Genomic DNA, 57,671 nt, shown 5'->3' with positions numbered 1-57,671 from the left:
GACCATCAAGGCGGCCCAGGCTGAAGTCCAGCGTGCCGTGACCCACGCCACCGCGATTGCCAACGGCATGGCGTTCACCCGCGACCTGGGCAACCTGCCGCCGAACATCTGCCACCCGACGTTCCTCGGCGAGCAAGCCAAGGCACTGGGCAAGGAGTTCAAGGGCCTGAAGGTCGAAGTCTTCGACGAGAAGAAGATCAAGGACCTGGGCATGGGTTCGTTCTATTCCGTCGGCCAGGGCAGCGCCCAGCCGCCACGCCTGATCGTGATGCAATACAACGGCGGCAAGAAATCCGAGAAGCCGTACGCACTGGTCGGCAAGGGCATCACCTTCGACACCGGCGGCATCAGCCTCAAGCCGGGGGCTGGCATGGATGAGATGAAGTACGACATGGGCGGCGCCGCGAGCGTGTTCGGCACCCTGCGCGCCGTGCTCGAACTGCAACTGCCGATCAACCTGGTGTGCATCCTGGCCTGCGCCGAGAACATGCCCAGCGGCATGGCCTCGCGTCCGGGTGACATCGTCACCACCATGAGCGGTCAGACCGTGGAAATCCTCAACACCGACGCCGAAGGCCGCCTGGTGCTGTGTGACGCCCTCACCTATTCCGAGCGCTTCAAGCCGCAGGCGGTGATCGACATCGCAACCCTGACCGGCGCCTGCATCGTCGCCCTCGGCTCCCACACCTCGGGCCTGCTGGGCAACAACGACGAGCTGATCGGCCAACTGCTCAGCGCCGGCCAACAGGCCGACGACCGCGCCTGGCAGTTGCCACTGTTCGACGAGTACCAGGAACAACTGGACAGCCCGTTCGCCGACATCGCCAACATCGGTGGCCCGAAAGCCGGGACCATCACCGCAGCCTGCTTCCTGTCGCGCTTTACCAAGAACCTGAACTGGGCGCACCTGGACATCGCCGGCACAGCGTGGACCAGCGGCGGCAAGGACAAGGGCGCCACCGGTCGTCCGGTGCCCCTGCTGACCCAGTACCTGCTGGACCGCGCCAAGGCCTGACACCAATGACCGTCGCTGGCGTCGCCCCCGGGGTGACGTCATCGGCGGCTCAGGAACCGCAATGACCAAAGTCGATTTCTATATCCTGCCCAGCGCCGATCCATCGGCGCGGCTGGATTTCGCCTGCAAGCTCGTTGAAAAGGCCTGGCGCATGGGGCACCGCATCTACCTGCATTGCAGCGATGCCGCCCAGCGCGAGGACCTGGACACACGCCTGTGGGCTTTCAAGGGCGAGAGCTTCGTGCCCCACGGCCCAGCCGAGAGCGAACCCGAAGGGTTGATCGTACTGGGGCTGGGGGATGACTGCGGCCAGCACCAGGACCTGCTGGTCAACCTCGACCTGAAAGTACCGACCTTTGCCCAGCGCTTCGCCCGTGTGGCGGAAGTGGTGGTCGAAGACCCGGCCATCCGGCAAGCCGCGCGGGAGAGTTTCCGCTTCTACCGCGAACAGGGCTATCCTCTGCAAGACCACCGTTTACAGCGACTCTGAGCCCTACGATGGACACTCCAAAACCGCCACAAAAGCCCGCGCACCTGCTGGACGACCTCGAGTCGATCCGCCAACTGCTCGGCGACGACAACCTGCAACCGCCACTGCTGACCGACACGGTCGCGCACGAGCCGGCGCATGACGAACAGATCCCCCTGCTGTTCGAACCGATCAACGGCCAGCCCGAACCCAAGCCGGCGGCCAAGACCGAAGCCAAGGGCCCCGATGCCCTGCTGCACCTGGACCGCGAACTGCGCGCTGCGGCGCAGTTGATCATGCAAGACGTCATCGACGACTTCGCCCCGCACATCGAGACCGAGATCAAGCGTCGGCTGGATGCGCGGATGGAACGGCTGCTCAGTCAGTACGAATAACCCGGTTTATATATGTTTAGTGGCGAGGGCGCTTGCTCGCGCCGGGCGCGCTGTAGGAGCTGTCGAGTGCAACGAGGCTGCGATCTTGTCCCGGACAATTGAGTCCTAAGCGAAAACCGAAAAGATCACGATCAAAAGATCGCAGGCTCCGCCAGCGCCTACAGAGCCCAGCGCGAGCAAGCGCCCTCGCCACAGGGATTTGTTACGCATGTTAATACGCACTCACTGCGTACTGACTCGCCCTGCGCCCCACGCCCCGTTATACTTCCCGGCTTTTCCTGAATAAATGCCAATAGGGTCCCGCCGCGCATGGATAAGACCTACCAGCCGCACGCCATTGAAACTTCCTGGTACAACACCTGGGAGTCCGAGAATTATTTCGCTCCGCAAGGCGCGGGCGATTCCTACACCATCATGATCCCGCCGCCGAACGTCACCGGCAGCCTGCACATGGGCCACGGTTTCAACAACGCGATCATGGACGCGCTGATCCGTTTCCGGCGCATGCAAGGTCGCAACACCTTGTGGCAACCGGGCACCGACCACGCCGGTATTGCCACGCAGATGCTGGTGGAACGTCGCCTCGAAGCCCAGGGCCAGAGTCGCCATGACCTGGGTCGCGAGAAATTCCTCGAGAAAGTGTGGGAGTGGAAAGACGAGTCCGGTGGCAACATCAGCCGCCAGATCCGTCGCCTCGGCTCGTCCGTGGACTGGAGCCGCGAGCGCTTCACCATGGACGACGGTCTTTCGGAGGCGGTGAAGGAAGCCTTCGTGCGCCTGCATGAAGACGGACTGATCTACCGCGGCAAGCGCCTGGTCAACTGGGACACCAAGTTGCACACGGCCATTTCCGACCTCGAAGTGGAGAACCACGACGAGAAAGGTTTCCTGTGGAACCTGAAATACCCCCTGGCCGACGGCGCCAAGACCGCCGAAGGCAAGGATTACCTGATCGTTGCCACTACGCGTCCGGAAACCATGCTGGGCGACTCCGCCGTGGCGGTGAACCCGAACGATGAACGCTACCAGGCGCTGATCGGCAAGTTCGTCGAGTTGCCGCTGGTTGGTCGTCGCATCCCGATCATCGGCGATGATTACTGCGACCCTGAATTCGGCACCGGCTGCGTGAAAATCACCCCGGCCCACGATTTCAACGACTACGAAGTCGGCAAGCGCCACAACCTGCCGCTGCTGAACATCTTCGACAAGCACGCCAACGTGTTGCCGGCGGCCCAGGTGTTCAACCTCGACGGCACCCTGAACGAAAGCATCGATGGTCAGCTCCCGGCCGAATACGCCGGCCTGGACCGCTTCGAAGCACGCAAGCAGATCGTCGCGGCGTTCGAAGCCGCCGGCCTGCTGGTCAGCGTCGACGATCACGCCCTGAAAGTCCCGAAAGGCGACCGCTCCGGCACCATCATCGAACCGTGGTTGACCGACCAGTGGTACGTGTCCACCAAGCCGCTGGCCGAGCCCGCGATTGCCGCCGTGGAAGACGGCCGCATCCAGTTCGTGCCCAAGCAATACGAAAACATGTACTTCTCGTGGATGCGCGACATCCAGGATTGGTGCATCAGCCGTCAACTGTGGTGGGGCCATCGCATCCCGGCCTGGTACGACGAGTCGGGCAAGGTCTATGTCGGCCGTGATGAAGCCGAAGTCCGCGCCAAGCACAACCTCGGCCCGGACGTTGCCCTGGCGCAGGACAACGACGTTCTCGACACCTGGTTCAGCTCGGGCCTGTGGACCTTCTCGACACTGGGCTGGCCGCAGCAGACCGAGTTCCTGAAGAAATTCCACTCCACTGACGTGCTGGTCACCGGCTTCGATATCATTTTCTTCTGGGTCGCCCGGATGATCATGATGACCATGCACCTGATGAAGAACGAAGACGGCACGCCGCAAGTGCCGTTCAAGACCGTCTACGTCCACGGCCTGGTGCGCGACGGCCAGGGCCAGAAGATGTCCAAGTCCAAGGGCAACGTCCTCGACCCGCTGGACATCATCGACGGCATCGACCTGGAAACCCTGGTACAGAAACGCACCTCCGGCCTGATGCAGCCGAAACTGGCGAAGAAGATCGAGAAGGCCACCCGCGAAGAATTCGCCGAGGGCATCGCCAGCTACGGCACCGACGCCCTGCGCTTCACCTTCTGCTCGCTGGCGTCCACCGGTCGCGACATCAAGTTCGACATGGGTCGCGTCGAAGGCTATCGCAACTTCTGCAACAAGATCTGGAACGCCGCGCGCTACGTGCTGGACAAAGGCGAAGACTGCGGCCAGAACGGCGAAACCTTTGAGCTGACCCTGGCCGATCGCTGGATCATTTCCCAGTTGCAACGCACCGAGGCCGAGGTAACTCGCCAGCTCGATCAGTTCCGTTTCGACCTGGCCGCGCAAGCCTTGTACGAGTTCATCTGGAACCAGTATTGCGACTGGTACCTGGAGCTGTCCAAGCCTGTGCTGTGGGACGAAAACGCACCGGTCGAACGCCAGCGCGGCACCCGTCGCACCCTGGTGCGCGTGCTGGAAGTGGCCCTGCGCCTGGCGCATCCGTTCATGCCGTTCATCACCGAGGAAATCTGGCAGCGCATCGCACCGCTGGCAGGCGCCCAAGGCAAGACGATCATGCTGCAACCTTGGCCGGTGGCCAACGAAACCCGCATCGATTCGGCGGCCGAAGACGACATCGAGTGGCTCAAGACCTTCATGCTTGGCCTGCGTAACATCCGCGCCGAAATGAACATCGGCCCGGGCAAGCCACTGGCCCTGTTCCTGAAGAACGCCAGCGCCGAAGACCTGCGCCGCCTCAACGAAAACGAGGCGCTGCTCAAGAAACTGGCGAAGCTCGAGTCGGTGACGGTCCTGGCAACCGGCGAAGAGGCGCCGCTGTCGGCCACCGCCCTGGTCGGCGAGATGGAAGTGCTGGTGCCGATGGCGGGCCTGATCGACAAGGCCGCGGAACTGGCGCGCCTGGACAAGGAAATCCTGCGCCTCAAAGGCGAAGTACAGCGGGTCGGCGGCAAGCTGTCCAACGCCGGCTTCGTTGACAAGGCGCCAGCCGAAGTCATCGAGAAGGAACGGGCCAAACTGGCCGAGGCGGAACAGGCCTTGGGCAAGCTGGCCGAGCAGCATGGGCGGATCTCCAGCCTGTAACGGCGGTTCGCAATGAAAAGGGAGGTCCCGTTGGACCTCCTTTTTTATGCCCGCCATTTTCTAGCAGACAATGAACATTCCTTGTGGGAGCGGGCTTGCTCGCGAAAGCAGTGGGTCAGCTTACCTCTGCTTTGAATGTACCGACGCCTTCGCGAGCAAGCCCGCTCCCACAATTTGATCCGCGCTACCATCAAGACCGGGCCGGATGTGGGACAATGCCCGCCACTTTTTGAGCCACCCCCGAATCGACCCGCCCATGACCGCCCCTCGCGCACCAAAACCTACCCGCCAGAAGCCCAAGCCCGCCGTCGAGGCCAAACCCGTGGCGCCGCGGGAGAAGGCCAGCCTGCACCCGCGTAACCGTCACCAGGGCCGCTACGACTTCCCCGCGTTGATCAAGTCCACGCCTGAATTGGCCAAGTTCGTGATCATCAACCCCTATGGCAAGGAAAGCATCGACTTTGCCAGCCCCGACGCCGTGCGGGTGTTCAACCGGGCGTTGCTCAAAGCTTTCTATGGCATCGCCCACTGGGATATCCCGGCCGACTACCTGTGCCCGCCGGTGCCCGGTCGGGCGGACTATGTGCACTTCCTTGCCGATTTGCTCGCCAGCCACAATGCAGGTGAAATCCCCCGCGGGGCGGCAGTCAAGGTGTTGGACATTGGCACCGGCGCCAACTGTGTCTATCCGCTGATCGGTTACAGCGACTACCGCTGGCACTTCCTCGGCTCGGAGATCGACCCGACGGCCATCGCCTCAGCCAAGGCCATCGTCCAGTCCAATGGCTTGAACAAGGCCATCCAGTTGCGCCAGCAAGCCAACCGCAAGCAGATCCTCCTGGGCCTGTTGGAGGATGGCGAACGGTTCGACCTGACGATGTGCAACCCGCCGTTCCATGCGTCCCTGGAGGAAGCGACCAAGGGCAGCCAACGCAAGTGGCGGGCATTGGGCAAGGCCGATCCGAAGCGCAAGCTGCCGGTGCTGAATTTTGGCGGTCAGGCTGCGGAGTTGTGGTGCGAGGGCGGGGAAGCCCGGTTCGTGACGCAACTGATCGGCGAGAGCGCGCAGTTGGCCGGGCAAGTGCTGTGGTTCAGCACCCTGGTATCAAAGGCGTCGAACCTGCCAGCGATTCAAACCGCGCTGAAAAAGGCCGGCGCGCTGCACAGCCAGGTGGTGGAGATGTCCCAGGGCCAGAAGCAGAGTCGTTTCGTGGCCTGGACCTTCCAGACTGAGGCGCAGCAACAAGCTTGGCGCCAGTCGCGCTGGGTCCGCAAGGATTAGAAAGATACGGCTCTACTGTAGGAGCTGCCGAGCGAAGCGAGGCTGCGATCTTTTGATCTTTCGCCTGAGATTCAACGGTCAGGGGAAAGATCGTAGCCTCGCTTCGCTCGGCAGCGCCTACCGGTGATTTTCAAGGCAATAAAAAACCGTGCCCGGATCGCTCCGAGGCACGGTTTTTTTTTACTGCGGTCTTACTTGTTGACCGCGTCGGTCAGGCCTTTGGCCACAACCAGCTTGATCACTTTCTTGGCAGCGATTTCGATGGCAGCGCCAGTCGAAGGGTTACGGCCGGTACGGGCAGGACGCTCGGTGACTTTCAGCTTGCCAACACCTGGCAGAGTGATTTCGCCGCCATTTTCCAGCTGATCGGCAACGACTTGGCCCAGTTGGTCCAGCAGCGAACGCACGGTAGCTTTTGGTGCGTCTACAGATTCAGCCAAATCAGCGATCAGTTGGTCTTTAGTAAGAGCCATGTAGTGTTCCTTCCCTATCAAATTCATATGGATTGCAGAGTGCAGTGTCAGCCATCGAGCCCGATCTCTGTTGATCAGGCACCCTCGGCAATCACCGCGACGGATCGGGGTAATAGATGCCGAAAACCGGGTTTGGTTCGACCTGACAGATGCTGAATGCACGCTTAACGCAGTGACATCGCGTAAGACCGGGCAAAACTAGCACAACGCCTCTGAAATATCCGCTTCTAGCTACCCATTTGGTCAGCTTTCTTGCGCTAAAACGTTAAAAAAATGCATATAGGCTGTCGGACGGGTCTGAAAGGGCCTTTGCCGGGTTCCAAAACCAGTGATTGCGGTACACTGGGCCCTTTTTCGGGGCGCGCGTCCTCCTCTCTTTCATCAGCCGAGAAATCCATGCCGATCCGTCATTGCATCGTCCACCTGATCGACAAAAAACCCGACGGCACCCCTGCTGTGCTCCATGCCCGCGACTCCGAACTGGCAGAGTCCGCGGCCATCGAGAACATGCTCGCCGACCTCAACGAGAGCTATAACGCCAAGCAAGGCAAGGCCTGGGGCTTTTTCCATGCCGAGTCCGGGGCGCATCCGTTCAGCGGCTGGCTGAAGGAGTATTTGGACGGTGGCAAGGATTTCACCGCGTTCAGTCGGGTGGCGGTGGAACACCTGCAAAAACTGATGGAAGAGTCCAACCTGTCGGTGGGCGGTCACGTACTGTTCGCCCATTACCAGCAAGGCATGACCGATTACCTGGCCATCGCCCTGCTGCATCACAGTGAAGGCGTGGCGGTGACCGATGAGCTGGACGTGACCCCGTCCCGCCACCTGGACCTGGGCCAATTGCACCTGGCGGCGCGAGTCAACGTGTCGGAATGGCAGAACAACAAGCAATCCAAGCAGTACATCTCGTTCATCAAGGGCAAGAACGGCAAGAAGGTCTCGGAATACTTCCGTGACTTCATCGGCTGCCAGGAAGGTGTCGACGGCCCCGGCGAGACCCGCACCCTGCTCAAGGCCTTCAGTGACTTCGTCGAAAGCGAAGACCTGCCTGAAGACGATGCCCGGGAAAAAACCAAGACCCTGGTCGACTACGCCAGCAGCCAGGCCAAGCTCGGCGAGCCCATGGGTCTGGAGGAACTGTCGGAGTTGATCGACGAAGATCGGCCGAAAGCGTTCTACGACCACATCCGCAACAAGGACTACGGACTGTCGCCGGAAATCCCGGCGGATAAACGCACCCTCAACCAATTCCGCCGCTTCACCGGCCGCGCCGAAGGTTTGTCCATCAGCTTCGAAGCGCACCTGCTGGGCTCCAAGATCGAGTATGACGAGGAAGCCGGTACGCTGATCATCAAGGGCCTGCCCACGTCGCTGACCGACCAGCTCAAGCGTCGTAATTGATGTTGGGTGGGGTGCTGAAGAAATTCCTGCTGATTCTGCTGGTGGTGGTGGCCTATCAGAACTGGGGCAAGATCGAGCGGGTGTTCAACCCCTCGCAGAGGGTTCCCGAGCAGATTCTCAGCCACGCCCGCGTCGTGCTGTATGCCACCGACTGGTGCGGCTACTGCAAGGCCACCCGGCGGTTCCTGGATGAGAAAGGCGTGCCATTTCACGAGTTCGATATCGAGAAGGACAGCGAGGCGCGCAAGGCTTATGAGGCGCTGGGTGGCCGGGGAATTCCGATCCTGGATGTGAACGGCACGTTGATTCGTGGGTATGAGCCGGAGAATATTCTCAGGGCATTGTCCGCGATATAGGTTGTCCGGCAAGGATGGTGCAGGATTTGAAGGCCTAATCGCGAGCAGGCTCCCACATTGATTCGCGGCGGACATAAATCCGATGATCACCGCAGATCCAGTGTGGGAGCGAGCCTGCTCGCGATAGCGGTGGACCAGCCACCTCCTTAGGGAAGGTCAGACCGCCTCGATCCGGAAGCCAAGCCGCGGAAAGTGCACGTGCACCACCCCGCCACGCGCATCTTCGCGACGCAGAATCAATTCCTCGCTACCGGCAAACATCAACTCCCCAGCCACCGGATCAACGCCATAGTCCGTCGCGGCGATACTCACCTGTTGCCCTGCCGTGAACCCGTTCGGCTCGTCGAATGTCTCATCCGGCAGCGCGGCCGGCGTAGCGTTGCGGGCAACGTCCAAGGCCTCTTCGGCACTCATCTGGCTCGACGCGCCATGGCCGAAACCCAGCACCCGTGCCAGCCATGCCGAAACAGCCGGATACGCATCCACCAGCGGCGAGGTGACCGGAGTGCCCTTGAGAAACCACAGTGGATGGGCCATGGCGAAGTCGGCAATCGACGGATCACCCAACAGGAAATCGCCCTCCTCGCGCTGCAACTGCTGCTCAAGGCGCGCCATGATCGTCGGCCATTGGTGCTTGGCCTGCTCGGCGGTCAGGCGCGTGGCCGTGCCGCCACTGAACAGGCCGGCGCGGTCGCTGATGAACGCCTTGATCGCCTCAGGCGATAGCTTGGCGAACCGCACCGCCACCGATTCAGGCTGGAACACCAGACTCACCGCATGCTGGAACACCACCGAATCGGCCCACGCCGCAAAGGACGCGGCAAGCATTTCCCGGCCTTCGGGGAACAGCGCCGGCGAGGCTTTTTCCTGCTCCAGGCGGCGGGCCATCAGCGAGGTATCGCAATAGATATCCGCGCCGACCTGCATTACCGGCGTCTTGCGATAGCCACCCGTCAGCGCCGTCAGGTCAGGCTTGGGCATCATCGGCGGGATGCTCACCGAACGCCAGGACAGTCCTTTGAAACCCAGCAGCAGCCGGGCTTTTTCCGCGAAAGGAGACGTTGGGTAATGATGAAGGATCAGCTCTGACATGAGATTAACCACTGCAGGAATGAAGTCTTACAGCTTAGCGTGCCTGACCGGGACAGCCTACCGGCCTGATAAAGGTCCATCAGCCCGGCTGATGTAGCGACAACACACTGGCCACCAGGCATTCCTTGGCGCTTTTCTTGAGCTTTTTGATCAGTCGCTCCTGGCGCAGGGCCTCGCCCTTGTCGCGACAAGCCTCGGTGTACACCAAAGCCACTGCTGGGCTGGACAGGAAGAAGCGTGCCCCCTTGCCGCTCTGATGCTTGGCGAAACGCCGCACCGGATCATCACTGATGCCGCAGTACAGCGAGCCGTTGGCGGCCCGCACCAGGTAGACGAACCAGGGTTTGCCCGGTTCGGCGGGGCCTTGTGCAGGCAGATCGAGAGAAGGGTCGGCAGTCGTCACAAGCTGTTCAACAGGTCGGCAAAGACAAGCCGCAATCTTATCAGCGACTGGCCTGGAACGCCCGCAACCCCTTGAGTGCCTGGGCCCTGACGGCATTGCGCACCAGCGGTGTCCAGCCCAGCAGCAGGCCCTTGGTGCCCAGCGCCTGGCGAGACCAGCGCCACAGATCGAAGCTGTCGTGGTGTTCGCAGATCTTGCCGTCGCGAAAAACGAAGCGCGCCTGAATGTCATTGATCACGATGTTGCCGGTCTGGCTGAACAGGTACGTCGCCACCCAATGCGCACCACCGGTACGCTCATCGCTGTGCACGTTATCGAAGGTCAGGGAAAAGTCCTTGGCCCGGGTCGTCAACATGCGCCACATATCGCCGGCATCGCGCCCGCGCAGTTCGCCGAACGCCGGGTCGCTGAACAGCACGTCGTCGGTGTAGCAAGCGCTCATGGCTTCGGCGTCCAGGCGCTGGAACGCCTGATAAAAACGGGAGATCAAGGCGTTGTGGGCATCACTCATGGACAGGCTCCGAAAAATGTTTCAGTAGGCCTGCACGATAATCGGCCACCGTCGGGAAGACTATCGTCATTCGCCATGAGAATGATATCAACGAAGGTCTGTGAGCCTCTCGCTGCTGACCCCCACGTACAACGCCCGGCCCGCACCGATGCCCGCAATGATCGCCCCCAGGCCAACCAGGCCGAAGATCCAGCCCAGGGCGCTCCAACCGCCGGTCAAGTCGTGGACCACACCCACCGCGAACGGCCCCAGCGACGCCAGCGTATAGCCGAAGCCCTGAGCCATGCTGGACAGGTTGGCGGCCACGTGGGCGTCCCGCGAGCGCAACACGATCAGGGTGAGCGCCAGGCTGAATGATCCGCCCTGCCCCAGGCCCAGCAGGATCGCCCACCCCCACAAGCCATCGAGCGGAGCGTAGAGGCAGCCGAACAACCCGCCCAGGACCATGAGCATGACGATCACGATGGCCAGGCGCTGGTCCTTGCCGCGTGTGGCCAACCAGGGCGCCGCGAGGGAACTGATCAACTGCACGATGACCGAACCGGACAGCACGAGCCCGGCCTGGGTCGGGGTCAGGCCACGTCCAATCAGGATCGACGGCAGCCAGCCAAAGACGATGTAGGCCAGGGACGATTGCAGCCCCATGTACAACGTCACTTGCCAGGCCAAGGGATCACGCAGCAAGCCGCGAACCCGGTACGCCACTTGGTGGGCACCGTGTTTCTCACCCACTTGCGGTAACCAGAACACCGCGGCCAGCAGCGCCGGGACCGCCCAGAACCCCAGCCCCAAGGCCCAGCTGTGGCCAAGGTGCTCGCTCAGCGGCACCGTCGCCCCGGCCGCCATCGCCGCGCCCAGGCATAAAGCCATGGTGTAGACGCCGGTCATGGCGCCAGCCTGTTTGGTGAAGTCGCGCTTGACGATGCCCGGCAGCAGCACGCCGATCACACCGATACTCGCGCCGGCCAGGATGCTGCCGACAAACAGCCCGACCTGACCGAAGGCGCTGCGCAACACAATCCCACCCGCCAGCGTCAACAAGATCCCCAGCACCACGCGCTCGGCACCGAAGCGCCGCGCCAGCACCGGTGCCAGCGGCGCGAACAGGCCCAGGCAAAGCACAGGCAATGTGGTCAGCAAACCGGCCTGGGCCGCCGACAGGCCGAGGTTTGCTGACACTTCGCTGAGCAACGGCGCCATGCTCGACAACGCCGGACGCAAGTTCAGCGCCACCAGGATCAACCCGAGCAGCAACAGCCAGGGACGATGCACCAACGGATGGCGCTGCTGGGCCTGCTCGTCATCGGCTTCGGCATCGATCAGCAATTCTTCGAGTTCGGCGGCGCGTTTGGGCGCCGTCAAAGGGGTGCGGTCAAGCGGATCGCGGGACATGGAAAGCTCTGCTTCAGGGTTCATTGATCAACTGCCGGCACAGGGCCTTGGCCTGCTCCGGGTCTTGGCGTTCGACGGCTTCGAGGATTTCGACGTGCAGGTCGAACACATGTTGATGGCGGGGAATGATGTTGAGGCTCTGGCGCAACTGTGCACCGAGCACGGCGGAAAAGTCGCGATAGGGTTCACTGGGCGCGGGGTCGTCATCACGGGCTGAATTTTCTGACAGATTAGTCAGCTTCTTGTGGGACGGCAACCGCCTAAGGTCAATATGAGGGAAAAGGAGCGACATTTTCGATTGGTCAAAATTACCCTTTATGGGTAATTTCAAGGACAAGGCACACCGTTCAATGGAAAAGAACACACCCCATTACGCCTTAGTGGCGATACAGGCGGATGTCAGGCGGCTTAAAGGGATAGCTTTCACCAGCACTGGGAAGAACACTGCTCGGACGCTCGGTTTAAACGTCTCGGACATGCAGCAGGTCATCCATGGGCTTGAGCGAAAACAGTTCTACAAATCGATGACCGCCTATGACGATCATCGAGTCTGGCATGACGTCTACCACGCCAATTCACACGGCCTGGAGATTTACCTGAAGGTGACGTAGCGCCCCAGCGGAGGCCCACCGGTAATTTCCTTCAAGGAGAAAACTCATGAAACACCAGCAATGCTTCAGCTGTGGTGCCCCGGAGGGCATGTTGCATTTCGAAGGTCGCGGCGAAACCATGAGCGTCAAGGGACTGGAACGCCGGGTCGATGACTTGTCTGGCTGGGAATGTCAGATGTGCGGCGAAGTCGAGCTCGATTCAAGCTGCTCGGACCGCTACGACCACGCGGGTGATGAGCTGGTCAATGCGGCCAGGCGAATGATCGGCGAAGAGATCAAACGTGTCCGGCGCAAACTGCATCTATCGCAAAAGGAAGCGGTACTGCTGCTATCGGGCGGTGGACACAATGCGTTTTCCCGCTACGAGCGCGGCGAAGTAGTGCCACCCAAGGCGTTGATCTTGCTGATGCGCCTGCTTGATCGCTATCCGCATTTGCTTGCCGATGCCCATGCCTTCGCTGAAGACGCAGACTTGCGGCAATTCAAAACGACGGTGCACAAGGAACACGAGACCCTCACGGCTTGCTGAGCGGCCCATTAAAAACAAACCCGGACAAGTCCGGGTTTATTTCACTGCCTAAGACCGGATCAATGCAGGATCTGACTCAGGAACAGCTTGGTACGCTCATTCTGCGGGTTGTCGAAGAAGTCGTTCGGCGCGGCCTGTTCGACGATTTCACCTTTGTCCATGAAGATCACGCGGTTGGCCACGGTGCGGGCAAAACCCATCTCGTGGGTCACGCAGAGCATGGTCATGCCGTCTTCGGCCAGGCCGATCATGGTGTCCAGCACCTCTTTCACCATTTCCGGGTCGAGGGCCGAGGTCGGCTCGTCGAACAGCATGATTTTCGGCTTCATGCACAGCGCACGGGCGATGGCCACGCGCTGTTGCTGACCGCCGGAGAGTTGGCCCGGGTACTTATGCGCCTGCTCTGGGATGCGCACGCGCTCCAGGTAGTGCATGGCGATTTCCTCGGCCTTGCGCTTGGGCATCTTACGAACCCACATCGGCGCCAGGGTGCAGTTCTGCAGGATGGTCAGGTGCGGGAACAGGTTGAAGTGCTGGAACACCATGCCGACTTCACGGCGGATCGCTTCGATCTGCTTGAGGTCGTTGGTCAGTTCCACACCGTCGACCACGATACGGCCCTGCTGGTGCTCTTCCAGGCGGTTGAGGCAGCGGATGGTGGTGGACTTGCCGGAGCCCGACGGGCCGCACAACACGATACGCTCGCCCTGCTGGACGTTCAGGTTGATGTCTTTCAACACGTGGAACTGGCCGTACCACTTGTTTACGCCCTGCATCTGAATAATGCCTTCAGGGCTCACAGGCTGTTTGATCGCTTCACTCATGAGTCAACTCCTAACGCTTGTGGCCAGTGTCCAGCTTGCGTTCCAAATGCATGGAATAGCGGGACATACCAAAACAGAAAATCCAGAACACCAGGGCGGCGAACACATAGCCTTCAGTCGCCATGCCCAGCCATTTCGGGTCGGCGGCGGCTTGCTTCACGCTGTTGAGCAGGTCGAACAGACCGATGATGATCACCAGGCTCGTGTCCTTGAACAATGCAATGAAGGTGTTGACGATACCCGGAATCACCAGCTTCAGGGCTTGCGGCAAAATCACCAGGCCCATGCTGCGCCAGTAACCCAGGCCCATTGCCGCAGCCGCTTCGTACTGACCCTTGGGAATGGCTTGCAGGCCACCGCGCACCACTTCGGCCACGTAGGCCGACTGGAACAGGATCACCCCGATCAGCGCCCGCAGCAGCTTATCGAAGTTCATGCCTTCGGGCAGGAACAGCGGCAGCATCACCGACGACATGAACAGTACAGTGATCAACGGCACGCCGCGCCAGAACTCGATGAACGTCACGCAGACGACGCGAATCGCTGGCATGTTCGAGCGCCGACCCAGGGCCAGGACGATACCCAGCGGCAATGCACCGGCGATACCGACGGTGGCAATCACCAGGGTCAGCATCAGGCCGCCCCATTGGCTGGTTGCCACGGTCTTCAGGCCGAATACGCCACCGTGCAGCAGGCACCAGGCGATGATCGGGTACAGTACCAGAAAGCTCAGGCCGTAGACCGCCTTACGCGGGAAGCGCGAGATGAACAGCGGCGCAACACCGAGCACGGCCAGCCACACGGTCAGATCAACGCGCCAGCGCAGGCCCGTCGGGTAATAGCCGTACATGAACTGGCCGAAACGCTGCTGGACGAACACCCAGCAGGCGCCGTCCTTGGTGCAGTCGGCCTGCGTGGTGCCGACCCAGTTGGCATCGAGGATCGCCCAACTGAGGATCGGCGGGACCACCAGGTAAATCAGGTAGAAGGCGAACAGCGTCAGCAGCGTATTGAGCCAGCTGGAGAACATGTTCGCGCGCATCCATGCCACCGGCCCGAACACTTTGCTCGGCGGCGGCATATCAGGTTTGAAAGTATGGGATGTCATGCGCTTTTCCTCACCGCTCGATCAGCGCAATGCGCTTGTTGTACCAGTTCATCAGCAAGGAAATGCTGATACTGATCGCCAGGTACACGCTCATGGTGATCGCGATCACCTCGATGGCCTGGCCGGTCTGGTTCAACACCGTGCCGGCAAACAGCGAAACCATTTCCGGGTAACCGATACCGGCCGCCAGCGAAGAGTTCTTCGCCAGGTTCAGGTATTGGCTGGTCAGCGGTGGGATGATCACACGCATGGCTTGCGGGATAATCACCTTGCGCAGGGTCGGCCCGTTGCGCAGGCCCAGCGAGTGAGCCGCCTCGGTCTGACCATGGCTCACCGACTTGATGCCCGAACGCACGATTTCGGCGATGAACGCCGCGGTGTACACCGTCAGCGCCAGGGTCAAGGCCAGCAATTCCGGGATCAGCACCCAACCACCGACGAAGTTGAAGCCTTGCAGCGTCGGCATTTCCCAACGCACAGGCGCGCCGAAGATGAGGGTGCACAGTGCCGGGATTGCCAGAAACAGCGCCAGGCCAACCCAGAATTTGTGGAACGGCTCGCCGGTTGCTTCGAAACGCTTATTCGCCCAGCGCGTCATCAGCACTACGGCAACGATGGCCAGCACGACGCTGACCACAAACGGCCAGTACCCGTCCGCAATCAGCGCGCCCGGCATGTTCAAACCCCGGCTGCTGACAAAGAAAGCGTCGCCGAAGTTATGGGCGGCCCGCGGCCCCGGCATGGTCAGGAACACCGCGAAGTACCAGAACAGGATCTGTAGCAGCGGCGGGATGTTGCGGAAAACCTCCACATAAACCGTCGCTACTTTGGCGATGATCCAGTTTTTCGACAGTCGGGCCACACCGACGATGAAACCGAGAATCGTCGCCAGGATGACACCGATGAATGTCACCAGCAGCGTATTGAGCAGCCCGATGACAAAGACGCGGGCATAACTGTCCGCCTCGGTATAGTCGATCAGGGTTTGAGCGATGCCGAAACCGGCACTACGCTCCAAGAAGCTGAAACCGGAAGTGATGCCCCGGTGCTCGAGGTTGGTCTGCGTGTTATCGAACAGAAACCAACCCAGCGAAATAACCGCCACGATGGTGACGATCTGAAATACCCACGCACGCACTCGTGGATCGCTGAGGCTGAGCCTCTGCTTAGGTGCGCCGATTGAATTTTGCATGAAGTGCCCCGCAAAGAATGGAACAGAACATCACCCGGTGGTTGGCCCACCGGGTGACAGAACCATCAGCGCACTGGTGGTGCGTATTGAATGCCGCCGTTGGTCCACAGCGCGTTCAAGCCGCGATCGATTTCCAGCGCGGTGCCTTTGCCGAGGTTGCGCTCGAACACTTCACCGTAGTTGCCGACTTGCTTGACGATCTGCACGACCCAGTCTTTCGGCAGTTTCAGGTCCTTGCCGTACTCACCGTCGGCACCGAGCATACGAGCCACATCAGGGTTCTTGGTGGACTTGGCTTCAGCCTCGACGTTTTTCGAAGTGATGCCGGCTTCTTCAGCATTGAGCATGGCGTAGCCAGTCCAACGCACAACGGCCAGCCACTCGTCATCGCCATTACGCACGACCGGGCCCAGGGGCTCCTTGGAGATGGTTTCCGGCAGAACCACATAGTCCTTCGGCGAAGCCAGCTTGCTGCGCTGGGCGAACAGCTGGGACTTGTCGGAGGTCAGTACGTCGCAACGGCCAGATTCCAGCGACTTGGCGCTTTCATCGGAGGTGTCGAAGGTGATCGGGGTGTATTTAAGGCCGTTGCCGCGGAAGTAGTCGGAAACGTTCAGTTCGGTGGTGGTACCGGCCTGGATGCAGATGGTTGCACCGTCCAGTTCCTTGGCGCTCTTGACGCCCAGCTTTTGGTTTACCAGGAAGCCGATGCCGTCGTAATAAGTAATGAAGCCTGGGAACTTCAGGCCCATGCCCGAGTCACGGGAACTGGTCATGGTGGTGTTGCGCGACAGGATGTCAATTTCACCAGACTGCAGTGCGGTGAAACGCTCCTTGGCGTTCAGTTGGCTGAATTTCACTTTGTTCGCGTCGCCGAAGACGGCGGCGGCCACAGCACGACAGAAGTCAGCGTCGATGCCCAGGATCTTGCCGGTCGAATCAGGCACCGAGAAACCCGGCAGGCCATCACTCACACCACATTGCACAAAACCTTTCTTCTGCACGGCATCCAGAGTTGCACCCGCCTGAGCGAACCCGCTGACACCAAGTACTGCTGCTGCAGTCACGACGGCCAGGGTGGATTTCAGTAACTTCATTCAAACCTCCAGTTTTGCTCTTGTTGTGTCGGAGCTCGAGCCCTGTCGCACCCTTTTGGGGCATTGCCGACCCTTGTTGGCTTTTTTTAGGGTCAACCGACGTCTGGACCTTCGCTATGAGTCTAATAATGAGGATGTCCGTAAACAGTGGTCATGCCCATCTCTCACCAATCGGCCGAACGGGCTGTAGCCCTTCACGTTCGCGAAGCCCGTAGCGGCTGTTGGCGAACATTCATCACCGGATTTCTGATATCCCATGCGTAGCGGTGAACTGATAGTGTTACCGCACAGCGTAAGAATCATCACTCAGGTACACACATAGCAAAGCCCGTACCAGACCGCTGCGCTTAGCCCTTGGAAAACACGTCAAGACAAAAACTTTCAACGTTGCGACATCTAATTAACTGAGACACCGGGCACGCACTGTAATAACGCACTGATTGGGCGCGCCCGCACAGATTTGGAGCACAACCATGACCGACCCCCTGATTCTCGAGCCCGAAAGCACCGCCGACGCGTGTGTTATCTGGCTCCACGGCCTGGGCGCCGATCGTTTTGATTTCCTGCCGGTCGCCGAAATCCTGCAGCACAGTTTGCTCAGCACACGTTTCGTTCTACCCCAGGCACCGACCCAACCAGTTACGATCAACGGCGGCTACGCCATGCCCAGTTGGTACGACATCCGGGCCTTGAGCCCGGCGCGGGCCATTGACGAACAGCAACTCGAAGTCTCGGCACAACGGGTCATCGATTTGATCGAAACCCAGCGAGCCTGCGGAATAGACGCCTCGCGAATTTTTTTGGCGGGTTTCTCCCAGGGCGGCGCGGTGGTCTATCACACGGCATTCGTGAAATGGCAGGGGCCTCTGGGCGGCGTGGTCGCACTGTCTACTTATGCACCGACTTTCAGCGATGAACTGCAATTGTCGGCCAGCCAGCAACGCATTCCGGTCCTGGCGCTGCACGGGCAATACGACGAAGTGGTACTCAACCCCATGGGCCGAACCGCGAAAGAGTATTTAACGCAACATGGTGTCACCGTGATATGGCAAGAATACCCAATGGGCCACGAAGTGTTACCCGAAGAGATCCGCGACATCGGCACCTGGCTGGCCGAGCGGTTGCGCTAATGAGGCTGATCACCACACCGGTCCTTTGACGATCACACTACGCCGCGCCCGTTTCTTGCATTACACTGGCCGGCGTACATTCCTTAACCAATCGATGAGATGACCGTGCTCAAAGCACTCAAGAAGATGTTCGGTAAAAGCGAGGCCGAGCAACTCGCGCCTGGCTCCACTGCGCCGACCCACGGCCCGAGCCGTACCGATGCACAACAACCGCGCCGCACTGCACCTGTTGCAGGCGCGACAAAAGAGTCGGTGACGCCGCCGACCGCCCAGCCTGTCACCGCCCCGGCAGCGGAAAAGTCACGCAACGAAGCCCCCAGGCCACGGCGTGAACGCGCACCGAAACCGCCGGTCGTCGCCTGGAAGCTTGAGGACTTCGTCGTAGAACCCCAGGAAGGCAAGACCCGCTTCCACGACTTCAAGCTCGCCCCGGAACTGATGCATGCCATCCAGGACCTGGGTTTCCCGTATTGCACGCCGATCCAGGCGCAGGTGCTGGGCTTCACCCTCGCGGGCAAAGACGCCATCGGTCGCGCCCAGACCGGCACCGGCAAGACCGCCGCGTTTCTGATCTCCATCATCACCCAGTTGCTCCAGACCCCGCCGCCCAAGGAACGCTACATGGGCGAGCCACGGGCGCTGATCATCGCGCCGACCCGCGAGCTGGTGGTGCAGATCGCCAAGGATGCCGCCGACCTGACCAAGTACACCGGCCTGAACGTCATGACGTTCGTGGGCGGCATGGACTTCGACAAGCAACTCAAGCACCTCGAAGCCCGCCACTGCGACATTCTGGTCGCCACGCCGGGCCGCCTGCTGGACTTCAACCAGCGCGGCGACGTGCACCTGGACATGGTCGAAGTGATGGTCCTGGACGAAGCCGACCGCATGCTCGACATGGGCTTCATCCCCCAAGTACGCCAGATCATTCGCCAGACCCCACCGAAAAGCGAACGCCAGACCCTGCTGTTCTCCGCCACCTTCACCGAAGACGTGATGAACTTGGCCAAGCAGTGGACCACCGACCCCGCCATCGTCGAGATCGAAGCCGAGAACGTCGCCAGCGAAAACGTCGAGCAACACATCTACGCAGTCGCCGGTGCCGACAAGTACAAGCTGCTCTACAACCTGGTCAACGACAACGGTTGGGAACGGGTGATGGTGTTCGCCAACCGCAAGGATGAAGTGCGGCGTATCGAAGAACGCCTGGTGCGCGATGGCGTCAACGCGGCCCAGCTCTCGGGCGACGTGCCGCAACACAAGCGCATCAAGACCCTCGAAGGCTTCCGCGAAGGCAAGATCCGTGTATTGGTCGCCACTGACGTGGCCGGTCGCGGCATCCACATCGACGGCATCAGCCACGTGATCAACTTCACCCTGCCGGAAGTGCCGGACGACTACGTGCACCGCATCGGCCGTACCGGTCGTGCCGGGGCCGCCGGGGTTTCGATCAGCTTCGCTGGTGAAGATGACTCTTATCAGTTGCCGTCGATCGAGGCGCTGCTGGGTCGCAAGATCAGTTGTGAAATGCCACCGACGCATTTGTTGCGACCGGTTGAGCGCAAGCGCCCTTAACCGTCTCTCATCGAGTAGGAGGCGGATTCACATCCGCCGTCCTCTCACACCACCGTACGTACGGTTCCGTATACGGCGGTTCAGGTTATACGGTTAAGTCGGTTTATCGTGTCCAGTATCGAGACCAGGCCGAAGTTGTCCCATCGTTTCTTCGCCAGCGCCTGATTCATATGTGACGCTCCCGAGTTCCACCATGGGCCGCGGCCATTGAACGCTGATTTGCAGGCCCGCTCCTCTTTGAGTCCCAGGCGCATCAGGTTGCGTGCCCTCGTGGAGGGCCACTTCCATTGACGCCAGAGGACGCAGCGAAGCTTGCGCCGCACCCAGCCGTCCAGTTCTTCAAGTGGCCTTCTGCTTCGGCTAAGCTGGAAATAGCCCGCCCAACCACGTAGTACCGGATTTATTCGCTCGATGATCGTAGCCATCTTGCAACCCTGTGCGCCGTGCAGCAGCTCTCTGAGCCGATCACGCAAGCGATTCAGGCTCATCGTTGCTACTTTCAGATTCGGCTGTTTATGCCAGCTCATCCCGTAACCCAAATAATCACAGACCCATGGCCGCGCCACACGGCTCTTTTCCCGATTCAGCGTTAGTTTCAAACGCTGATTCAGGAAGCGCTCAACCCCGGCCAGCACTCGTTCGCCAGCACGGCGACTGCGCACATAAATGTTCGCATCGTCGGCATAACGCACGAAGCGATGACCCCGCCGTTCCAGTTCGCGATCGAGTTCGTTGAGCAGGATGTTCGACAGCAACGACGAGAGCGGGCCGCCTTGTGGCGTCCCTTCCTGCCGTCGGCTGACGAGTCCGCCTGACATCGTTCCCGCTTCGAGATAGCGACGGATCAGTCTGAGCACACGCTTGTCTTCGATTTGACGCTCGATGTAGGCCATCAATACATCGTGATTGACCCGGTCAAAGAACTTTTCCAGATCAAGTTCCACGCACCAGCGGTGACCCACCACCACATGGGCACGGGCAGTTTCAATGGCTTGATGAGCGTTTCTACCCGGACGAAAACCGTAGCTGTAGTCCGAGAACAGAGGGTCGAAGATCGGCGTGAGCTGTTGCAGCAGGGCCTGCTGGATCAGGCGATCCACGACACAGGGTATGCCCAACTGCCGTGTTCCACCTTTGGGTTTTGGGATTTCAACAGCGCGCACACCTTGCGGGTGATACGCGCCGGCCAGCAACCGAGCCTTGAGAGTCGGCCAATACTGTTTCGTGTAGTCCGCCAGTTGATCGACCTTCATGCCATCGGCACCCGGTGCGCCCTTGTTGCTGACCACACGTCGATAAGCACGCCTGAGGTTGGCCGGTGCAAGCACCCGCTCCATCAGCGTGTCCGGCTCCGCGTTCGTCCACGTCACAGACGCCGCCGATGCCTGCGCACTGCCAGCCGCAAACCCTGGATTCCGTCCAGAGCCTGGGGTTACAGCCCTCTTGTGGAGAGATTTCTGCTTTTCGGACATTCGACGAGACTCTGACGCCTACTGGCGGCATAACCTGTTCGGCCCTTGGTGACAGAGTCATTCGTCACTTACTACGGCCTCGGCTGACTTCTGCACGCTCATCCCGCCGCCTCTCGACGCTCGGTAGCACACTGGCAAGCGTGCAGATCTCCCAGGGTAATTCGCGCGACCTTCCTGCTTATGCCTCTCGGATATACGTCACACGTTCTGTGCAAGTATCGGGCTTTGACGATTGTGGCCGTCTTACCCCACTGTACCGCCTCATCCGCTTCCTATTCGTCAGGCCAGCATTTTGCCTCAGGCTTCCTTCAGATTCGCAGTCACCCGCGACACCCTTGCCTCTGGCTAACACTTCCCCTTGCCGGGTGTGTAGAGGACTTTCACCTCCAAGTCGTTCGGCTCACCACCATAGTGAGCTGAACAGCGCCAGTCACGGCGCTACGCGCCATGCCTGGCGCACCACAGAAAAAGCGCAGCCAGACAGGCTGCGCTTTTTTTGCCTCGGGATATTGCCCAACAAAACTAAAAGTCCATAATAGACAAAATAGTTTATAAAAGCGCTCCGGAGTCCACGATGTCCAGCACGCCTTATGTCATCACCCAAGCCCAGGCCCGAGAACTGCTCGGGCAAATCGACGTACCGCACATCCTGCGCAAGCTGTTCCGCGACCTCGCCGCCGGACAAGCAGTGCAGCCGCCCCAGCAACTGGTGGTATTTCCCCAGGGCGCCGGAGACTTCATCAACTACCTCGGGGTGCTGGCTGAAGACCAGGTCTACGGGGTCAAGACCTCGCCCTACATCGTGCGCGAGCAAGGCCCGCTGGTGACCGCCTGGACCTTGCTGATGTCGATGCAGACCGGCCAGCCGCTGCTGCTGTGCGATGCCGCCGAGTTGACCACCGCCCGCACCGCTGCCACCACGGCTGTTGCCGTCGATGCCCTCGCCCCGCACAACGCCCGGCGCCTGGCGGTCATTGGCAGCGGTGCCGTGGCGCGGGCACACGTGCAATACGTCAAGGGCCTGCGGGACTGGCAAGCGATCAGCCTCTATTCACCAGGCCTGAAGACCAAGTCAGCGCAAGCACTTGCCTCCATCACCGGCCTGGACCCACGCCTGCACATCGCCGACTCCCTTGAAGCCGCGCTGCATGACGCCGACGTGGTGATGCTCTGCACCTCGTCCGCCAAAGCGGTACTCGACCCGCAGACCCTGGGCAAACCGGCGCTGATCACCTCCATCAGCACCAACGCCCCACGCGCCCATGAAGTCCCCCCTCAAAGCCTCAACGACATGGACGTGTTCTGCGACTATCGTCAGACCACCCCGGGCTCGGCCGGTGAGATGCTGATGGCCGGCGAACTGCATGGCTGGGACGCGTCGCGCATTGTCGGCGATTTGCCCGAGTTGCTCAGCGGACGGGTGGCGCGCCCAAGCTATGAACGCCATGTGTTCTTCCGTTCCATTGGCCTGGGGCTGGAAGACGTTGCGCTGGCGAATGCGCTTTACCGGTTGCATAACTGACACACCCATTTCCCCTTGTGGGAGCGAGCCTGCTCGCGATAGCGGTGTATCAGATAAAAATATGTGGCTGACACACCGCTATCGCGAGCAGGCTCGCCCCCACAGGTTCTCGGAAACGCCCAGCAATGTGCTCGACAGGAGAGCTTCATGACCTCAGCAGATTTCATCATCATCGGCGGCGGCATTGCTGGTGCTTCCACCGGTTACTGGCTGGCGCCCCACGGCCGGGTCATTGTGCTCGAACGCGAATCCCATCCGGCCTACCATTCCACCGGACGCTCGGCGGCGTTGTATACCGCCGCCTACGGCACCCCTCAGGTGCGGGCGCTGACCCAGGCCAGCCGGAATTTTTTCGACGCGCCGCCAGCCGGTTTCTGCGAGCACCCGCTGCTGACCCCGCGGGGCGAAATGACCGTGGACTTCACCGGTGACCCGGCCGAGTTGAACAACCAGTACCTCAGCGCCAAGGCCACGGTGCCGCAGATGCAACTGCTCAACGCCGACGAAGCCTGTGTGCGGTTGCCGATCCTGCGACGGGACAAGGTCCACGGGGCGATCTACGACCCCACGGCCTGCGACATCGACACCGATGCGTTGCACCAAGGCTACCTGCGCGGTATTCGTCGCAATGGCGGTGAAGTGCACACCCACAACGAGGTGCAGCAATTGAGCCGCGATGACCAGGGGTTATGGCAGGTGAAAACCGCCAACCAGACGTTCACGGCACCGCTTCTGATCAATGCAGCAGGTGCATGGGCCGATCACATTGCCGAAATGGCCGGCGCCCGGAAGCTGGGGCTGCAGCCCAAACGGCGTGCGGCCTTCATCTTCGCCGGGCCCGAAGGTGTGGACATCCATGATTGGCCGATGCTGGTGAGCCTGGACGAATCCTTCTACATGAAGCCCGACGCCGGCATGTTCCTCGGCTCGCCGGCCAACGCCGACCCGGTGGAACCCCATGACGTACAGCCGGAAGAGCTGGACATCGCCATGGGCATCTACCAGATCGAAGAAGCCACCACCCTGACCATCCGCCGCCCGACCCGCACCTGGGCCGGCTTGCGCAGTTTCGTCCCCGACGGTGACCTGCTGTCCGGTTTCGATCCTCAGGTGCCCGGGCTGTACTGGGTCGCGGCCCAGGGTGGCTACGGCATCCAGACTTCGCCGGCCATGGGCCAAGCCAGCGCGGCGCTGGTGCGTGGCGAACCGCTGCCCGAGGCCCTGGCCCGTTTCGGCCTGACCAGCACCATGCTGTCACCCAGGCGCCTGGGATGAACCCACTCAGGTGACGCATCGCCACGATTGCGGCACACTCCCCCGCGCCCCTGCTTCACGGGGCGCCGACGCTGCCTGGAGCCCTGCCATGAACACCCCTCACCCCGATCCGGCACTGGATAATTTCCGTACCATCGCCGACGCTATCGCCACGCTGTTCTACCCCCACGCCGAAGTGGTACTGCACGACCTGCGCAGCCAGAAAGTCGATTACATTGCCAATAACCTGTCCAAACGTGAAATTGGCGATGACTCGTCCCTGGAAGACATGCTCAGCGAGGACGTCAGCGAACGTAACATCGGGCCCTACGAAAAATTGAACTGGGACGGACAGAAGATTCGCAGCCTCAGCAGCGTACTGCGCGACGCCGACGGGCATCCGCTGGCGGTGCTGTGCATCAACCTGAATATTTCGCTGTTCGAGAATGCCAAGGCCGCGCTGGATCTGTTCCTGTCGCCCGGCAAGTTGATTCCTCAGCCGGATTCACTGTTTCGCGATGACTGGCAGGAGCGAATCAACACCTTCCTGCATGCCTGGATGCGCGAGCGTCAATTGAGCCTGAACCTGCTGACCCGCGACCACAAACGCGAGCTGGTGCTGGCGCTGCATGCCGAGGGCGCGTTTAAGGGCAAGAGCGCGTCCAACTACGTGGCCAATGTGCTGAACATGGGGCGGGCGACGGTGTACAAGCATTTGAAGGAGTTGAAGGGCTGAGGTTTTGTGTTGCCTGGCCTGACGCATTCGCGAGCAGGCTCGCACATTTGATCTCATTGCACACAGACATCGTGTACGACGCAAATCCCCTGTGGGAACGAGCCTGCTCGCGATAGCGATTGATCAATCGCCGTAGATGTCTGACTTGAAATATTTGCCCTGAATCTTCTGATACTCCCCATTGGCCCTAATCCCATCGATGGCCTTGTTCAAGTCCGTCACCAGTTGGGTATTGCCCTTGCGCACCGCGATACCGGCTCCTTCGCCGACGTATTTTGGGTCCTTGAGCTCGGGGCCGACAAAGGCGTAACCCTTGCCACGGGGCATCGACAGGAAGTCCTCCAGCGGAATGGTGTCGGCGAAAATCGCGTCTAGGCGACCGGATGCCAGGTCCATGTAGATTTCTTCGTTGTTGCTGTAGCGCTTGACGATCACACCCTTGGGTTCGAAGACTTCAGTGGCGTAGCGGTCAGTGGTGGTGGCCCGCTGCACACCGACGGTCTTGTCCTTGAGGCTGGCGTACTGGTCATCGACCACCGCCCCTTCCTTCATGACCAGGCGCGATGAGGTGAAGTAATACTTGTGGGTGAAATCCACCGATTTCTTGCGTTCTTCGGTGATGGTCATGGACGACAGCGCCAGGTCGATCTTCTTCACCTTGAGCGACGGAATCAGCCCGTCGAACTCACCTTCGATCCACTCGCACTTGACCTGCATCTGCGCGCACAGGGCATTGCCAATGTCGTAGTCGAAGCCCTCGATCTTCCCTTCCGAGGTCTTGGAAGCAAAGGGCGGGTACGCCGCCTCGATGCCGATGCGCAAGGTTTTCTCAGCGGCGAACAGGCTGCTTGAGGCCAACAGGCTCAAGGCCAGGCCGGTGATGAGGGGGAGTTTTTTCATGATCGATCTCTCGCGGGTTGTTGTTGGTTTGGCAGAGAAAGGTAGGGCGATGACTTTGTATGTACTTATAAGTCCATACTGGACTTTAATGTACATACCGTCAATTGGGGAAACAGGGGAATGTGATGGGAGGTTGCTGGCCCCTTCGCGAGCAGGGGAATCCGTGTCGTACACGACATTCGTGTGCCACGCCGATCAAATGTGGGAGCGAGCCAGCTCGCGATAGCGGACCATCAAGCTGCTCACTGCTTCCAGCGATCCGCCGCCGCATGATCACTGTCCCGCCCTTCGACCCAGCGCGGACCGTCGACCGTGTTTTCTTTCTTCCAGAACGGCGCTCGGGTCTTGAGGTAGTCCATGACAAAGGCGCAGGCATCGAACGCCGCCTGGCGATGGGCACTGGCCGCTGCGACGAAGACAATTGGCTCGCCCGGTTCCAGGGCACCGATACGGTGCAGCACCTCCAGCTTGAGCAGCGGCCAGCGCTGCTCGGCCTCGACGGCGATCTTGCCCAGGGCCTTTTCGGTCATGCCCGGGTAATGCTCCAGGAACATCCCGGACACATCGAGGCCGTCATTGAAGTCACGCACGTAGCCGACAAAACTCACCACCGCACCCACGCCGACATTGGCCGCGTGCATCGCGTTGACTTCATCCCCTGCGTCGAACGGTTCGACCTGCACACGAATAGCCATGGTTCAGCCTCCGGTCACGGTGGGAAAGAACGCCACTTCATCGCCGTCCGCCAGCGGTTCGTCGAGCTGGCACAGGTCTTCATTGCGCGCGCACATCAGGTTTTGTTCCTTCAGCACCTCGGCCCCGTCACGCTGGGCAAGCAGCACGCGCACATCGTCGACCGTGGCGAAATCGCCTTCCACCTTTACCGAATCCACGCCAAGCGCTTCACGGTAACGGGCAAAGAACTTCACGGTGATTTTCATGACGCATCCGCCTGGAAGTGACCGCTCTTGCCGCCGAGTTTTTCCAGCACCCGCACGCCTTCGATGGTCATGCCACGGTCGACGGCCTTGCACATGTCATAGATCGTCAGTGCCGCGACACTGGCGGCGGTGAGGGCCTCCATTTCCACGCCGGTCTGCCCCGACAGTTTGCAACGGGCGACGATGCGCACCCGGTCCTCACCTTCGGCATTGAGCTCGACCTTGACGCCAGTGAGCAGCAGCGGGTGGCAGAGCGGAATCAGGTCACTGGTTTTCTTGGCAGCCTGGATGCCGGCAATACGTGCGACGGCGAACACATCGCCCTTGGGGTGACCGCCGCTGACGATCATCTTCAGCGTGTCGGGCAGCATGTGCACAAAGGCCTCGGCCGTGGCTTCACGGAACGTCACGGCCTTGTCGGTCACGTCGACCATATTGGCGCGACCTTGGGAATCGAGATGAGTCAGCACAGGGTTACTCCTGATCGGGAGTGTCGATTGTAAACCCGTGGGTCAGATTCCGGCAGGGCTGATTGTCGCACCTGCTTCCCTATTGGATCTGTAACTGCAAATCCCCTGTGGGAGCAAGCTCGCACAGGGTTTTCGTTTACCCATAAAAACCGGGCGACCATAGGGTCGCCCGGTTTGGCTGGGGTTACAGGTGAGATTCGGCGTATTCAGCCAGGATCGAGCGCGGTACGCCTTGCAGGGTGATGTGGACCCCGTTGGGGAAGTCCTTGAAGCGTTCGGTCAGGTAGGTCAGCCCGGAGCTGGTCGCGGACAGGTAAGGGGTGTCGATCTGCGCCAGGTTACCCAGGCACACCACTTTGGAACCGGCACCGGCACGGGTGATGATGGTTTTCATCTGGTGCGGGGTCAGGTTCTGGCATTCGTCGATCAGGATCAGGCTCTGCTGGAAGCTGCGCCCGCGAATGTAGTTGAGGGATTTGAACTGCAACGGCACTTTGCTGAGGATGTAGTCGACGCTGCCATGGGTGCTTTCGTCATCCATGTGCAAGGCTTCGAGGTTGTCGGTGATCGCCCCCAGCCACGGCTCCATTTTTTCCGCTTCGGTACCGGGCAGGAAACCGATTTCCTGGTCCAGGCCCTGCACACTGCGGGTGGCGATGATGCGCCGGTAGCGCTTGCTGACCATGGTCTGCTCGATGGCAGCGGCCAGGGCCAGGATGGTCTTGCCGGAACCGGCGGCGCCGGACAGGTTGACCAGGTGGATATCCGGGTCGAGCAAGGCGAACAGGGCCAGGCTCTGGTAGATGTCACGAGGCTTGAGGCCCCAGGCTTCCTGGTGCAGCAGCGGTTCCTGGTGCAAGTCGAGGATCAGCAGTTTGTCGACCTGGATTTCCTTGATCCAGCCGACGAAGCCTTGTTCGTCGATGATGAACTCGTTGATGTGCACCGCCGGCAGGTTGTCGATCAACTGCACCTGGTGCCAGGTGCGGCCGTGGTCCTGGCGGGTCTCGACCTTGCTCACACGGTCCCAGAAGGAGCCTGTCATGGTGTGGTAGCCATTGGGCAACAGCGAGACGTCGTCGACCAGCTGGTCGGTGCTGTAGTCTTCCGCCGCGATCCCGCAGGCGCGGGCCTTGAGGCGCATGTTGATGTCTTTGGTCACCAGCACCACGGCCTGGTCCTGGGCGCGCGCGCGCAGGTCGATCAACTGGTTGATGATGATGTTGTCGTTCAGGTGTTCAGGCAGCACCAGGTTGGGTTCGGTGCGCTTGCTCATCAGGATCGAAAGCAGGCCCTTGGGACCACTTTTGCCGCGCTGGATCGGAACGCCGAGCTCAACGTCCTCCGGAGAGGCATCACCCAGGGTCTTGTCGATCAGGCGGATCGCCTGCCGACATTCGGCCGCTACGCTGTGGTGTCCGCCCTTGAGTTTGTCCAGTTCCTCAAGCACGGTCATCGGGATGGCAACGTGGTGTTCTTCGAAGTTCAGCAGGGCGTTTGGGTCGTGGATCAATACGTTGGTATCGAGTACATAGAGGATTGGCTGGTTGGAGGAAGGGCTACGTCCGTGGTCATCCATACTCGGTCACCTATGTGGGGGCCATTCGACGCAATACCGTGACAGTGCTGCGCCTCGAGGTAGCCACCGAATTCACCCGCGAGGATTCAGGTGAACTGCACACAATCTGGGTCTTGGAAGACGCCACCTGTGTTGCAGGTTTCGGCGGTCTGACTTCTTGATACTCCAAAAACCATGACAGGAAAAAGCACTTTGACGCTTTTTTGAAGTTTATTTTTCAGAGTGACGAATAACCCTTGGCGTACCGCCGTTGCGCCGTTAAAGTCGGAAGTCCGGTTGTCATGATTGCGCGCCGGTTTTCCCTCTTTCTCCAATGTTTCCGGGCCTTTTCAGGTTTCAGCGAAACGCTTCCTGGCAGTCCGCCCAACCGATCCCGCTTTGCGCCGTCTGCGCCATGAGCCAGGGCATTGCCGTTTTTACCCCATCCTGCTTGGCATTGAAATTGATCACCCCGTGGCGCCACAGCAGCATCAGGGTCAGTACGCGCTGGGCGCTTTGCTCAGGCTTGAGCCGATTGTTGCTGTCCTGGGGGTCGATGTCCCACAGCGCCACTTGCAAGCCCTGCTGGCGGAAGAACGCTTGCGCGTCGCCACGACGCTGGCCTTGGGGCGGACGGAACAGCGGTACGTAATTTTCGGGCAGCTTGCCCTTGACCAGCTCGACACTGCGTCGGACCGAGTCTTGCCAGTCCTGCCAATAGCTGTGGGAGCGGAACTCCCACCCCTGCACGCCCACACATTGTCTCGAATACAACGCCTGGAGATTGTTGACCGACCCCTCTTGCAACCGCGCTTGGATGTCCTTGCCCAGCACGAAGAAGGTGCCATTGATGTTCGCCTTGCGCAGGTATTCGGCCAGCCACGGGGTGTTGTCCGGCACGGCGTTGGCGGCGCTGTCGAAGGTCAGCAGGAACAGGCGGTCGTTCATGTCGTCGCCGTTTCGCTCGTAATCGCCGAAACGTTCGACTTCGCTGCTCGTTTGCGGAAAAAGTGCGGCTTTACGCAGCAGTTCGTCGCGATATTGGGTATGAAAAATCTGGCTCGGCGCGGCCCACTTGATGTAGTAGGAGTTGTCATCCAGATGGAACCTGCGCGCCTCTTCGCGCAGGCTCGCCATGTCCTCGACCAGGTAACAGAAGGACGCGTCCTGATCGCAGCTGCGCTGGGCAAAGTTGTAATTGACCAGCAGCCGCTGCCACAGCCGGGCACGAAGCGCGTCGATCGCAACCATATTGACCGTGCGCAACCCCAGGTACTGCTTGAGCGCGATTTCGTCCATGGCATCGACGTCCAGCAAGACCCGGGCGAACATCAGGATCTCGGCCCGCGAGGCCACGTCGAACAGCGTCGGGCTGGTGAGCTGTTCCGGCCAGGTGCTGCGGTCCAGGGTCGCGACGTCGTTGGGCGCGGCAATGGCAGCCAGGCTCAACAGCCAGGCCGATAACAGAAGAGCGATACGCAAAAGGGATGTCTCCATAACGAAACCCGCGCAGCATCATAGACGATCCTGGCGCAATACCCTTGTGGCCAGAGGACGCTGTGGGAGCAAGACTTGCCCGCGATAGCAGAGACGCGCGCCTTCAGAAATCAAGTTGCCGCAATCGCGAGCAAGTCTTGCGCCCACAACGCCCTCACCAAAAATGCCCGTCAATACTCGCCCATCCATCACCTATCACCCCAATAGCTGGAGTCCACCCGGACAACCCCCTAGAATCGCCGCACCCTCAAGGAGACGATTTCATGCTGATGGTGATATCCCCCGCCAAGACCCTCGATTACGAAACACCGCCGGCCACCGAGCGTTTTACCCAGCCGCAGTACCTGGATCACTCCCAGGCGCTGATCGAGCAACTGCGTGAACTCTCGCCAGCACAGATCAGCGAGCTGATGCACGTCTCCGACAAGATCGGCGGCCTCAATGCCGCGCGATTCGGCAGTTGGACGCCGGCGTTCACCCCGGCCAATGCCAAGCAGGCACTGCTGGCCTTCAAGGGCGACGTGTACACAGGCCTCGATGCGCAAAGCTTTGGCGACGCCGACTTCGACTACGCCCAGCAGCACCTGCGCATGCTCTCTGGCCTCTATGGCCTGCTGCGGCCACTGGACCTGATGCAACCCTATCGCCTGGAAATGGGCACGAAGCTGGCCAATGCCCGGGGCAAGGACCTTTATGCGTTCTGGGGCACGCGCATCAGCGAATGGCTGAACGAAGCCCTCGCCGACCAGGGCGACGACGTACTGCTGAACCTGGCTTCCAATGAATACTTCTCGGCGGTCAAGCGCAGCGCACTGAAAGCGCGCGTCATCGATACCGAATTCCGCGACCTGAAAAATGGCCAGTACAAAATCATCAGCTTCTACGCCAAGAAAGCCCGAGGCCTGATGAGTCGATTCGTGATTCAGGAACGGATCGACGACCCAGCAGCACTCAGCCAATTCGATGTACAGGGCTACCGCTTCAACGCTCAACAGTCGAGCCGGGACAAACTGGTTTTCCTGCGCGATCACGCCCCTGAATAAGGCACAAACTTTATACCGCCCCCTGATTGGGGGCCTCCCTATTTGCCATCTTATCCCCCCGCCCGAATTGCCGACTTTATGGCGCCAATAAACCGACCATCTTCTACGCTAACTTTTCCTTCACTCGACACTCGTACGTTTTTTGCGTAGTGGCACCGATTTTTTTCATCGGTAGTGGCACAAAACCATCCACCCCTCCTAACTCCCCATTAATAAAGGACGAAACGGCAAGTGCCATCATATTGAAGGCAGTGCCATCTTCGATAATATTTCGAAAAATTTCGAAAATCGCGATGAGTGGATCGGAACTATGTGAAATCGCATGGCTCATACCATCCGTAACGATTCTCGGCGAGCGTGTACGAGATAACTTACAAAGGATGGCGAACGGATTAACCAAGTTGTCACGGCAACTTAGCGAAACGGTCGCCTATTGAGCTTCACCCTTATAAGGACAGGAGATAACGCACCATTACTATCCCCTACAAGGCCAAGGCTGCGCCCCTACAACGTGCTCACCCGAGCACACAAGCTTCTGATTTTGTGGGCTTTTTGCCAGAGATCGGAAGTAAAGGACCTTTGCACAAGCGTTCTCGACAACGAGGACTGGCTGCATAACAGGGCAGGTCATAATAACTAGGCCACATTGCGCACAACTTGAGTGCATTTATTTAGACACTCGGAACTTAGTATGCCTGCACGCGGTATTGTGGCGCCTGCATTCCACACTTCCGAGTGCACTATGACCGCTGAACACTATTAACTCCGGCCATTTTAGTGGCACGAAAAACAGAGGGAAATGCGATGCGCATTAGCATATTTGGTTTGGGTTACGTCGGTGCAGTATGTGCCGGTTGCCTGTCTGCACGGGGCCATGATGTAGTTGGCGTAGATGTCGCCAAAGACAAAATCGACATGATCAACGCTGGCAAATCGCCAATCGTTGAACCAGGTCTTGGCGAGCTATTGGCGCAGGGCATTCAAACAGGCCGACTGCGCGGCACGACCAACTTCGCCGAAGCCATTCGCGATACTGACCTGTCGATGATTTGTGTCGGTACACCGAGCAAAAAGAACGGCGACCTGGAACTGAACTACATCGAAGCTGTGTGCCGCGAGATCGGTTTTGTCCTGCGTGACAAGACCACCCGCCACACTATCGTGGTTCGCAGCACCGTGCTGCCAGGCACCGTGGCGAATGTGGTCATTCCGATTCTGGAAGACTGCTCCGGCAAAAAAGCCGGTGTCGATTTCGGCGTCGCGGTCAACCCTGAATTCCTGCGTGAAAGCACCGCGATCAAGGACTACGACCTGCCACCGATGACCGTCATCGGTGAGTTCGACAAAGCCTCCGGTGACGTTCTGCAATCGCTGTACGAAGAGCTCGATGCGCCGATCATCCGCAAGGACATCGCCGTCGCCGAGATGATCAAGTACACCTGCAATGTCTGGCACGCCACCAAGGTGACCTTCGCCAACGAGATCGGCAACATCGCCAAGGCCGTCGGCGTCGATGGCCGTGAAGTGATGGACGTGGTCTGCCAGGACAAGACCCTGAACCTGTCCCAGTACTACATGCGCCCAGGCTTCGCCTTCGGCGGCTCCTGCCTGCCCAAAGACGTTCGCGCCCTGACCTACCGTGCAGGTTCCCTGGACGTGGAAGCGCCGCTGCTCAACTCTCTGATGCGCAGCAACGAATCCCAGGTGCAGAACGCCTTCGATATCGTTTCCAGCCACGACAAGCGCAAAGTCGCCCTGCTGGGCCTGAGCTTCAAGGCCGGTACCGACGACCTGCGTGAAAGCCCGCTGGTAGAGCTGGCGGAAATGCTGATCGGCAAGGGTTTCGACCTGAAAATCTACGACAGCAACGTCGAATACGCCCGCGTCCACGGTGCGAACAAGGATTACATCGAGTCGAAGATTCCTCACGTCTCGTCCTTGCTCAACGCCGACTTCGACTCGGTGATCGACAGCTCCGACATCATCATCCTGGGCAACCGCGACGAGAAGTTCCGCGCGCTGACCGAGAACGTACCGGAAGGCAAGCAGGTCATCGACCTGGTCGGCTTCATGTCCAAGGCCACCAACCCGAGTGGCCGGACCGAAGGCATCTGCTGGTAAGTCTGTTTGCCGGCCGGGGCATGCCCCGGCCGGCCTTTCGCCTGCCTTAACCCATCGGGCCGCCCACAAGGCCCGCCCGAGATAGAGACGGATGCAGATTATGCACAGGCTAAAGCACGGCCTGCTTCAGGCCGCCGGTTGGCTGTTTTACTTGAGTTTATTGATGGGCATCGCCATGGCGCTGCCCACGTCCACGTTCGACTCCGAATCCAAGGACTTCATCTTCCTGATCGGCGCCGTGGGCATCTGGCGTTACTCCATGGGAGCAACGCATTTCGTGCGCGGCATGATCTTCCTGTACATCGTCTACCCGCACCTGCGCCGCAAGGTACGCAAGCTGGGCAAGGCGGCGGATCCGTCCCATGTGTACCTGATGGTCACCAGCTTCCGGATCGATGCGCTGACCACCGCTCAGGTGTATGGCTCGGTGATTCGCGAGGCCATCGAATGCGGGCTGCCCACCACCGTGGTTTGCTCCATCGTGGAAATGTCCGACGAACTGCTGGTCAAGAGCCTCTGGGCCCGCATGAACCCGCCAGCACGGGTCAAGCTGGACTTCGTGCGCATCCCTGGCACCGGCAAGCGCGACGGCCTGGCCTTTGGTTTCCGCGCCATCTCCCGCCACTTGCCGGACGACCGCGCCGTGGTAGCGGTGATCGACGGCGACACCGTGCTCGCCGAAGGCGTCGTGCGCAAGACCGTGCCCTGGTTCCAGCTGTTCGGCAACGTCGGCGGCCTGACCACCAACGAGTTCTGCGAAGTGCGCGGCGGCTACATCATGAGCGAATGGCACAAGCTGCGTTTCGCCCAGCGTCACATCAACATGTGCTCCATGGCCTTGTCCAAGCGCGTGCTGACCATGACCGGCCGCATGTCGGTGTTCCGCGCCACCGTGGTCACCAACCCGGACTTCATCGCCGACGTGGAAAGCGACTCGCTGCAACACTGGCGCCTGGGTCGCTTCAAGTTCCTGACCGGCGATGACAAATCGAGCTGGTTCAGCCTGATGCGCCTGGGCTACGACACGTTCTACGTGCCCGATGCGGCGATCAACACCGTTGAGCACCCGCCGGAGAAGAGCTTCATCAAGGCCAGTCGCAAGCTGATGTTCCGCTGGTACGGCAACAACCTGCGGCAGAACTCCCGGGCACTTGGCCTGGGCATGAAGCGTCTGGGTCTATTCACCTCGGTGGTGCTGTTCGACCAGCGCGTGTCGATGTGGACCTCGCTGCTGGGCCTGACCGTGGCACTGATCGCCAGCTTCAAGTACGGCACCGCGTTCATCCTGGTGTACCTGCTGTGGATCGGCATCACGCGGTTGCTGCTGACCCTGTTGCTGTCGTGCTCCGGACACCGGATCGGCCCTGCCTACCCGGCGATTCTCTATTACAACCAGATCGTCGGGGCCCTGGTGAAGATCTACGTGTTCTTCCGCCTCGATCAACAGTCCTGGACCCGCCAGCCCACCCACCTGACCCGTGATCTCGCCAGCTTTCAACGGTGGTTCAACACTTGGTCGTCTCGGACCATGACCTTCTCCGCCGGCAGCATTTTTGTCGCCGTGCTGCTGACGATGGTCTGACCGGACTTGAATGAATTAACTAGGAAATCGCCCCTATGAACACCGCCGTGAATGTCAACGTAGTGCATGAATCCGAAGCCCAGCGCCAACACGCCCGGGTCAAAATCCCGGCCAAGCTGCGCTTCTTCGGCCCTGACCGTACGCCGATGGAAGTCAAGGTCCTGGACCTGTCCGCCGGTGGCCTGAGCTTCAACGCCGGCCAGATGGCCCTCAAGACCGGGGAGGCCTACAAGGGTCGCCTGCAGTTCGTCATCGACAACCTTGGCCTGGCCATAGACGTGGAATTGCAGATCCGTTCCTACGACCGCCAGACCGGCCGCACCGGTTGCCAGTTCCAGAACCTGGAGCCTCGGGACATCTCGACACTGCGTCACATCATCACCTCGCACCTGGCCGGCGACATCGTCGGTGTCGGCGACGTGCTGGCAACCCTGCAGCGCGATAACTTCACCAAGGCTCGCAAGCAGAAAGACGAAAACGGTGGCATGAGCGCCTTCGGCCGCCTGCGCGCCGTGACCTTCAGTTTGGGGATATTCGTCGTTGGCGTGGCAGCGTTCGGTTTCGTCTTCAAGTCGGTGTACGGCATGTACTTCGTCAGCCATGCCCAGGCCGGCCTGGTGAACGTACCGGGCATGGCCATTACCATGCCGCGTGACGGCACCGTGCAGAGCCTGGTCCAGGCCGACGGCGTGGCCGCCAAAGGCGCCCCGCTGGCGACCTTCAGCACCAGCATGCTCGATGTGCTCAAGGGTCACCTGGACGATAACCAGTTGCAGCCGGCCAAGGTCGAGGAGCTGTTCGGTAAGCAAATGACCGGCACCCTGACGTCGCCGTGCGACTGCATCGTGACCCAACAGTTAGTGTCCGACGGTCAGTACGCCAGCAAGGGCGACGTGATCTTCCAACTGGTCCCACGGGGCACCGAAGCCAACGTCGAAGCGCGCTTCTCTTATCGCCAGTTCGGCGACGTACGCCCAGGCACTGCGGTCAGCTTCCAGGTCGCCGGTGAAGACACCACCCGAACCGGCAAGATCGTCAACAGCACCAGCCTGAAAAGTGCCGACCTGTCCTCCGATATCCGTGTGCTGATCCAACCTGACGAACCCCTGGACAGCTCGCTGGCCGGCCGGCCGGTAGAAGTCACCAGCGACCGTGGCCCGAACCTGAACTGGCTGATCGACAAAGCCATGGCCGTCGGTATTTAAGTCGAGGATATGCCCGTGATCACTCCACAAAACAACAATGCACCGCATTCCCTGTGGGAGCGAGCCTGCTCGCGATGGGATCGACGCGGTCTGTCTGGTACACCGAGCGGCCTGCATCGCGAGCAGGCTCGCTCCCACACACGTGCATTCTGTGCGCTGGCGCTGGCCGTGAGCCTGGCCGGTTGCGCCGGCCTGCCCGATCAACGCCTGGCCAACGAAGCCCTCAAGCGCGGCGACACGGCGCTGGCGCAGCAGAACTATCAGCAACTGGCAGACCTGGGCTACAGCGAAGCCCAGGTCGGCCTGGCCGACATCCAGGTGGACAGCCGCGACCCCGAGCAGATGAGAAAAGCCGAGGCGACTTACCGCGCTGCCGCCGATATCTCGCCACGGGCCCAGGCTCGCCTGGGTCGCCTGCTGGTGGCCAAGCCCGGTTCCACTGAAGCTGAAAAGCACGAAGCCGAAGGCCTGCTGAAGGAAGCCTTCGCCAACGGTCAAGGTGGCACCCTGATCCCGCTGGCGATGCTGTACCTGCAATATCCCCACAGCTTCCCGAACGTGAACGCTCAGCAGCAGATCAACCAATGGCGCAGTGCCGGTTACCCGGAAGCGGGCCTGGCGCAGATTCTGCTCTACCGCACCCAAGGCACCTACGACCAGCACCTGGACGAAGTCGAGAAAGTCTGCAAGGCCGCGCTGGCGACCACGGACATCTGCTACGTCGAACTGGCCACGGTCTATCAAAAGCGCGGCCAGCCGGAACAGCAGGCCGAGTTGCTCAAGCAGATGCAAGACGGTCACGCCCGTGGCGTCGTATCCGCTCAACGCGTGGACAGCGTCGCCAGCGTCCTGGCCGATGCCAGCCTGGGCAAGACCGACGAAAAAACCGCCCAGTCGTTGCTCGAAGGCATCGCCCCGGGCTATCCCGCTGCCTGGGTCAGCCTGGCACAGCTGCTCTACGACTTCCCGGAACGGGGTGACGTCGACAAGATGATGCAGTACCTGGAAAACGGCCGCGCCGCCGATCAGCCGCGCGCCGAGCTGTTGCTGGGCAAACTTTACTACGAAGGCAAGTGGGTCCCGGCCGATGCCAAGGTCGCCGAGGCGCATTTCCAGAAAGCCGTTGGCCGCGAAGTGGCCGCCGACTACTACCTCGGCCAGATCTATCGCCGCGGTTACCTGGGCAAGGTGTACTCGCAAAAAGCCCTGGACCACCTGCTCAAGGCCGCCCGCAACGGCCAGAACAGCGCCGACTTTGCCATTGCCCAGCTGTTCTCCCAGGGCAAGGGCACCAAGCCCAACCCGGTCAACGCCTATGTGTTCAGCCAGTTGGCCAAGGTGCAGAACACCCCGCAAGCCATCGAGCTTGCCCAAACCCTCGAAGCACAATTGCCGCCGCAGCAACTTGCACAAGCGCAACGCCTGCTGCAACAAGAGCAGGCCGTTCGCGGCTCGATGAGCCCCGATACGCTGGAACTGCAAGCCCTAAAAGAAGATGACGGCGAGGAACCTCTATGAAGCTTTTGAAGCTCAATCCTTTTGTGCAGGCTGGTATTGGCCTGTCGTTTGCCCTGCTGTGGTCCTGCCCGACCCTGGCGGCGCTGACCGAGAGCAAGAATTTCGGCCTGGAAGTGAAAATCACCGGCCAGTCCGAAGACGACCGCGACCTCGGCACCCAGAGCGGTGGCGACGTCAACGGTGTCGGCCTGGATCTGCGTCCGTGGGTCTACGGTGAAAGCGGCGCCTGGAGCGCCTATGCCATGGCCCAGGCCGTGACGTCCAGCGACATCATCGAGACCGACACCCTGCAACAGTCCGATGGCAGCACCCAGCAAACCGACAGCGGTGATCGCGAAGCCAAGAAAAGCTACCTGGCCATGCGTGAGTTCTGGATTGGCTACAGTGGCCTGACCCCCTACCCGGGCGAGCAGTTGAAGTTCGGTCGCCAGCGCCTGCGCAATGACGACGGCCAATGGCGCGACACCAACATCGAAGCCCTGAACTGGACCTTCGACACCACCTTGCTGCGGGCCAACCTCGGCGTGGCCGAACGCTTCAGCGAATACCGCACCGACCTCAAGGAATTGTCCCCCAAGGACAAGGACCGCCTGCACGTCTACGGCGACGTGGGCTACCAGTGGATGCCAGGCCAGTGGGCCGGTATCCGTGCCCACCACTCCCATGACGACGGCAGCCTCGACTACCCGACCCCGGGCGAAGCCACCGACACCCTGGACAAGACCGAGAACGGTGACTTGACCTGGCTCGGCCTGGAAGCCAACAGCGACGCCTACAACTGGCGCAACACCAACACCGTCAACTATTGGGCCAGCCTTACCGGCATGACCGGCGAACGTGACAGCGTCAACCCGCTCAACGCCGACGGCACGCGCCCGGCGCAAGCCAAGCACAGCGATGACGTGGACGGCTGGGCCACTGACTTGGGTATCCGCCTGCGTCTGGACCCGCAATGGCAAGTCGGTGCGGCCTATGCCCGCGCCAGCGAGGACTACGAACAGAACGGCCTGCAAAGCAACCGTTCGAACTTCACCGGTACCCGCTCGCGCGTGCATCGTTTCGGCGAAGCGTTCCGTGGCGAAATGGCCAACACCCAGAGCGCCAGCCTGTTCGGTTCCTGGCAGTTGCGTGACGAATACGACGCCAGCCTTGTGTACCACAAGTTCTGGCGCGTGGACGGCAACAAGCCGGTGGGCAGCAACGGCATCAACGCCGTGGAAAACAACACCGACGATGTGACCGGCGCGATCCTGTCCACCTCGACCCTGCCGCTGCGTGATGGCAACAAGGACCTGGGCCAGGAAGTCGACCTGGTTGTCACCAAGTACTTCAAGCAAGGCCTGCTGCCAGCCGCGCTGAGTCAGTCCATTGATGAGCCGTCGGCGCTGGTGCGCTTTCGTGGCGGCGTGTTCAAGCCAGGCGACGCTTACGGCAAAGAGGTCGATTCGTACATGCATCGCGCCTTTGTCGACGTGATCTGGCGCTTCTGATGCGAATGGCCATGGGAGTGCCCGATATGAACCGCTACCTCAGGAACAGCCAGGCGATGAAAGGTTCGATCAGCCTGTTGGTCGCAGCGATGCTGCTGGCCGGCTCGCCGGTGTTCGCCAACGTTGAACCGGTGGTCAAACCGGGCAAAGTGGTCAAGGAACTGCAACAAGCCAAGACCTACACCGTCAGCAGCGCGCCAACCGCACCGCTGGAGCTGGCCGCGCCGACCTTGCCCGACCTCAAAGGCTATACCGCCGAAGCGGTCGCGGCCAAGATCGTGCGCAGCAAGCCCGGCAAGATCAGCGTACGGCGGATGATGCAGGAAAACGCCTTGAAGGACTTCATCGGCGGCGACAACAAGATGGCCGAATGGGTGGTGCGCCAGCACGGCATCCCACAAGCCATCTTCGTTGATGACGGCTACATGAACCTCAAGGACCTGGCCAAGAAGGTGCCCAAGTACGTTATCGAAACCTCGCCGGGTGTGTACCTGGCGAAGATTCCGATCGTGGTCGGCCAGAAAGGCATCCTGGAAATCGACAAACAGACCCAGGAACTGCGCCTGTCCCAAGAGGGCGGCTCATTCCTGGTCAACGATGGCCAGATGTTCATCCGCGACACCAAGGTCACCGGCTGGCGCGAAAAGGAAAATGGTCCCGCCACGTTCCGTTCGCCCAAAGAGTTCCGTCCGTTCCTGCTGTCCTGGGGCGGCACCGAGACCTACATCGTCAACACCAAGATGGCGAGCTTCGGCTACGCCAACAGTAAGTCGTACGGGGTCAGTATCTCCCAGTACACGCCGAACATGGCCAAGGTCCTCAAGCGCCCGGAACCGACCGGCTGGATCATCGGTTCCGAGTTCTCGGACATGTGGTACGGCTTCTACTGCTATGAAACCAACGACTTCGTGGTCAAGAGCAATACCTATAAAGACAACATCGTCTACGGCATCGACCCCCATGACCGTTCCCATCGGCTGATCATTGCCGACAACACGGTCTACGGGACCAAGAAGAAGCACGGGATCATTATTTCCCGTGAGGTCAACGACAGCTTCATTTTCAACAACCGCAGCTATGACAACAAACTCTCGGGCCTGGTGATCGACCGTAACAGCGTGAACAACCTGATCGCCTACAACGAGATCTACAAGAACCACACCGACGGCATCACGCTCTACGAGAGTGGTGACAACCTGCTGTGGGGCAACAAAGTGATCAGCAACCGCCGCCACGGCATCCGCATTCGTAACAGCGTGAACATTCGCCTCTACGAAAACGTGTCCATGGCCAACGGCCTGACCGGTCTCTACGGTCACATCAAAGACCTGTCCGACACCGACCGGGACATCGAGCTCGACCCGTTCGACGCCGAAGTCTCGCTGATCGTGGTCGGCGGCGAACTGGCTGCCAACGGCAGCGGTCCGCTGTCCATCGATTCGCCGTTGAGCGTCGAGCTTTACCGCGTGTCCATGCTCGCACCGACCAAATCCAGCGGCATCAGCTTCTCGGGAATCCTCGGCGAACGCCAGGATGAAATTCTCGACCTGCTGGTGCGCCAGCAGAAAGCCGTGCTGATCGACCCTGTCGAACGCCAGACCGAAATGCGGGACTGAGGATGACCTTTATGAACCCACAGATGATCAAACTCCTGGGCCTGTCCGCCCTGACTGCCGGCATTCTCGCCGCGGCAAGCGGCGCGCGCGCCGATGAAATCAAGGCACCGAGCTTCACCGCCGAACCGTGCTGCAACCTGTGCCCGGCAGCCCATGACGCAAAGAACTACACCACGCGCTACCAGCAGAACTTCACCACACTGGTACAAGCCCAGGGCGACTGGCTGTTCCGGACCCAGGAAGACCTGCGCACCGAATTCAACACCACCCCGGCCGGCTACAAGCGTCTGCAACAATTGCACGATGCGTTCAAGGCAAAAGGCGTCGAGCTGGTGCTCGTCTATCAGCCGACCCGGGGCCTGGTGAACCGCAACAAGCTCAATGCGCAGGAGAAGGCCAGCTTCAACTTTGACAAGGCCCTGACCAACTACAAATCCATGCTCGGCCGTTTCGCCCAGATGGGTTACGTGGTGCCGGACTTGTCGCCGCTGACCAACGAGAACCTGCCCGAAACCCTGCCGGCCCACGATTTCTATTTCCGTGGCGACCAGCACTGGACACCATACGGCGCCCAGCGCACCGCCAAAATCGTCGCCGAGAAGGTCAAGCAGATCCCGGCCTTCGCCGATATTCCCAAGCAAGAGTTCGAGACCAAAAAGTCCGGCCGCATGGGCAAGACCGGCACCCTGCACAACATGGCCGGGCAGCTGTGCGGCACCAGCTATGCGGTCCAGTACATGGACCAGTTCACCACCGAACCTAAGGGCGAGGCCGGCGACGGTGACCTGTTTGGCGATTCCGGCAACCCGCAAATCACCCTCGTGGGCACCAGTCACAGCGGCAAAAACTACAACTTTGCCGGCTTCCTGCAGGAAGCCATCGGCGCTGACATCCTCAACGTGGCCTTCCCCGGCGGCGGTTTCGAGGGCGCGATGATCCAGTACCTGGGCAGCGAAGAGTTCCAGAAGAGCCCGCCGAAAATCCTCATCTGGGAATTCTCGCCGCTGTATCGCCTGGACCAGGAAACCATCTATCGCCAGATGATGGCGCTGCTGGACAACAACGGTTGTGAAGGCAAGCCGGCATTGATGAGCAGCAAGACCGCGCTCAAGCCGGGCAAGAACGAATTGATGGTCAACAGCAAGAACATGGACCTGCGTAACGGCAGCCTCCAGGTCGACATCCGCTTCGCCGACACCTCGGTGAAAACCTTGCAAGCCACCCTCTGGTACATGAACGGGCGCCACGAGGATATCAAGATCGAAAAACCGGATACCGCAGAAACCGACGGGCGTTTCGCCTTCCAATTGCGCACCGACGAGGACTGGGCTTCACAGAACCTGCTAGCCGTTGAAGTCCAGGGCCCTGAAGCCGGTAAAGAGCCACTGCAAATCGAAGCGAAAGTCTGCAAACGCAATGCATCTGGGCAAGCCGGGCAACAAACGGCTCAAATCGGACAATGAGGTCTCGTCTCATGACCAGTACCACGCGTACCCGAACGTTGAAAACGCTGCTGGCGCCCTCCCTGCTGACCCTGGCGATGTTCGCTGGGGCCACGCAGGCGGCGGCCCCGCTGCGCCCGCCACAGGGTTACTTCGCGCCGATCGAAAAGGTCAAGGCCGGCGAAGCAGCCCAAGGCTGCAACGCCACACCAACGCCCTACACCGGCTCCCTGCAATTTCGCAGCAAGTACGAGGGCTCCGACAAGGCCCGTGCGACCCTGAACGTACAATCGGAAAAAGCCTTCCGCGACAGCACCGCCGACATCACCAAGATAGAGCGTGGCGTCAGCAAGCAAGTGATGCAATTCATGCGTGACGGCCGTCCCGAACAATTGGAATGCACCCTCAACTGGCTGACCGCGTGGGCCCAAGCCGATGCGTTGATGTCCAAGGACTTCAACCACACCGGCAAGTCCATGCGCAAATGGGCGCTGGGCAGCATGGCTTCGGCCTATGTGCGCCTGAAGTTCTCCGAGTCCCGCCCACTGGCCAATCACCCGGAGCAGGCGCAACTGATCGAAAGCTGGTTCAGCCGGATGGCCGATCAGGTGGTCAGCGACTGGGACAACCTGCCGCTGGATAAGACCAACAACCACTCCTACTGGGCCGCCTGGTCGGTGATGGCCACCTCCGTGGCGACCAACCGCCGCGATCTGTTTGACTGGGCCATCAAGCAATACAAGGTCGGCGTCAACCAGGTTGATGCCGACGGTTTCCTGCCCAACGAACTCAAGCGCAAGCAACGCGCCCTGTCCTACCACAACTATGCCCTGCCGCCCCTGGCGATGATCGCCAGTTTTGCCCAGGTCAACGGTGTGGACCTGCGCCAGGAAAACAACGGCGCCCTCAAGCGACTGGGCGACCGAGTGCTGGCCGGGGTGGAAGACCCGGACATCTTCGAAGAGAAGAACGGCGAAGAGCAGGACATGAAGGACCTGAAGATCGATTCGAAATTCGCCTGGCTCGAACCGTTCTGCAGCCTCTACACCTGCTCCGAGGATGTGCTGGAGCGCAAGCATGAGATGCAACCGTTCAAGACCTTCCGCCTCGGCGGCGACTTGACCCGGGTGTATGACCCTTCGCGGGAGAAAGGTGAAAAAGGAAGCTGATGTCATATCCCTTGCCTGGCAAGGGACCTGTGGGAGCAAGGCTTGCCCGCGATAGCCATGACGCGGGGGCACTGAATGGACCGCGCCATCGTTCATCGCGGGCAAGCCGTGCTCCCACAGTATTCACGGCGACTGAAATGCAATAGCCCCCCGGTTTTCATGGGGGGGGTTGGGGGGGGCTCTGGCCCTTGACTGTGATTCAACATGGAGAGATCGGGATGGTATTTTCATCCAATGTGTTTCTGTTTCTGTTCTTGCCGATCTTTCTCGGCTTGTACTACTTGAGCGGGCAACGCTATCGCAACCTGCTGCTGCTGATCGCCAGCTATGTGTTCTATGCCTGGTGGCGGGTGGACTTCCTGGCACTGTTCGCCGGCGTCACCCTGTGGAACTACTGGATCGGCCTGAAAGTCGGTGCCGCCGGTGTGCGCACCAAACCGGCCCAGCGCTGGCTGTTGCTCGGCGTGGGCGTGGATTTGGCCATCCTGGGCTATTTCAAGTACGCCAACTTCGGCGTGGACAGCCTCAACGCAATCATCACCGGCTTCGGTCTCAACCCGTTCATCCTGACCCACGTGCTGTTGCCGATCGGGATCTCGTTCTACATTTTTGAGTCCATCAGCTACATCATCGACGTCTATCGCGGTGACACGCCGGCGACCCGCAACCTGATCGACTTCGCAGCGTTCGTGGCCATTTTCCCGCACCTGATCGCCGGCCCCGTGTTGCGTTTCCGCGACCTGGCCGACCAGTTCAACAACCGTACCCACACGCTGGACAAGTTCTCCGAAGGCTGCACGCGCTTCATGCAGGGCTTCATCAAGAAAGTGTTCATCGCCGACACCCTGGCGGTGGTGGCCGACCATTGCTTCGCCTTGCAGAACCCGACCACGGGCGATGCCTGGCTTGGCGCCCTGGCCTACACCGCGCAGCTGTACTTCGACTTCTCCGGCTACAGTGACATGGCCATCGGCCTGGGCCTGATGATGGGTTTCCGTTTCATGGAAAATTTCAAGCAGCCCTACATCAGCCAGTCGATCACCGAGTTCTGGCGCCGCTGGCACATCAGCCTGTCCACCTGGCTGCGCGACTACCTCTACATCACCCTGGGCGGTAATCGCAAAGGTACGCTGATGACCTATCGCAACTTGTTCCTGACCATGCTGCTCGGTGGTCTGTGGCACGGCGCGAACTTCACCTACATCATCTGGGGTGCCTGGCACGGCATGTGGCTGGCCATCGAAAAAGCGGTGGGCATCAACACCACGCCACGTAGCATCAACCCGATCCGCTGGGCGCTGACCTTCCTGCTGGTGGTGATGGGCTGGGTCATTTTCCGTGCCGAGAACCTGCACGTGGCCGGTCGCATGTACGGCGCCATGTTCAGCTTCGGCGACTGGTCGCTGTCGGAACTGACCCGCGCCAACCTCACCGGCCTGCAGATCGCCACGCTGGTGGTGGCCTACGTCACCCTCGCCTTCTTCGGCCTGCGGGATTTCTACACCAACCGTCCGCCGGTCAAGACCAAACCCGAGGTCAATACCGAAGCCAACGGCCCGGCCACCGCACAACCGGGAATGATCAAGGCCGTACCGGGTGACAACCCCGCGACGATCCATGAACCGGGCTACACCGTGGGTGTCGAAGCCCAGGTGCAACCTGCCTACTGGACCGTGGACTGGTCACGCTACGTGATGCGCGCCCTGGTGCTGCTGCTGTTCATCGCCTCGATTCTCAAACTCTCGGCGCAAAGCTTCTCGCCGTTCCTCTACTTCCAGTTCTGAGGGATCTGAACATGACCCGCTCACTACGCATCTTTTACATCGCACTGTTCATGCTGATCCTGACAGCACTGGGCCTGTGGTCGATGCGCAGTTTCTTCGGTTTCAGCACCAACCCCGACGCCACCGTGCTCAACGGGCGCTGGAGCAAGGCCGTGGAAACGCACTACGACGACGAGTTCCCGATCAAGCGCCTGGGCACCAACATCTGGGCTGCGCTGGACTACAAGCTGTTCAACGAAGGCCGCAAAGGCGTGGTCCTGGGCCGCGACCAGTGGCTGTACAGCGACGAAGAGTTCAACCCGATCGTCAACGAAGAGCTGAACCTGCAAGGCAACTACGCGCTGGTCGAAGGCGTGCGCCAAAAGCTTAAGGAACAAGGCGTGACCCTGGTTATGGCGATCGTGCCGGCCAAGGTACGGCTGTACCCTGAGCACCTGGGTGACGTGAAGCCATCGAGCATCCACGCCAACCTCTACCAGGATTTCCACGCTCGCGTGGCGGCCGACAAGATTCTCGCGCCGGACCTGCTCGGCCCGCTGCAACAGGCCAAGCAAGGCGGCCAGCAAGTGTTCCTGCGCACCGACACTCACTGGACGCCGGAAGGTGCCCAGGTCGCTGCCGAGAACCTGGCCAAGGCCATTGCCGAACGCGCTCCGCTCAACGGTGAGCCACAACGCTTCGTCACGGAACCTGCAGAAAAAATCACCCATAAGGGCGACCTGCGCCAGTTCCTGCCCCTGGACCCGCTGTTCGAAAACCTGATGCCAGCCCAGGAACCACTGGTCAAGCGCAACACCCGCGAAGCCGACGACCAGCCAGCCGGCGACGACGCGCTGTTCGCCGACGCCCAGGTGCCCGTGGCCCTGATCGGCACCAGCTATAGCGCCAACCCCAACTGGAACTTCGTCGGCGCACTCAAGCAAGCCCTGCACAGCGACGTCGTCAACTTCGCCGAAGACGGCCATGGCCCGATTCTGCCGATGCTCAGCTACCTCAGAAGCGACGCCTTCAAGAACAGCCCGCCACAGGTGCTGATCTGGGAGTTCCCTGAACGTTATCTGCCCGTGAACAACGAAATCGGCGACGCCGACCCGCAGTGGGTCGCAGAGCTTAAGCAAGTCGGCGCGCGCCAACAGAACGTAGCCGCCAACACCCCATCCGAGACGCCCGACCGGGCGCAAAACTGAAAGAGAGGTCCACCATGACTTTGAACACTACTCCTCGCCGTCTCGCTGCTCGCTCCTTCAAGGCCGTTGCTCTCGTCGCCAGCATGAGCGCCCTCTCACTGTCCGCCTTTGCCGGCGACTCGGCCCTGTATGGCCCGGTCGCACCAAAAGGCTCGAGCTTCGTGCGGGTGTACAACGCCAGCAACGCCGAAGTCAGCGCCGCCGTCGGCAGCACCAACATCAACGACGTAGCCCCCTTGGCCAGCAGCGACTTCAGCTTCATGCCCGGTGGCGACTACAGCGCCAAGGTCGGCAGCCAGACCGTGCCGGTGAAACTGGCTTCCGATCACTATTACACCCTGGTCAACAACGCCAGCGGTCAGCCTCAACTGATCGAAGAGCCGCCGTTCAAGAACAAGCAGAAGTCCCTGGTCCGCGTACAGAACCTCAGCGACAAGGCACTGACCCTCAAGACCGCCGACGGCAAAACCGAAGTGGTGGCGAACGTGGCCGCCAAGGGCCGGGGCGAACGTGAAATCAACCCAGTGAAAGTGTCCCTGGCGCTGTTCGAAGGCGACAAGAAAGTCGGCGACCTCAAACCCGTGGCCCTGGAGCGCGGCGAAGCGGCCGTGCTGTACGTCACAGGTTCAGGCAGCAACCTGTCGCCAGTGTGGGTCAAACGCCCAGTGTCCACCCGCTGATGAGTTTTCCTGAGGGCTGAGCACCTTTTGTGTAGGCGCTGCCGTAGGCTGCGATCTTTTGATTTTGATCTTTCACTTGGGATTCAAGTGTTAGGGGAAAGATCGCAGCCTCGCTGCGCTCGTCAGCGCCTACAGAGGGTCAGTCATTCGGGTACGGAACAAGAACAAGAGAGTGAAACGACAGAACGCAGTAGCTCTAACAACCATTTCGCTTTAAGGAGTAACAAACATGATTCCGGTGATCTTGTCAGGTGGTAGTGGCTCACGTCTTTGGCCGCTTTCGCGTAAGCAATTCCCTAAACAGTTCCTGGCCCTGACCGGTGAACACACGCTGTTCCAGCAAACCCTCGAGCGCCTGGTGTTCGAAGGCATGGACACGCCGATCGTGGTCTGCAACAAAGACCATCGCTTCATCGTCAACGAGCAGTTGAACAACCGTAAGCTCGAAGTCCAGCGCATCCTGATGGAGCCGTTCGGACGCAACACCGCACCGGCCGTGGCGCTGACCGCGATGATGCTGGTCAACGAAGGCCGCGACGAGCTGATGCTGGTGCTGCCGGCCGACCACGTGCTGGAAGACCAGAAAGCCCTGCAACGCGCCCTGGCCCTGGCCACCGTGGCCGCCGAGCGTGGCGAAATGGTGCTGTTCGGCGTGCCGGCCACCAAACCGGAAACCGGCTACGGCTACATCAAGTCGACCAACGACGCGCTGCTGCCTGAAGGCGTGAGCCGCGTTTCGCACTTCGTCGAAAAACCCGACGTCAAGCGTGCCACCGAGTTCGTCGAGGCCGGCGGTTACTTCTGGAACAGCGGCATGTTCCTGTTCCGCGCCAGCCGCTTCCTCGAAGAGCTGAAAAAGCACGATCCGGACATCTACGACACCTGCCTGCTGACCCTGGAGCGCAGTGAGCAGACGGCCGACACCATCACCTTCGACGAAGCCACCTTCGCCTGCTGCCCGGACAACTCCATCGACTACGCCGTGATGGAAAAAACCCAGCGCGCCTGCGTGGTGCCGCTGTCGGCGGGTTGGAGCGATGTCGGCTGCTGGTCGTCGCTGTGGGAAGTCAACGAAAAAGACACCAATGGCAACGTCACCAAGGGCGATGTGGTGGTCCAGGACAGCCGCAACTGCATGATTCACGGCAACGGCAAACTGGTGTCGGTGATCGGCCTGGACAACATCGTGGTGGTCGAAACCAAGGACGCCATGATGATCGCCCACAAGGACAAGGTCCAAGGCGTCAAGCAGATGGTCAACACCCTCAACGCACAAGGTCGCACCGAGACCCAGAACCACTGCGAGGTCTATCGCCCTTGGGGTTCCTATGACTCGGTGGACATGGGCGGGCGCTTCCAGGTCAAGCACATCTCTGTCAAGCCGGGCGCGTGCCTGTCGCTGCAGATGCACCACCACCGCGCCGAACACTGGATCGTGGTCAGCGGTACCGCCGAAGTGACCTGCGACGAGAACGTGTTCCTGCTCTGCGAAAACCAGTCGACCTACATCCCGATCGCGTCGGTCCACCGCCTGCGCAACCCGGGCAAGATCCCACTGGAAATCATCGAAGTGCAGTCCGGCAGCTATCTGGGCGAAGACGACATCGAGCGTTTCGAAGACATCTACGGTCGCTCCACCCCGATCGAACGCGGCGTCTCGGTGAAGACTATCGCACAGTAACTAGGTAACGATCAGCCGCACCAGAAGCCCCCATCCAGCCCACTGCGTCCCCTATCCGCAGTGGGCTGGGTGGGGGCTTTTTTTTGAGGTACGTGATGGGCAGGCATCATTGTTTCAACATTACCTGCTCCCTTCGGTAGGATGTACCTACGGTAACGGAGGCTTCCACCATGCTTATCGGCGTCTTGCTGGTCATCACCTGGCTCATCCTGCTGTTGCGCTACCCGGCCAAAGCCTTGCCGGTCTCCCTGGCGGCGTTCATCGGGCTGGGACTGGTCGCCGCCTGGGTGCTCTGGCAGGAAAACCGCGAAACCCGGCAATTGGAACGCCTGGAAATACGCCTCACCTATGCCCCCGGACAATGCCCCGCCGACCGACCGCTGTCGCTGAAGCTGAAAAACACCAATGACGTGCCACTGATCGTGCTGCGCTGGCGGGTCGCGGCCTATGCGCCTGGCGACACCATCAACCTGGCCGACACCCCCTACGACGCACCGCGCTACCGGGGCCCCGGCCAATTGCAGGCCGGCGCTGACTGGCAAGACTGCTTGCCGCTGCCGCCCCTGCGTCCGGGTTATCGCCCGCAGACCCTGGAGTTTCGCGCCGAGCGCTTGCACGGTAGCTTTTCCAACTGACTGCTCTCTCCCACTTTTTGCACAAGGAATGCGCCATGCCTGTTGCGCTGATTACCGGATGTTCCAGCGGCATTGGCCGCGCCCTCGCCGACGCCTTCAAGACTGCGGGTTATCAGGTCTGGGCCACGGCGCGCAAAGTTGAAGACGTAGTCACGCTCAACGCTGGCGGGTTCACCGCCGTGCAACTGGACGTCAACGACGGCCAGGCCCTGGAGCAACTGAACGAGCGAATCAACCAGCAGCATGGCCGCCTGGATGTGCTGGTCAACAATGCCGGCTACGGCGCCATGGGCCCGCTACTGGACGGCGGCGTGCCGGCCATGCAGCGCCAGTTCGAAACCAACGTGTTCGCCATCGTCGGGGTCACCCGGGCGCTGTTCCCGGTGTTGCGCCAGGCCAAAGGGCTGGTGGTGAACATCGGCAGCGTTTCCGGGGTGCTGGTCACGCCGTTTGCCGGGGCCTACTGTGCCTCGAAGGCCGCGGTGCATGCCTTGAGCGATGCCTTGCGCATGGAACTGGCACCGTTCGGCATCCGCGTGATGGAGGTCCAACCCGGCGCCATCGCTTCCAGCTTTGCCAAGAATGCCGGCCATGAAGCCGAACAGCTGATCAGCGAACAATCGCCCTGGTGGCCCCTGCGCGACGGCATCCGCGCCCGGGCCAAGGCCTCCCAGGACAACCCGACCCCGGCCCCCGAATTCGCCGCCAACTTGCTCAAGGCCGCGCAACAACCCAAGCCTCCCCGGCTGCTGCGACTGGGCAATGGCAGCCGGGCGTTGCCGTTCATCGCGACATGGCTACCCACTGGTTTGCTACAGAAGGGGTTGATGAGGCGCTTTGGGTTGCATGGCGCCTTGTAGCCAGATGAGCTCGCTGAAAGACAGCGCCTGTCGAAGATCAGATGGCAGGTCTGATCGGCCACCAGCCCCGCACCAACGCCTCGGTAGCCTGGGTTGCCACACGTCTAGCTTCGGTCGCCTGGACAAATTTAATGATCAACGATGCCCGACGTAGCTGTTCGGAATCGAGTTCAATGACACCGCGTCCCCACTCCACCCCTTGTACCGGTTCCAAAGGCGGTTGCGTCTGGGGCGGGTGGGTCATGCTGTCGAGAAGCTCGCGAGGCCATGGCGAGGTATCCAGAGGGTCACCAAAAGATGCGTTGCTCAGGCTGTCGACAATAGACTCCCATCCCTCCTCGAATGCACGCCAAATGGGCGACATTTCCTTGAGGTAGGGTGCCCAGGAAAGCGTCTCGAATTGCGGTTCTCCTTCCGTGAAATCTGTCAACAGATGGCTGACGAAAAGCGCCTCGGTTGCGCGAGCGTTGAATACCTGGGGGCTCCACCCATCGTTGATGGCCTGTAGATCAGCCCAAACGTGATAGTGCTGCGAAATGAACCGGGGAAAATCGTTCGGCTTGGGACCCGCCAGGTCCAAGCAGAAGTAGCGGAATGATTGCAGATGCCTCTCCAGCTCACCCAACGTAAATGTCCGATGGCGCATGCTGGGCTCCAGACGCGAATAAATACGTGACCGCAAGGCCTTGAAGCGCTCATCAAGGTCGGTGACACGCTGACGTGTGAACTCCATGGAACCGTCCAGATTGAAAAGACGCTCGGCGGCTGTCACGCCGCGGTAGTTCGGCCCGGAAGTGTTGAGTCCGATCTCCTGCACCCCGCCAAGGCGGGTTATCTCATCGCTGAGCCAGTCGAGGAATCTCGCACTGGAGGGGTTTTCGCGAAGCTGTTCGAAACTGCCGCGCAGCCTCGTGTCCGAGACCCAGAGGTCACGGGTATACGCAAAGCGATAACCCGCTGCTCGCAGCCTGGCGATCTGGCTCACCGGCAGCGGGTTGTCATCCAGGTTCACACCCAGCGACTGGCTGCCTTGCGCATTGTGGGGCAACACCGATAGCAGGGCGTCCAGATTGGTAATGGCGTTTTCGCGCAAGATCAAAAATAGCTTGCGGGAGGGGATGCGCTGTAATAGTTCGATGAGTGCCGCAGGAATCTCTCTGAGTTTCGACTGGGCCAAGTTCACCAATTCCAACTGGGGGAATCCCGCCATATTCGGTAAATCAATCACGCGATTGCCGCTCAGGTCCAGTGCGACAAGGCGATTGAGATGGCCCAGGAACGAATGGTTTTGCTCATCCAAGACCAGCCTGCTATCGCTCAGGCTGAGGGCCTCCAATTGCCTCAGGCGTCCAATGGCTTGCAGCAGCTGGGGCCCGAACGAGAGGTTATTTTTCCACACCAAGTGTTTGAGCCGCGGCAACGCTGCCAGCGCCTCGATCGCCGAGACGGCGCCTTGAACGAGCGCAGGCTCCAGGCCGCCGGACACGCCGGAAAGCTCAAGCCATTCCAGCGTGGCGCTGGGGGTTGGCGCGAGCAGGGGCGCGAAAACCTGATCGTTGAAAACAAGCGGGTTCTCGTTCAATAACAGAAACCGCAGCCCTGTCATGCCAGCCACGGCGCTGGGGCAACGTGAGAGGCGATTATTGGTCAGCGTGAGCTCGACGAGTGAGGGAAAGCGACTCAAGAAATCCGAGGGATCTTCACTTAAAGCCAGCCCCTTGAGTGAGATCACCTCAACATGGTTGAAATCAGCGGTAAGCCTCGGCAGCTCCCCTATTGGGCAAGCCTCCACCGCCAAACTCAGCACTTCGCGTGGCCCAACGGGAAAACGGATCTCACGGCGCCAACTGCGGCGCAACGCCCTGCCTACGTTCTGGCGGATCGCCGTCCTCACGCCCGGATCATCATGTTCCACGGCATGGTGCTTGCCCTGGGCTTGCTCCCAGATCTCCAGGCTCTCATCGAGGGTCTTCCATTCGGCTTCTTTTTCACTGATCAGCAGGGCCAGGGATCTGCCGGTGTGCTCACTGCGCAGCTGGAGTTCGGTCATCATCCGGGCGCTGATCGTTGCGTCCGGGTAGAGCGTCTGAAGGCGAGATTGCACGGTGGGTCTGCGCTGCCAGCCCCCCAGGCCTCGCCCACTCATCGGGTAGCCCAGGTGCTCACCCACTCGCTCAAGGGAACGTACACCGGCAAGTTGCAATGGCCGAATGCCCAACGCGGAGCGCAACGGCTCGCGGCTGCTCAAGGCACGCTCCATCAGACGGCCACGCAGCCTGTCCTGCTGCCAAATATCCAGACCCAACTGGCGACGGGCCGAGTCCGGCAAGCCCCGCAGCAAAGCATCTTCCAGGTCTGTGGGTGGGCTGAGCTCGTTACCCGTCTGGTCGAAAGGCTCGTAGCGACCGTCGCGGCGGCGAATCGTCTTCAGCGGCCCAGCGTCACCGGCTTGCAACGGCTCGACAAAACCGCCATCGAGCAGCAGTTGCACACCTACCGGCTCTACCAGTTCCGCCAGCTCGGATGCCAACAGCCGCATGACCAAACGGTCCCGGTCATTACCGGACACACCGTCCTTCAACGCTTCCAATGCACGCACGACACGTAACTCACGCAGCACTTCGACCGTTCGTAGGGCAAGGCTCTGTGGTACGCGACCAGTGCTAAGGCCATGTTGTTCTTCGACGCTCATACTCGACAGCAGGGCATCCGCCAGGGGCTCCGGCAAACTGGGAAAGTCGCGACGCAAGCGCACTGCGTTCGGATGTCGGGCTGCAAGACTGGCGAAGTTATCGATCAACCGGTAGCCGTAGCGCTCCAGACTATCGGCCAACAGGTTGGCGAGGCGGCGATGGGTGATGGCTGGGGCCTCCCAGGGGGTTTCAGGCCCCAGCAAAGCGCTCTTCTCGCGCGCCTCCAATTGCCCCAACAACCGTTCCTGCCATTGGCCGGTGTTGAACGCGGCACCGTCGAGATGCAGCTCGGGGGCTTCTCCTGCGATGAAAAAAGAGGCTCGTGCGTCCAAATAGCGAAACGCACGACGGGCCGGCCAACCGGGCAACTCCGTGAGTAATTGCGCAACCCCCAGGGGCACATTCGGTAAGGCTTGATCGGCACGCAGTCGGGTGATCGCGTCCGCTATTTGCGCCCCGGCGGCAAGACGCCGAGCCATGTACGGCAAAAGTATCGGGAGTGGCTCGCCGTTCACTGCCAGGTAGCGCAGTCGATCATCACTGATACCGACCAGTCGCTGAGCATCGTCCAGGGCGGCGCTTGTCAAGGATTGCAACTGGGGATCGATGTCCCGCAGCAACCGTGCGCCTTGCATGCCCAAGGGATCGCGATGCATCCAGCGCCACCCTGTCGGTCGGCGCCACTCCACGGCCGGCACTACGCCACGGTGATCGGGGGGAAGCCTGAGATGCAGATCAAGTTCTTCGCCGGTCACCTCGTAGAAACGTCCATCTATCTTTACCCAGGCATCATCCGCAGCGCGCCAGACGCCATAGGGGTCGACCGTCGCGTAGTCCGGCGGCGACCGCAGGCTGGCGAACGCCTCGGTGCGACCGTGCCAAAGCCGCTCATTGCCATTGGTCGTGACCACCGGGTTCATGTCATCAAGCAGATGATTGGCCCCCAAGGCCCCAACCGCGAAGGTCGCGGCGCTCATCGCGGCGCTGAACAGATGCTGGATCGCTTCTAGCCGCTCTCCCAGGTTGAGCGCATGGGCGCCTTCATAGACATCCAGGATGAATTGCCCCATCCCCAGCGCAACCCCTGCCCAGGCCAGTGGCTCGACGCCCGGCAGGAACATGCTGATACCGCTGAAAAATTGCAGCCCGGCGCCCAGCCACATCCAGGCTTCGCCAATCAGAACGTCTCGGTCAATATCAGCCACTGAGCGGGCCTGGCTCAATGCACTGCTCAGCACAACGCTACGCCACTCACGGTACAGGCCTTGCCAGAAGTCCCCGCGTAGTTCGTGGGCCTTGAGCAGGTTGGTTTCTCCCTTGCGCAATAGTTGAACCAGCGCCGGGTCGCTCCAGTTTCTATGAGGCAGCGGCAAAAGTCGGGAGAAAAATGCCGCATATCGAAGGTCTTTCAAACGCTCGACCAGATCCGCCTGGAACGCGGCCGAGTTGGCATATTGCTTGATGGGCGAGACAGGATCGCCAGGCATATGGACCACTATTGGCACCTGTCGCCCGGCGGTCTGGCGATCGCCCCAAAATACACGCCCCCCTGGCAGGATGATGCGATGCTCCGCCCGCCAACGGTCGCTCAATTCAAGACCGCTGGCGAACGCCGTCGACAACGGTTCTAGGGGGGTGGATGCATCGAGATGCACGCCAAAGGACGCCAGGATGCGTTCGCCCGTGATATCCAACAAACCCTGCATGCGGGCTTGCTGGGCGTCGTGTCGCAGCTGCGTCTTTTTGTATTCGATGTACGTTGCCGCGAAGGTTGGCAAAGCAACCGCATCATGGGAAAGCTGGGGCAGTTGGCGTCGCAGCTCGTGACCGTAAGCTGTTCCTGTATCGAGATCACGACAGAGCTTGGCAAAATCGTGAATGTGTACGCTGCCAGTGCTGCCAGGGTCAGGGTCAGGGTAAAGCGTGAACCGACTGCCTCCGATAAAAGCCTGCGCCTGAGTATCGGAGACGGTGAAATTGATCAATGCGTGTTCCAGCAGCGATCGCTTTTCGGGGGGATGGGGGGCACATACCGGCGTTGAGAGCCCTCCTCCAGGTATCGGATAGGTCGCGCATTCATCGCGAAAGTGCCTGGTCAGTTCAGAACGTTCCAAGTCGATGTGCGTGCCGAAAAAACGATCCATGGAGGGTTGCATGCGCGACAGCGCAAAGTCGCGCAACGACGGGATAACACTCATCGCTTGGTTGAAGCCATACCCTGCTTCGACCAGGTCCAGGGCGGCCTGTCGTAGTTTTGCCTGTTCGGTCTGGTTCGCATCCAGCAGCCAAATGGGCAGCCGGCGGCGAATGAAATGATGGTGAGTCAGCTGGGTCATCGAGAGCTCCTTCAGTCGAAGACACAAGCTTGAACGGGCTTGGGACAGGCTTGGTGGTAGATAGTTACTACATTGGAAAAAACCTCAGCGTCCGACGTGCGGCTCGACCACAACGGTGCAAGTCATTCCCGCCGCCAGCAGCACAGCGTCGGGCACTTCATCGAGATGGATGCGCACCGGCACCCGCTGGGCCAGGCGTACCCAGTTGAACGTGGGATTCACGTCCGCAATCAACTCACGGCTCTCGGGGTTGTCGCGGTCGTAGATCCCTCGGGAAATACTTTCCACGTGCCCCTTGAGCACCTCACCGCTCATCAACTGCAACTGCGCCGAATCGCCGACCCGCACCTTGGGCAATTTGGTTTCTTCGAAGAAGCCGTAGACCCAGAACGAATTCATGTCCACCACAGCCATTTTCGCCTCGCCAATGCGCGCATAGTCGCCGCGGTGCACATTGAGGTTGGTGACGTAGCCATCCACCGCCGCGCGCACTTCGGTGCGCGACAGGTTCAGCTCCGCGGCCTCCAATTGCGCCTGGGCCTGCTGGTAGTCGGCCAGGGCGGAGTCGGCGATATTGCTGGCGTCGTCGCGGTTTTCCCGGGAGATCACCAGGCTGTCCAAGTCGGCACGCCGATGGGCATTGACCTTGCGCATTTCCCAAGTGGCCTTGCGCGACGCCACCAGGGAGCGAGCCTGCTTCACGGCGATGCGGTAATGCTCGGAGTCGATGCGCATCAGCAGGTCGCCCTTTGTCACCCGTTGGTTGTCGCGCACCGGCACCTCGACCACCTCGCCGCTGACATCGGCCGCCACATTGATGATGTCGGCCCGCACCCGGCCATCGCGGGTCCAGGGCGTGTTCATGTAATGGACCCACAGCGTACGGCCGACCCACAGCGCCAGGGCCAGTACCAACAGCGTCGCCAACAGGCTGAAAAACTTTTTCATCGCATCGATCTCAACGGTACACCGTCAGCGCCAGCGCGCCGAACAGACAGGTAAACAGACTCAGGCGGAGCAACGCCGGGTGCCAGAAGAAGCGGTACAGGTCCAACCCCGACAGAAAACGATCCAAGGCCCAGGCCAGGGCGGCGGCGATGAAAAACATCAGGGTCATGGTGGGCATGTACACACCATGGAAAGCGATCTCACGGGGCATGTTCAGGTTCCTGGAGCAGCGGTGCGGCGTGCGGCCTGGCATAGCCGGCCAATGGCGATTGCGGGTCGAGCAAAGAAGTGCGGATGAAATGCAGGTAGCTTTTTACGCGGCGCAGGGCCGAGGTGTCGAAATGCGGGGCGAAGGGTTCGTCGGTGGCCTGCACGCGGCCGATGGCGTGGTCCACTGCCACCAGGGCACGCCCCAGATTGCTCTGGCTCGGTTGGCGGAACAGGCGCACCAGCGCCCGCCCCATCACACGAATCGCCTGGCGCCACGGCTGGCTTTGCGCATAAGCCGGATGCACCGGCAAAATCGCCTGTTCCTTGCGCAACTCGATAATCGCGTGACCGACCTCCAGCACCACGAACATCCAGCGCAGCAAGTCCCGTTGCACCCGAGGCTGCCCCGCCGCCAACCCGTAGGCCTGATGCAGCAAGTCGCGAGTACCACTTTCGAAGCTCGACGCCAGGCCCTTGAGCTTGCCACTGATGGCAAACACCACTTGCTCACGCAAATCCTGTTCGAGCCGGCGCCACAACCAACGGCTGTTGGGCGGCAAAATGATTGCCCCGGCCGCGGCACACACCAGCATGCCGAGAATCATCGCGATGTAATCGTTGATGAAGGCGTAGGGGTTGTAGACCGTCAGGTTGTCCGGCACCGAACCGGTGCTGAAAAAGATCAGCAGACCCAGCCCGACCCCGGCGTATTTCGGTCGCGAACTGAGGAACGAACCGAGCATGATCACCGGCGCCAGCATCACGCAGAGCAAAGGGAAGCCGTCGATCAACGGGAAGATGAAGAACATCTCGACAAAGCCGATCAACGCCCCGAACAACGTGCCGCAGGCCATCTGGAAAGCCATGCGCTTGGGGTTCGGTGTTGCGGCCGACAAGCCCACGGTGGCGGCGGCGATCATCGTCATGGTCGCGCCGCTCGACCAGGCCGTGGCGACCCAATAACTCCCCAGTACCAACAGGATGAAGGCGGCGCGAACACCCGATGCCGTGGCGGCCAGCCCGTTGGTCTGCGGCACGAACGGTTCATCCCAGCGCTCACGTTCGTGGCTATGATCGGCCAGGGAGGCGTGAGTCAGGGCATAGCCGTGC

The 57,671-nt window shown here is 60.6% G+C and carries 50 protein-coding genes and 1 pseudogene (2 of these 51 cut by a window edge); 29 read left to right on the top strand and 22 right to left on the bottom strand.

Annotation, left to right across the window (positions count from 1 at the left end; all coding sequences use genetic code 11):
• The 5 genes from AACY42_RS07415 to rlmF all read left to right on the top strand — a co-directional run.
• Positions 1-1,015, top strand: partial view of a leucyl aminopeptidase gene (locus AACY42_RS07415; RefSeq protein WP_339478217.1) — the 3' portion only. Its footprint begins 476 nt before the window's first position; the window shows 1,015 of its 1,491 coding nt (coding positions 477-1,491); its start codon lies off the left edge, out of view; its stop codon occupies positions 1,013-1,015.
• Between the two features lie 61 nt (positions 1,016-1,076).
• Positions 1,077-1,505, top strand: a complete 429-nt coding sequence (locus AACY42_RS07410; RefSeq protein WP_339478214.1) for a DNA polymerase III subunit chi — start codon at positions 1,077-1,079, stop codon at positions 1,503-1,505.
• Between the two features lie 8 nt (positions 1,506-1,513).
• Entirely contained in the window at positions 1,514-1,879 is a 366-nt protein-coding gene (locus AACY42_RS07405) for a DNA polymerase III subunit chi (protein ID WP_339478211.1), read from the top strand.
• 309 nt (positions 1,880-2,188) lie between these two features.
• Positions 2,189-5,035 carry a valine--tRNA ligase gene (locus tag AACY42_RS07400; RefSeq protein WP_339478208.1) on the top strand — a complete coding sequence of 949 codons (2,847 nt, stop codon included), beginning with the start codon at positions 2,189-2,191 and terminating at the stop codon, positions 5,033-5,035.
• Positions 5,036-5,291: 256 nt separating this feature from the next.
• Positions 5,292-6,317 (top strand): 23S rRNA (adenine(1618)-N(6))-methyltransferase RlmF, encoded by a 1,026-nt coding sequence (gene rlmF / locus AACY42_RS07395; RefSeq protein ID WP_339478206.1) that lies wholly within the window; start codon positions 5,292-5,294, stop codon positions 6,315-6,317.
• Positions 6,318-6,508: 191 nt separating this feature from the next.
• Here rlmF and AACY42_RS07390 read toward each other — a convergent pair whose 3' ends face one another.
• Positions 6,509-6,790: an HU family DNA-binding protein gene (locus AACY42_RS07390; protein ID WP_003205289.1), complete on the bottom strand. Its 282-nt coding sequence runs from the start codon at positions 6,788-6,790 to the stop codon at positions 6,509-6,511.
• Between the two features lie 396 nt (positions 6,791-7,186).
• Here AACY42_RS07390 and yejK point away from each other — a divergent pair, with 396 nt between their 5' ends.
• Both yejK and AACY42_RS07380 read left to right on the top strand, forming a co-directional pair.
• Complete coding sequence (gene yejK / locus AACY42_RS07385; RefSeq protein WP_339478205.1) at positions 7,187-8,191, top strand: nucleoid-associated protein YejK; 1,005 nt, start codon at positions 7,187-7,189, stop codon at positions 8,189-8,191.
• Positions 8,191-8,547 (top strand): glutaredoxin family protein, encoded by a 357-nt coding sequence (locus AACY42_RS07380; RefSeq protein ID WP_339478203.1) that lies wholly within the window; start codon positions 8,191-8,193, stop codon positions 8,545-8,547. The genes yejK and AACY42_RS07380 overlap by 1 nt, the downstream gene beginning before the upstream one ends.
• Positions 8,548-8,703: 156 nt before the next feature.
• On the opposite strand, the gene AACY42_RS07375 is transcribed toward AACY42_RS07380, so the two are convergent.
• From AACY42_RS07375 to AACY42_RS07355, 5 genes and pseudogenes are all read right to left on the bottom strand, one after another.
• Positions 8,704-9,639, bottom strand: a complete 936-nt coding sequence (locus AACY42_RS07375) for a glutathione S-transferase family protein (RefSeq protein WP_339478201.1) — start codon at positions 9,637-9,639, stop codon at positions 8,704-8,706.
• A gap of 79 nt (positions 9,640-9,718) precedes the next feature.
• On the bottom strand, positions 9,719-10,042 hold the full coding sequence (locus AACY42_RS07370) for a GIY-YIG nuclease family protein (RefSeq protein WP_339478199.1): 324 nt from the start codon (positions 10,040-10,042) through the stop codon (positions 9,719-9,721).
• Between the two features lie 40 nt (positions 10,043-10,082).
• The gene (locus tag AACY42_RS07365; protein WP_339478196.1) at positions 10,083-10,553 is read right to left on the bottom strand and encodes a nuclear transport factor 2 family protein; all 471 of its coding nucleotides are present in this window, start codon (positions 10,551-10,553) and stop codon (positions 10,083-10,085) included.
• 87 nt (positions 10,554-10,640) lie between these two features.
• The gene (locus AACY42_RS07360) at positions 10,641-11,969 is read right to left on the bottom strand and encodes a CynX/NimT family MFS transporter (RefSeq protein ID WP_445261555.1); all 1,329 of its coding nucleotides are present in this window, start codon (positions 11,967-11,969) and stop codon (positions 10,641-10,643) included.
• Positions 11,959-12,144, bottom strand: a pseudogene (locus AACY42_RS07355) (FCD domain-containing protein); the annotation flags it as partial. The gene AACY42_RS07360 and the pseudogene AACY42_RS07355, both read right to left, overlap by 11 nt.
• A 151-nt stretch (positions 12,145-12,295) precedes the next feature.
• Here AACY42_RS07355 and AACY42_RS07350 point away from each other — a divergent pair.
• Together AACY42_RS07350 and AACY42_RS07345 are read left to right on the top strand one after the other, a co-directional pair.
• On the top strand, positions 12,296-12,556 hold the full coding sequence (locus tag AACY42_RS07350) for a type II toxin-antitoxin system MqsR family toxin (RefSeq protein ID WP_339478190.1): 261 nt from the start codon (positions 12,296-12,298) through the stop codon (positions 12,554-12,556).
• A 46-nt stretch (positions 12,557-12,602) separates the two neighbouring features.
• Positions 12,603-13,085 (top strand): type II toxin-antitoxin system MqsA family antitoxin, encoded by a 483-nt coding sequence (locus tag AACY42_RS07345; RefSeq protein ID WP_304554432.1) that lies wholly within the window; start codon positions 12,603-12,605, stop codon positions 13,083-13,085.
• A gap of 59 nt (positions 13,086-13,144) precedes the next feature.
• Here AACY42_RS07345 and AACY42_RS07340 read toward each other — a convergent pair whose 3' ends face one another.
• From AACY42_RS07340 to AACY42_RS07325, 4 genes are all read right to left on the bottom strand, one after another.
• Positions 13,145-13,909, bottom strand: coding sequence for an amino acid ABC transporter ATP-binding protein (locus AACY42_RS07340; RefSeq protein WP_256230591.1), 765 nt, complete (start codon positions 13,907-13,909; stop codon positions 13,145-13,147).
• Between the two features lie 10 nt (positions 13,910-13,919).
• Positions 13,920-15,017 (bottom strand): amino acid ABC transporter permease, encoded by a 1,098-nt coding sequence (locus AACY42_RS07335; protein WP_339478184.1) that lies wholly within the window; start codon positions 15,015-15,017, stop codon positions 13,920-13,922.
• Positions 15,018-15,027: 10 nt separating this feature from the next.
• Positions 15,028-16,209, bottom strand: a complete 1,182-nt coding sequence (locus AACY42_RS07330) for an amino acid ABC transporter permease (protein WP_339478182.1) — start codon at positions 16,207-16,209, stop codon at positions 15,028-15,030.
• Positions 16,210-16,274: 65 nt separating this feature from the next.
• Positions 16,275-17,306, bottom strand: a complete 1,032-nt coding sequence (locus tag AACY42_RS07325; protein ID WP_339478180.1) for an amino acid ABC transporter substrate-binding protein — start codon at positions 17,304-17,306, stop codon at positions 16,275-16,277.
• Positions 17,307-17,779: 473 nt separating this feature from the next.
• Between AACY42_RS07325 and AACY42_RS07320 the strand changes: the two genes are divergently transcribed.
• Complete coding sequence (locus AACY42_RS07320; RefSeq protein WP_339478177.1) at positions 17,780-18,436, top strand: alpha/beta hydrolase; 657 nt, start codon at positions 17,780-17,782, stop codon at positions 18,434-18,436.
• A gap of 99 nt (positions 18,437-18,535) precedes the next feature.
• Positions 18,536-20,011, top strand: a complete 1,476-nt coding sequence (rhlB, locus tag AACY42_RS07315; protein WP_339478174.1) for an ATP-dependent RNA helicase RhlB — start codon at positions 18,536-18,538, stop codon at positions 20,009-20,011.
• Between the two features lie 80 nt (positions 20,012-20,091).
• On the opposite strand, the gene ltrA is transcribed toward rhlB, so the two are convergent.
• A complete protein-coding gene (ltrA, locus tag AACY42_RS07310; protein WP_445261737.1) occupies positions 20,092-21,483 on the bottom strand; it encodes a group II intron reverse transcriptase/maturase in 1,392 nt (463 codons plus the stop codon).
• A 574-nt stretch (positions 21,484-22,057) separates the two neighbouring features.
• Between ltrA and AACY42_RS07305 the strand changes: the two genes are divergently transcribed.
• From AACY42_RS07305 to AACY42_RS07295, 3 genes are all read left to right on the top strand, one after another.
• Complete coding sequence (locus tag AACY42_RS07305) at positions 22,058-23,005, top strand: ornithine cyclodeaminase family protein (protein ID WP_339478172.1); 948 nt, start codon at positions 22,058-22,060, stop codon at positions 23,003-23,005.
• 147 nt (positions 23,006-23,152) lie between these two features.
• Positions 23,153-24,280, top strand: a complete 1,128-nt coding sequence (locus AACY42_RS07300) for an NAD(P)/FAD-dependent oxidoreductase (RefSeq protein WP_339478169.1) — start codon at positions 23,153-23,155, stop codon at positions 24,278-24,280.
• 88 nt (positions 24,281-24,368) lie between these two features.
• Positions 24,369-24,995, top strand: coding sequence for a helix-turn-helix transcriptional regulator (locus tag AACY42_RS07295; RefSeq protein ID WP_339478167.1), 627 nt, complete (start codon positions 24,369-24,371; stop codon positions 24,993-24,995).
• Between the two features lie 123 nt (positions 24,996-25,118).
• On the opposite strand, the gene AACY42_RS07290 is transcribed toward AACY42_RS07295, so the two are convergent.
• The 6 genes from AACY42_RS07290 to AACY42_RS07265 form a co-directional block, all read right to left on the bottom strand.
• On the bottom strand, positions 25,119-25,895 hold the full coding sequence (locus AACY42_RS07290; RefSeq protein ID WP_339478164.1) for an ABC transporter substrate-binding protein: 777 nt from the start codon (positions 25,893-25,895) through the stop codon (positions 25,119-25,121).
• 242 nt (positions 25,896-26,137) lie between these two features.
• Positions 26,138-26,590, bottom strand: coding sequence for a molybdopterin synthase catalytic subunit MoaE (gene moaE, locus AACY42_RS07285; protein ID WP_339478162.1), 453 nt, complete (start codon positions 26,588-26,590; stop codon positions 26,138-26,140).
• A 3-nt stretch (positions 26,591-26,593) separates the two neighbouring features.
• Positions 26,594-26,836 carry a MoaD family protein gene (locus AACY42_RS07280; protein WP_339478160.1) on the bottom strand — a complete coding sequence of 81 codons (243 nt, stop codon included), beginning with the start codon at positions 26,834-26,836 and terminating at the stop codon, positions 26,594-26,596.
• On the bottom strand, positions 26,833-27,306 hold the full coding sequence (moaC, locus tag AACY42_RS07275) for a cyclic pyranopterin monophosphate synthase MoaC (RefSeq protein ID WP_339478157.1): 474 nt from the start codon (positions 27,304-27,306) through the stop codon (positions 26,833-26,835). The genes AACY42_RS07280 and moaC overlap by 4 nt, the downstream gene beginning before the upstream one ends.
• 184 nt (positions 27,307-27,490) lie before the next feature.
• Positions 27,491-28,885 carry a PhoH family protein gene (locus tag AACY42_RS07270; protein WP_339478153.1) on the bottom strand — a complete coding sequence of 465 codons (1,395 nt, stop codon included), beginning with the start codon at positions 28,883-28,885 and terminating at the stop codon, positions 27,491-27,493.
• A gap of 336 nt (positions 28,886-29,221) precedes the next feature.
• The gene (locus AACY42_RS07265; protein ID WP_339478151.1) at positions 29,222-30,346 is read right to left on the bottom strand and encodes a polysaccharide deacetylase family protein; all 1,125 of its coding nucleotides are present in this window, start codon (positions 30,344-30,346) and stop codon (positions 29,222-29,224) included.
• 278 nt (positions 30,347-30,624) lie between these two features.
• Here AACY42_RS07265 and yaaA point away from each other — a divergent pair, with 278 nt between their 5' ends.
• Positions 30,625-31,404 (top strand): peroxide stress protein YaaA, encoded by a 780-nt coding sequence (gene yaaA / locus AACY42_RS07260; RefSeq protein WP_339478149.1) that lies wholly within the window; start codon positions 30,625-30,627, stop codon positions 31,402-31,404.
• Positions 31,405-31,507: 103 nt separating this feature from the next.
• Here yaaA and AACY42_RS07255 read toward each other — a convergent pair whose 3' ends face one another.
• The gene (locus AACY42_RS07255; RefSeq protein ID WP_339478147.1) at positions 31,508-31,735 is read right to left on the bottom strand and encodes a hypothetical protein; all 228 of its coding nucleotides are present in this window, start codon (positions 31,733-31,735) and stop codon (positions 31,508-31,510) included.
• Positions 31,736-32,208: 473 nt separating this feature from the next.
• On the opposite strand from AACY42_RS07255, the gene AACY42_RS07250 reads away from it, so the two are divergent.
• From AACY42_RS07250 to AACY42_RS07185, 14 genes are all read left to right on the top strand, one after another.
• A complete protein-coding gene (locus tag AACY42_RS07250; protein WP_339478145.1) occupies positions 32,209-33,525 on the top strand; it encodes a nucleotide sugar dehydrogenase in 1,317 nt (438 codons plus the stop codon).
• Between the two features lie 100 nt (positions 33,526-33,625).
• Positions 33,626-35,107, top strand: a complete 1,482-nt coding sequence (gene alg8, locus AACY42_RS07245) for a mannuronan synthase (protein ID WP_445261553.1) — start codon at positions 33,626-33,628, stop codon at positions 35,105-35,107.
• A gap of 35 nt (positions 35,108-35,142) precedes the next feature.
• Positions 35,143-36,312, top strand: coding sequence for an alginate biosynthesis protein Alg44 (locus tag AACY42_RS07240; protein WP_339478143.1), 1,170 nt, complete (start codon positions 35,143-35,145; stop codon positions 36,310-36,312).
• 15 nt (positions 36,313-36,327) lie between these two features.
• Entirely contained in the window at positions 36,328-37,830 is a 1,503-nt protein-coding gene (algK, locus tag AACY42_RS07235; RefSeq protein WP_445261552.1) for an alginate biosynthesis TPR repeat lipoprotein AlgK, read from the top strand.
• Positions 37,831-37,835: 5 nt separating this feature from the next.
• Positions 37,836-39,320 (top strand): alginate export family protein, encoded by a 1,485-nt coding sequence (locus AACY42_RS07230; protein ID WP_339478260.1) that lies wholly within the window; start codon positions 37,836-37,838, stop codon positions 39,318-39,320.
• Between the two features lie 26 nt (positions 39,321-39,346).
• Positions 39,347-40,936, top strand: a complete 1,590-nt coding sequence (algG, locus tag AACY42_RS07225; protein WP_339478138.1) for a mannuronan 5-epimerase AlgG — start codon at positions 39,347-39,349, stop codon at positions 40,934-40,936.
• An 11-nt stretch (positions 40,937-40,947) separates the two neighbouring features.
• On the top strand, positions 40,948-42,399 hold the full coding sequence (locus tag AACY42_RS07220) for an alginate O-acetyltransferase (RefSeq protein ID WP_339478134.1): 1,452 nt from the start codon (positions 40,948-40,950) through the stop codon (positions 42,397-42,399).
• Positions 42,400-42,410: 11 nt separating this feature from the next.
• Positions 42,411-43,547, top strand: a complete 1,137-nt coding sequence (locus AACY42_RS07215) for a mannuronate-specific alginate lyase (RefSeq protein ID WP_339478132.1) — start codon at positions 42,411-42,413, stop codon at positions 43,545-43,547.
• A gap of 218 nt (positions 43,548-43,765) precedes the next feature.
• Positions 43,766-45,331, top strand: a complete 1,566-nt coding sequence (locus AACY42_RS07210) for an MBOAT family O-acyltransferase (protein WP_339478129.1) — start codon at positions 43,766-43,768, stop codon at positions 45,329-45,331.
• Between the two features lie 11 nt (positions 45,332-45,342).
• Complete coding sequence (locus AACY42_RS07205; RefSeq protein ID WP_339478126.1) at positions 45,343-46,518, top strand: alginate O-acetyltransferase; 1,176 nt, start codon at positions 45,343-45,345, stop codon at positions 46,516-46,518.
• Between the two features lie 14 nt (positions 46,519-46,532).
• Entirely contained in the window at positions 46,533-47,198 is a 666-nt protein-coding gene (locus tag AACY42_RS07200; protein WP_339478123.1) for an alginate O-acetyltransferase AlgF, read from the top strand.
• A gap of 229 nt (positions 47,199-47,427) precedes the next feature.
• Positions 47,428-48,879 carry a mannose-1-phosphate guanylyltransferase/mannose-6-phosphate isomerase gene (locus tag AACY42_RS07195; protein WP_339478120.1) on the top strand — a complete coding sequence of 484 codons (1,452 nt, stop codon included), beginning with the start codon at positions 47,428-47,430 and terminating at the stop codon, positions 48,877-48,879.
• A gap of 170 nt (positions 48,880-49,049) precedes the next feature.
• On the top strand, positions 49,050-49,514 hold the full coding sequence (locus AACY42_RS07190; protein ID WP_339478118.1) for a multidrug transporter: 465 nt from the start codon (positions 49,050-49,052) through the stop codon (positions 49,512-49,514).
• 35 nt (positions 49,515-49,549) lie between these two features.
• Complete coding sequence (locus tag AACY42_RS07185) at positions 49,550-50,374, top strand: SDR family oxidoreductase (protein WP_339478115.1); 825 nt, start codon at positions 49,550-49,552, stop codon at positions 50,372-50,374.
• Between the two features lie 37 nt (positions 50,375-50,411).
• Here the strand turns inward: AACY42_RS07185 and AACY42_RS07180 are convergent, their stop codons facing one another.
• The 4 genes from AACY42_RS07180 to AACY42_RS07165 form a co-directional block, all read right to left on the bottom strand.
• Positions 50,412-55,403, bottom strand: coding sequence for a leucine-rich repeat domain-containing protein (locus AACY42_RS07180; protein ID WP_339478113.1), 4,992 nt, complete (start codon positions 55,401-55,403; stop codon positions 50,412-50,414).
• Between the two features lie 84 nt (positions 55,404-55,487).
• The gene (locus tag AACY42_RS07175; protein WP_339478111.1) at positions 55,488-56,351 is read right to left on the bottom strand and encodes an HlyD family secretion protein; all 864 of its coding nucleotides are present in this window, start codon (positions 56,349-56,351) and stop codon (positions 55,488-55,490) included.
• 10 nt (positions 56,352-56,361) lie between these two features.
• Positions 56,362-56,562, bottom strand: coding sequence for a DUF1656 domain-containing protein (locus tag AACY42_RS07170; RefSeq protein ID WP_024617598.1), 201 nt, complete (start codon positions 56,560-56,562; stop codon positions 56,362-56,364).
• Positions 56,552-57,671, bottom strand: the 3' portion of a protein-coding gene (locus AACY42_RS07165; protein ID WP_445261736.1) for an FUSC family protein. The gene runs 1,082 nt beyond the window's last position; 1,120 of the gene's 2,202 nt are visible here — the last part of the coding sequence; the start codon falls outside the window, past its right edge — the gene reads right to left on this strand; it ends in the stop codon at positions 56,552-56,554. Before AACY42_RS07165 ends, AACY42_RS07170 begins: the two co-directional genes overlap by 11 nt.

It is taken from the genome of Pseudomonas sp. RL_5y_Pfl2_73, from assembly GCF_963970515.1.
GTDB lineage: Bacteria > Pseudomonadota > Gammaproteobacteria > Pseudomonadales > Pseudomonadaceae > Aquipseudomonas.
Note: the sequence above shows the minus strand (reverse complement) of the source record. Positions and strands in the feature narration are given on the sequence as shown.

Coding starts and splice junctions, on each gene's coding strand:
- AACY42_RS07175 (WP_339478111.1), bottom strand. CDS start 56,351: ATGAAAAAGTTTTTCAGCCTGTTGGCGACGCTGTTGGTACTGGCCCTG.
- rlmF (WP_339478206.1), top strand. CDS start 5,292: ATGACCGCCCCTCGCGCACCAAAACCTACCCGCCAGAAGCCCAAGCCC.
- AACY42_RS07270 (WP_339478153.1), bottom strand. CDS start 28,885: ATGGATGACCACGGACGTAGCCCTTCCTCCAACCAGCCAATCCTCTAT.
- AACY42_RS07305 (WP_339478172.1), top strand. CDS start 22,058: ATGTCCAGCACGCCTTATGTCATCACCCAAGCCCAGGCCCGAGAACTG.
- AACY42_RS07170 (WP_024617598.1), bottom strand. CDS start 56,562: ATGCCCCGTGAGATCGCTTTCCATGGTGTGTACATGCCCACCATGACC.
- AACY42_RS07320 (WP_339478177.1), top strand. CDS start 17,780: ATGACCGACCCCCTGATTCTCGAGCCCGAAAGCACCGCCGACGCGTGT.
- AACY42_RS07340 (WP_256230591.1), bottom strand. CDS start 13,909: ATGAGTGAAGCGATCAAACAGCCTGTGAGCCCTGAAGGCATTATTCAG.
- AACY42_RS07325 (WP_339478180.1), bottom strand. CDS start 17,306: ATGAAGTTACTGAAATCCACCCTGGCCGTCGTGACTGCAGCAGCAGTA.
- AACY42_RS07200 (WP_339478123.1), top strand. CDS start 46,533: ATGACTTTGAACACTACTCCTCGCCGTCTCGCTGCTCGCTCCTTCAAG.
- ltrA (WP_445261737.1), bottom strand. CDS start 21,483: ATGTCCGAAAAGCAGAAATCTCTCCACAAGAGGGCTGTAACCCCAGGC.
- AACY42_RS07400 (WP_339478208.1), top strand. CDS start 2,189: ATGGATAAGACCTACCAGCCGCACGCCATTGAAACTTCCTGGTACAAC.
- AACY42_RS07215 (WP_339478132.1), top strand. CDS start 42,411: ATGACCAGTACCACGCGTACCCGAACGTTGAAAACGCTGCTGGCGCCC.
- AACY42_RS07290 (WP_339478164.1), bottom strand. CDS start 25,895: ATGAAAAAACTCCCCCTCATCACCGGCCTGGCCTTGAGCCTGTTGGCC.
- AACY42_RS07240 (WP_339478143.1), top strand. CDS start 35,143: ATGAACACCGCCGTGAATGTCAACGTAGTGCATGAATCCGAAGCCCAG.
- moaE (WP_339478162.1), bottom strand. CDS start 26,590: ATGGCTATTCGTGTGCAGGTCGAACCGTTCGACGCAGGGGATGAAGTC.
- AACY42_RS07390 (WP_003205289.1), bottom strand. CDS start 6,790: ATGGCTCTTACTAAAGACCAACTGATCGCTGATTTGGCTGAATCTGTA.
- AACY42_RS07295 (WP_339478167.1), top strand. CDS start 24,369: ATGAACACCCCTCACCCCGATCCGGCACTGGATAATTTCCGTACCATC.
- AACY42_RS07380 (WP_339478203.1), top strand. CDS start 8,191: ATGTTGGGTGGGGTGCTGAAGAAATTCCTGCTGATTCTGCTGGTGGTG.
- AACY42_RS07185 (WP_339478115.1), top strand. CDS start 49,550: ATGCCTGTTGCGCTGATTACCGGATGTTCCAGCGGCATTGGCCGCGCC.
- AACY42_RS07375 (WP_339478201.1), bottom strand. CDS start 9,639: ATGTCAGAGCTGATCCTTCATCATTACCCAACGTCTCCTTTCGCGGAA.
- AACY42_RS07345 (WP_304554432.1), top strand. CDS start 12,603: ATGAAACACCAGCAATGCTTCAGCTGTGGTGCCCCGGAGGGCATGTTG.
- yejK (WP_339478205.1), top strand. CDS start 7,187: ATGCCGATCCGTCATTGCATCGTCCACCTGATCGACAAAAAACCCGAC.
- AACY42_RS07195 (WP_339478120.1), top strand. CDS start 47,428: ATGATTCCGGTGATCTTGTCAGGTGGTAGTGGCTCACGTCTTTGGCCG.
- AACY42_RS07410 (WP_339478214.1), top strand. CDS start 1,077: ATGACCAAAGTCGATTTCTATATCCTGCCCAGCGCCGATCCATCGGCG.
- AACY42_RS07280 (WP_339478160.1), bottom strand. CDS start 26,836: ATGAAAATCACCGTGAAGTTCTTTGCCCGTTACCGTGAAGCGCTTGGC.
- AACY42_RS07300 (WP_339478169.1), top strand. CDS start 23,153: ATGACCTCAGCAGATTTCATCATCATCGGCGGCGGCATTGCTGGTGCT.
- alg8 (WP_445261553.1), top strand. CDS start 33,626: ATGCACAGGCTAAAGCACGGCCTGCTTCAGGCCGCCGGTTGGCTGTTT.
- AACY42_RS07350 (WP_339478190.1), top strand. CDS start 12,296: ATGGAAAAGAACACACCCCATTACGCCTTAGTGGCGATACAGGCGGAT.
- AACY42_RS07180 (WP_339478113.1), bottom strand. CDS start 55,403: ATGACCCAGCTGACTCACCATCATTTCATTCGCCGCCGGCTGCCCATT.
- AACY42_RS07360 (WP_445261555.1), bottom strand. CDS start 11,969: ATGAACCCTGAAGCAGAGCTTTCCATGTCCCGCGATCCGCTTGACCGC.
- AACY42_RS07405 (WP_339478211.1), top strand. CDS start 1,514: ATGGACACTCCAAAACCGCCACAAAAGCCCGCGCACCTGCTGGACGAC.
- AACY42_RS07330 (WP_339478182.1), bottom strand. CDS start 16,209: ATGCAAAATTCAATCGGCGCACCTAAGCAGAGGCTCAGCCTCAGCGAT.
- AACY42_RS07210 (WP_339478129.1), top strand. CDS start 43,766: ATGGTATTTTCATCCAATGTGTTTCTGTTTCTGTTCTTGCCGATCTTT.
- algG (WP_339478138.1), top strand. CDS start 39,347: ATGAACCGCTACCTCAGGAACAGCCAGGCGATGAAAGGTTCGATCAGC.
- AACY42_RS07250 (WP_339478145.1), top strand. CDS start 32,209: ATGCGCATTAGCATATTTGGTTTGGGTTACGTCGGTGCAGTATGTGCC.
- AACY42_RS07190 (WP_339478118.1), top strand. CDS start 49,050: ATGCTTATCGGCGTCTTGCTGGTCATCACCTGGCTCATCCTGCTGTTG.
- AACY42_RS07220 (WP_339478134.1), top strand. CDS start 40,948: ATGAACCCACAGATGATCAAACTCCTGGGCCTGTCCGCCCTGACTGCC.
- AACY42_RS07205 (WP_339478126.1), top strand. CDS start 45,343: ATGACCCGCTCACTACGCATCTTTTACATCGCACTGTTCATGCTGATC.
- AACY42_RS07365 (WP_339478196.1), bottom strand. CDS start 10,553: ATGAGTGATGCCCACAACGCCTTGATCTCCCGTTTTTATCAGGCGTTC.
- rhlB (WP_339478174.1), top strand. CDS start 18,536: ATGACCGTGCTCAAAGCACTCAAGAAGATGTTCGGTAAAAGCGAGGCC.
- AACY42_RS07255 (WP_339478147.1), bottom strand. CDS start 31,735: ATGAGCCATGCGATTTCACATAGTTCCGATCCACTCATCGCGATTTTC.
- AACY42_RS07335 (WP_339478184.1), bottom strand. CDS start 15,017: ATGACATCCCATACTTTCAAACCTGATATGCCGCCGCCGAGCAAAGTG.
- yaaA (WP_339478149.1), top strand. CDS start 30,625: ATGCTGATGGTGATATCCCCCGCCAAGACCCTCGATTACGAAACACCG.